The sequence below is a fragment of the Xanthomonas sp. DAR 35659 genome (genome assembly GCF_041242975.1).
Lineage (GTDB): Bacteria > Pseudomonadota > Gammaproteobacteria > Xanthomonadales > Xanthomonadaceae > Xanthomonas_A > Xanthomonas_A medicagonis.
Window position 1 is genome coordinate 1,862,281 of sequence record NZ_CP162488.1, and the last position, 56,609, is coordinate 1,918,889.

Sequence of the window (56,609 nt, forward strand, 5' to 3'; positions counted from 1 at the left end):
GGCCATGCCGCCACCCTGCGCGAACTTGGCGTCGCCGCGGTGATGCCGCACATGCGCGAATTGCCGCGCATCTACGCGGAGCTTGTGCGCGCCGCTGCGGCCTGAAAGGCCGGGATTGGGAATTAGGGATTGGGGATTGGGGATTTTTCGCGAGTGCGCGGCGCATTTTTCCTGTTGTAGGAGCGGCTTCAGCCGCGACAGGTTCTGACAGGATCCGTCGCGGCTGAAGCCGCTCCTACAACAGCGAAGCGGCGATGCCTGTTGCCAGGCATCGCCGCGCATCGTCATCGCTTCAAGAGTGGGGCGCGCGCGCGTCGTCGGCGAACCGGATCGTACCGGCATCGGCGACCCACCACGAATCCCCACTCCCGAATCACGAATCCCGGCCCCTCAACAACACCGGAACCCGCTCTTGCCGCCATACCGCGCCTCCTGGCGCTCGCGGAAAAAGGTCTTGTAGTCCATCGGCTGCCGGTCCGGATGTTTCTCCAGCACATGCCGCACGTAGTTGTCGTAGTCGGGGATGCCGCAGCACAGCCGCGCGGTCTGCACCAGGCGCCGCCACAGCCGGCGGTGCGCCTGGTACTGCCCGACCGGAACCAGGGCGCCGCTCATCACAGGTCCGCCATCTGGTGCGGCTGCAGCGCCACGTAGGGGGTTTCCCGGTCGCTGCGCTGCGGGTTGCGGCGCGCGGCGAGGATGGTCTTGACCGCGTAGATCAGCACCGAGATCACCACGAACAGGAACAGCGCGGTCAGCCCGGTGTTGACGTAGGCGTTGGTCACGATCTGCTGCATCTGCGCCACCGTCTTGGCCGGCGCGGTGATGGTGCCGCTGGCGATCGCGTCCTGGAACTTGTACGCCTGCGCCAGGAAGCCCTGCGCCGGGTTCGGGTCGAAGATCTTGATCAGCCCAGCGTAGGTGGTGCAGATCAGCAGCCACAGCGCCGGCACGATGGTGACCCAGGCGTAGCGGTCGCGCTTGAGCTTGAACAGCACCACCGTGCCCAGCATCAGCGCGATGCCGGCCAGCATCTGGTTGGAGATGCCGAACAGCGGCCACAGCGTGCGGATGCCGCCGTAGGGATCCTTGACGCCGGTGTAGAGCAGGTAACCCCACAGCGCCACGCAACCGGCGGTGCCGATGATGTTGGCGCCCCACGACTCGGTCTTCTTCAGCGCCGGCACGAAGTTGCCGAGCAGGTCCTGCAGCATGAAGCGCCCGGCGCGGGTGCCGGCGTCGACCGCGGTGAGGATGAACAGCGCCTCGAACAGGATCGCGAAGTGGTACCAGAACGCCATCATGTCCTCGCCCGGCAGCAGCTGGTGCAGGATCTGCGCGATGCCCACCGCCAGGGTCGGGGCGCCGCCGGCGCGGGCCAGGATGGTGGTCTCGCCGATGTCGCGGGCGGTGGCTTCGAGCACGTCGGGGGTGATCGCAAATCCCCATTCGCTGACCTTGGCCGCGACCGCCACGACGTCATTGCCGACCATCGAGGCCGGCGCGTTCATCGCGAAGTACACGCCCGGCTCGATGATCGAGGCGGCGACCAGCGCCATCACCGCGACGAACGATTCCATCAGCATGCCGCCGTAGCCGATGTAGCGCATGTGGCCTTCGTTGGCCAGCAGCTTCGGCGTGGTGCCCGAGGAGATCAGCGCATGGAAGCCGGACACCGCGCCGCAGGCGATGGTGATGAACAGGAACGGGAAGATGCCGCCGGTCCACACCGGGCCCATGCCGTTGTGCGCGTACTGGGTCAGCGCCGGCATCTTCAGGTCGGGCATGACCACCAGGATGCCGATGGCCAGGGCGATGATGGTGCCGATCTTGAGGAAGGTGGACAGGTAGTCGCGCGGCGCCAGCAGCAGCCACACCGGCAGCACCGAGGCGACGAAGCCGTAGCCGATCAGCATCCAGGTGATCTGCACGTCGGTGAAGGTGAAGGCCGGGCCCCAGGTGGGATCGGCGGCGACCTTGCCGCCGAACCAGATCGCCGCCAGCAGCAGGATCAGGCCGACGATGGAGATCTCGCCGATCTTGCCGGGGCGGATGTAGCGCATGTACACGCCCATCAGGATCGCGATCGGCATCGTCGCGATCACCGTGAACATGCCCCAGGGACTTTCCGCCAGCGCCTTGACCACCACCATCGCCAGCACCGCCAGGATGATGATCATGATCAGGAACGCGCCGAACAGGGCGATGGTGCCGGGAATCTGGCCCATTTCCTCGCGCACCAGGTCGCCGAGCGAGCGGCCGTTGCGGCGGCTGGACAGGAACAGCACCACGAAGTCCTGCACCGCGCCGGCGAACACCACGCCGACCACCAGCCACAGCAGGCCGGGCAGGTAGCCCATCTGCGCGGCCAGCACCGGCCCGACCAGCGGCCCGGCGCCGGCGATGGCGGCGAAGTGGTGGCCGAACAGCACGTGCTTGTTGGTGGGCACGTAGTCCAGGCCGTCGTTGTTGAGCACCGCCGGGGTGGCGCGGGTGGGATCGAGCTGCATCACCTTGGTGGCGATGAACAGGCTGTAGAAGCGGTAGGCGATCAGATAGATCGAGACCGCGGCGACCACGATCCACAGCGCGTTGATGTGCTCGCCGCGGCGCAGGGCGATGGTGCCCAGGCAGAACGCGGCCAGCACCGCGAGCGCGGCCCAGGCCAGTTTGGAAAACCCTTTCATGCAGATCGCTCCCCGACGAGATTCCGGCAAGGGTCGCCCCGATGGCCTGGGGGGTCAATCCCGCGACACGCCCCGGCCCTAGTACTTTGGTCGTAGGCAACGCCTGCGGCGAGCGCCGGGCGCGCCCGCCATGCCGGGCGTCAGCGGTCCAGCGCCAGGCTGGCCGGCGTCATGTCCAGGCCCTGCACCAGCGATTGCAGCGATTGCAGTTCCTGCGCGTCGCTGGCGTCGATCCAGACCTGCGCGTAGTGGCCCTTGCCTAGTTCGACCACGGTGACGCGGCGCGAGGCCAGGCCAGGCGCATTCACGCCGCCGAGGTCCGGGCGGTACCAATGCACGCTTTCGCCGGCGATGCTGCCTTTCTCCTCGCGCAGGTTGCGCGCCAGCGGGATGTCCGGGTCGCGCGAGGTGAGCATCATGCCCAGCACCTGGCGGCCGTCGGCGGCCGTGGCGCGGCAGACGATGAAGCCCTTGTCGCTGCGTTCGTTCCACTGCAGGTTGGCCTGCGGCGGCAGTTGCGGACAGTTCTGCGCTTGCTGCGCCATGGCCGTGGCCGCCGCCAGGACGGCAGGCAGGACCGACAGGCCGGTGAGCCAGTGTGCAACCCTCATTCGCGATGTCCCCATGCGCCGCCGCAACCGCGGCGGGATCGATCTTCAGCGCACGCCGGCGCAGGCCGGCACGGCACGTCCCCCTCGTTCATCACGGGATCGGCGTGCAGTGCATACCCCTACGCAATGCGTGTCCCGGTGCGCGGCTGCAGGTGCCTGGCCGCTGTCGGCACCATAGCCCAGCGGGCGGCACTTGACAATTGGAATGCGGATCGAAGGACGCCTGCCGCGGCGCCCCCGTGCGCAGCATTCGCTGAACGCGCTCAGCAGGCGCTGGCCGCTGCGCCGCCCGCGTCGCGGGATGCCGTTGTGCAGAGCTGTGTTCGCTCCGGCGAGCTAGCGGCGCCCTGCTGTGCTGCGGGCACTTTTTCCTGGTGGGAGAAGGACGCGCCACTAGCCCCTCTCCCGCCGGGAGAGGGGTTGGGGTGAGGGTTCGGCGCGAAAGCGACTCGCGGAGTTTGCTGGGCGGGGTCGCGGCCGGCGGCCGGCCCCGGTCGCGACGGGCGCTGCTGGCGTTGGGCGTCGCCGCTGGTACGCGGCGACGCGCACGCCTACCCGCGCCGCGGCCGGCCGCGATCGGCGGCCCGGTCCGGCCGATGCGATCGGTCTGCGCCGGCCGCGCCGGCCGGGCGCTACTTGCCCGGCTCGGGCAGCGGAATGAACTCCTGGTCGTCGCCGGGAATCAGGCCGAACCGGCCTTCGCGCCAGTCCTGCTTGGCCTGCTCGATGCGTTCGACGGAACTGGAGACGAAGTTCCACCACAGGTGGCGCGGCCCATCCAGCGGCTCGCCGCCCATCAGCATCGCCTTCAGCGGGGTCTTGGCGCGCAGCCGGCCGCGCGCGCCGGGTTCGGGCAGTACCAGGTAGCGCGCGGGGATGTCCACGCCGTCCAGTTGCGCCTCGCCTTCGAGCACGTACAGCGAGCGCTGCACGTGGCTGGTGTCCAGGTCGATCTCCGCGTCCGCGTCCAGATCCAGCGCCACGTTCAGCGTGTCGGCGAACACCTTGACCGGCGATTCCTCGCCGTAGGCGCGGCCGGCGATGACCCGCAGCCACACGCCGTCGCGGCGCTGCTGGGGCAGGGTGGCGGCGGCGTGGTGGTAGAACGCCGGCGCGGTTTCCTCGGCCGACTTCGGCAGCGCCACCCAGGTCTGCATGCCGTGCAGCGGATGCGCCTGCGCGCGCAGCGCGGTCGGCGTGCGTTCGGAATGGGAGATGCCGCGGCCGGCGGTCATCCAGTTGACGTCGCCGGCGCGGATCACCTGGTCCGAGCCGAGCGTGTCGCGGTGCCCGATCTCGCCGGACCACAGGAAGGTCACCGTGGCCAGGCCGATGTGCGGATGCGGACGCACGTCGACGCCGCGGCCGGGTTCGAAGATCGCCGGGCCCATGTGGTCGATGAACACGAACGGGCCGACACTGCGCGCCTGCAGGCTGGGCACCGCGCGGCGCACTTGGAAGTCGCCGATGTCGTGCACGCGGGGAGCGATCAGGGTGGTCATGGCGGGGCACTCGCGGCGAACGGAGGGCGCAAGCTTCGCATGCCGGCGCGAGCGCATGCCCGGATGCGGGCAAGACGCAATGTTCCGCGGCGCGCGCCAGGTGCCGCCGTCGGTGCGTCCGCGGCGCGCGCTATAGCAGGCCCGGCTGCGCCGGGAGCGCGATCTCGCCGCGGCGCGAGGCCAGCCGGTCGGCCAGGCGGGTGGGCTCCGGCAGCCGGTAGCCGCGCAGGTAGCGCAGCGTCCACGCCAGCGCGCTGTCCACCGCGACGCGATGGCCGGGCGAGACGATCAGCGGATTGCAGCGTGGCTTGCTGCGCAGCGCCCAGCCGACCGTGTCGTCGCGATGCACGATCGGGCTGCGGTCGCCGGCCTGCGGTCCTGGTGCGTCGTGGCGTCCGGCCAGCAGCGTCTTCGCCACGCCGATGCTGGGCAGGCCGGTGACCACGCCGAAGTGCGCGGCGATGCCGAGCCGGCGCGGATGCGCGATGCCCTGGCCATCGACGAACACCAGATCCGGACGCTGCCGCAGCAGCGCCAGCGCGGCCAGCAGCGCCGGCAGTTCGCGGAAACTCAGCAGGCCCGGCACATAGGGCATCGAGGTCGGCACGCGAGCGATCTCGGCCTGTTGCGGTTGCAGGGTGTCGGCGTCGATCAGCACGGCGGCGGCGCGGGTGATGCGGCCTTCGTCCTCGAAGCCGACGTCGAACCCGGCCAGCCAGCGCGGCGGGTCCGGCACTTCGTCCTGCAGCCGCACGTGTTTCGCCAAGGTCGCCTGCAGCGCGCGCGCCTGAACGACGCTGCCGTCCCAGTCGCCGAAGACGCTGTGCGAAGAAGTGTCCATGTGGCGATGATCGCGCCGCGCTCGTGGCTGTGGTGTGGAGGCGCTGGGAATGGGGAATGGGGAATCGTTGAAGCAGGTTGCGTTCCGGCGTAGCGCCAGCCCGTCACGCCTTTGTAGGAGTCAACTGTCATGCAGCAGCGATGACGGGAGGCGCGTAAGAAGCCTGATCGCGCGCGATGGCATTGAGCCAGCGTAGGTACTTGTGCATGCAGGCGACGATGGCGACCTTGGCCGGTTTGCCGGCCGCTTGCAGGCGCGCATAGGTTTGGGCCAAGGGGGATTTGGCGCGGATGCTGGCCCAGGTGGCCATGTACAGCGCGCGGCGCACGTCGCTGCGCCCGCCTTTGATGCGGCGCTGGCCTTGCCAGCGGCCGCTGTCGTGATTGAACGGCGCCAGCCCGACCAGGGCGGCCAGCTTGCGCGGCGGCAGCGTTCCCAGTTCCGGCAGGCGTGCGGCCAGGGTGGCGCGCAGGATCGGCCCCAGCCCCGGCACCTTGGGCAGGGTCGAACACGCGTCGGCCTGCTGCTGAAGGTCTCGCTTCAGCGCATCGCTCTGCCGCTTCAGTAGGTCGATCGCTTCCTGGCAGTGGCGCCGCACCTCCGGGCTGGTGATGTGCTCCAGACGCCGCCGCAGGGCGTCGTGCTGGCCGACCAGAGCATTGCGCAGATCCAGCAGTTCGCGCAGGTGCTGCAGGTGCTCGGGCAACACGTCCGTCGGGGGGGCCACAATGGCTTGGGCTGTCACGGCCAACAGACGCGCGTCCAGGGCGTCGGTCTTGGCCTTGATGCCCAGCGCCTTGGCCAACGCACGTGGGCGCTGCGCACACATCCGCACCGCCGGCAGGTTGGCCTGCCGCAGCGTCCGCAGCACCTCATGTTCGTAGCCGCCGCTGGCTTCCAGCACGATCCGTTCGCACTCCAGCCTCGCCAGACGCTGGACCAGCTCAACGCGCCCTTGCGGCGTGTTGGGCTGGGTCCAGGCCAGTCCGTCCGGCAGCACATGAATGACCAGTTCGGCCTTGGCAACATCGATCCCGACAAAGCGCCGCATAGACGTTCTCCGCAGTAGACTTAGGGTCGAGAGCGCTCCTGCCAATGCCCAGGCTTGTGATGTTCGAGCTCCCGGCTCAGGCAACTGTTCGGGCTTGTCAGGCAGGAGAACCGGGGTGCGGCGGCACTGACTCCTACTCGTGCTCGCTTGGCACTGCGGCTTAACGGCCTGCCGCACCCCGCTCTCACCTTCAACGATAGACCCTCTTTTGACACAAGCGGCTTCAGCCGCGACACATCGCCAGGCGGCAAGGTGCGCTGAAACCCCACGCCGTTCCCATTCCCCATTCCCGACTCCCCATTCCCAGCCACCAGCTACAATCCAGGGCCGCACGACCCACGCATCCCCCAACGGAGACCGTCGCAGTGACCCGCAAACTCGTACTGTTGCGCCATGGCCAGAGCCAGTGGAACCTGGATAACCGCTTCACCGGCTGGGTGGACGTGGACCTCACCGAACAGGGCCGCCAGGAAGCCGTCGCCGCCGGCCGGCTGATGCGCGAGGAGGGGCTGCAGTTCGACGTGGCGCACACCTCGGTGCTCAAGCGCGCCATCCATACCCTGCAGGGCGCGTTGAAGGAACTGGACCAGGACTGGCTGCCGACGCACAAGAGCTGGCGCCTCAACGAGCGCCACTACGGCGGCCTGCAGGGCCTGGACAAGGCCGAGACCGCGGCCAAGCACGGCGAGGAGCAGGTCAAGATCTGGCGCCGCTCCTACGACATCCCGCCGCCGCCGATGGAGGCCGACGATCCGGGCCACCCGCTGCACGATCGCCGCTACGCCACCCTCGACCGCAACGCGCTGCCGGCCACCGAGTCGCTGGCGACCACGCTCGAGCGCGTGCTGCCATACTGGCACGATGCGATCGCGCCGCAGCTCAAGGCCGGGCAGACCGTGCTGGTCACCGCGCACGGCAATTCGCTGCGCGCGCTGTACAAGTATTTGAACGGCGTGTCGCGCGAGGAAATCCTGGAGCTCAACATTCCCACCGGCATCCCGCTGCTGTTCGAGCTGGACGACGAATTGAAGGTGCAGTCCTACCGCTATCTGGGCGATCCGGAAGCGGCGAAGAAGGCGGCCGAGGCGGTGGCCAACCAGGGCAAGGCGAAGTAAGCGCCGTCACCTGCGCTGTCGAAAGGAGAACGCTATGGGTGGATTCAGCATCTGGCACTTCGTGATCCTGCTGGTCATGCTGGGAGTCCCGCTGCTGATCGTGGCGGTGGTGTGGTGGGCGATCCGCGCCAACCGGCGTCCGCCGGCGGCCGCGCGGGTGGCGCCGCCGCCACTGCCGCCGGCCTCGGTCGAGCACCGGTTGCGCGAGCTGGACGCGTTGAAGGCGCAGGGCCTGATCGATCCGGCGGAGTACGCGGATCGGCGCGAGCGGATCCTGGCCACGCTGTAAGCGGCAAGCGCGCGCGGTACGGGCCGCGCGCATTCCGTCGATCGGCGTTGTTCGACGCCACGACGCCTTGCACGGTCGAATGAGACCTCCCTTTTCCCAGCAGCAGGGAGGCGCTCAATGACGTGATGCGCACGCGTGCGCCGACCGCCGCGTCAATCGCGCGGCGATGTTCGCCTTGCCTGGCACGAACACAGCGGGCCCGGCCAACGCAGGCCAAGCGCCTCGCGCCGCGCGCGCGTCAGTCCGCGTCCACCCACACCCGCATCTCGCCTTCGCCGCGGTTGGCCCAGGCGAAGTAGGGCACGAAGGTCAGGGTCTGCGCCTGCCGCGACGGCGGCGGCGCGTCGTAGCGGTACAGCGGCATGGCGTCGGCCTGCGCCTCGTCGTGGCGGTCCACGCGTTCGCCGTCGGCCTGCAGCAGCACCTGCCCGGCCAGCGCGCCGCTACCCGGCAGCATGCGGATCGGCGCGGCGGCGGGCAGGCGCAGCTGGTGCAGGTGCGCGCCGTTGTCGGCCTGTTCCAGGCAGTACACCAGTGGCCCGCGTTGCAGGGCGACCTTGCCGGCCAGATGGCGCACGCGCGGATGTCCGCTGACCCGCATCGCCGGCATCGGCAGCTGCAAGTGCAGAGTGTCGCCGGGTTGCCACGTCCGGCGCAGCACGCAGTAGCCGTGTTGCAGATGCTCCGCGATCGCGACCGGCTCGCCATTGAGCATCAGCTGCGGCGCGCGGCACCAGTCCGGCAGGCGCAGCGCCAGCGCGGCGGTCGCCGGCGTGGCGCAGTCCACGCGCAGTTCGACTTGCTCCTGCCAGGGATAGTCGCCGCGCTGGCGCAGGGTCAGCGTCTGTCCGTCCACCTCGAAGGCGGCGTCGCTGCCGACATACAGGTTCACGTACAGCGTGTCGTCGCGGCGGGTGTAGATGTAGTGGCCGAGCGAGGTCAGCACGCGGGCGATGTTGGGTGGGCAGCAGGCGCAGCCGAACCAGCGCTGCCGCACCGGCTTGACGTGGTCGAAGGTGTGGTTGCCGTGCACCGTGGGCGGATGCACTTCCAGCGGATTGACGTAGAAGAAATGGCGGCCGTCCAGCGCCATGCCGGCCAGCACGGTGTTGTACAGCGCCCGCTCCATCACGTCGGCGTAGCGGCTGTCCGGCGCCAGCTGCAGCATGCGGTTGGCGAACATCATCAGCCCGATCGAGGCGCAGCTCTCGTTGTAGGCGGTGTCGTTGGGCAGGTCGTAGTCGACGCTGAAGGCCTCGCCGTAGCTCTGCGCGCCGATTGCGCCGGTGAGGTAGAGCTGGCGCTGCGTGGCGTTCTCCCATAGCCGCTCGCAGGTGGCGCGCAACCGCGCATCGCCGCTGTGCCGGGCCAGGTGCGCCACGCCCGCGTACAGGTAGACGAAACGCACCGCGTGTCCGACCGCGGTGTCCTGCAACGCCACCGGCAGGTGCGCCTGGCTGTAGGCCTTGTCCTGGATCATCCAGGCCGGGCCGTGCCCGCCCCAGAAGAAGCTGCGGCCGCGGCGTTCGTACTCTTCGTCGTAGTAGTGCGGCGTGGCGCCGCGCTGTTCGACGAAGTAGCGCGCCAGCGCCAGGTAGCGCGCCTCGCCGGTGGCTTCGTACAGGCGCATCAGCGCCAGCTCGATCTCCGGATGTCCGGGGTAGCCGTGCAACTGGTCCGGACCTGGGCCGAAGGTGGCGTCGATGTGGTCGGCGAGCCGGCACACGATGTCCAGCAGCGCGCGCTTGCCGGTGGCCTGGTGGTAGGCGACGCCGGCCTCGATCATGTGCCCGGCGCAGTACAGCTCGTGGCACTCGGCCAGGTTGCTCCAGCGCTGCTCCGGCGCCTTCACCGTGAAATAGGTGTTGAGGTAGCCGTCGGCCTGCTGCGCGGCGCCGATCAGGTCGATGGTGGCGTCGGCATCGCGTTCCAGCGCCGGATCCGGATGCTGCGCGAGCAGGTAGGCCACCGCCTCCAGCCACTTGGCCACGTCGCTGTCCTGGAACACCATGCCGTAGAACGTCCCGTCGCTGCGCCCGGCGGCGATGCGGAAGTTCTCGATCGCATGGCTGGGTTCGGCATCGGCGACGTTGTCGTTGAGCGCCTGCCATTGATAGGGCAGCACCACGTCCTGCACCAGGCGCTGGTAGCGCTGCCAGAACGGATCGGCGATGCGCAGGCGGTCGAGCGGAAGTTCGGGCGGCGGGGCGAGCGAATGCGGCATGGGCGCGGCGATCCTGGAAGCGGGGAAGGGAAGGGGTATCAGTGCACCGGGCGCGCAGCCAGGTCGGCGGCGACCTGGGCCAGCAGCGGCCGGCGCAGGCGGCAGCGGTGGATCACCGCGGCCAGCAGCAGGTGGATGGCCGCGGGGATCAGCGTTTCCAGCAGCGTGATCGCCTGCAGCGAGGCGGCGGTCTGGTGCTCGGCGCCGGCGCGGTAGCCCACGCGCACGAACAGGTAGCTGATCACCACCGCGCTCGAGGCCCAGGCCAGCTTGATGCAGAACAGGTTGAAGGCGAAGTTGATGCCGGAGGAGCGCACCCGGTTCTTCCATGCGCCGTAGTCGTCGGCGAAGGCCATGATCGAGAAATGCAGCGGCAGCGCGAAGCCGAGCACCAGGCAGTTGGCGAAGATCAGCCCCAGCCACAGCGTCTGCTGCGCCGGGCCGGTCGGCATCCACCACTGCAGCACGCCCAGCGCCGCCAGCGCCAGGTTGGTATGCAGGTACAACGCCAGCGGATCGAAGCGGCGGCACAGCGCGTTGACCACGATCGCGCCCAGCACCGTGGCCAACGCCACCATCGCGAAGAACAGCGAGGCGTAGCCGGGGCTGCCGCCGAGCACGTAAGTGATGAAGTACAGGTAGCCGCCGCCGCGGATGTTGAACACGTTGATCAGCAGGAACGACATCAGCAGCACCAGCCGCATCTGGTCGTTGCGCAGCAGCCCGCGCAGGTGCTCGCCGATGCCGGCCTCGCCGAGCAGGCTGACCGGCACGCGTTCGCGCACCGCGAAGAAGCAGCACAGGAACATCGCCACCGCCAGTGCGCTGAGCAAGCCCACGCCGAGTTGGTAGCCGCGCGCGGCATCGCCGTCGCCGAGCACCCGCACCAGCCATGGCAGCCCGACAGAGACCAGGAAGCCGGCGATGCCGCACAGCACGAAGCGCCACGACTGCGCCGACACCACGTCGCGGTGGTCGCCGGTCATGCTGTTGATCAGCGCGCAGTACGGCACGTTGATCGCGGTGTAGCACAGCGACAGCAGGAAATAGCTGGCGAAGGCATAGGCGATCTTGGCCGTCGCGCCCAACTGCGGGGTGCTGAAGGTGAGTACGCAGGCGATGCCGATCGGCAGCGCGATCCACAGTTGCCAGCCGCGAAAGCGGCCCCAGCGGCTGCGGGTGCGGTCGGCGAGCACGCCCATCACCGGGTCGGAGACCGCATCGGCGATGCGCAGCACGGTGAACAGGGTGCCGACCAGCGCCGGGGTCAGGCCGAACACATCGGTGTAGAAGAAGGTCAGGAAGTTGGCGATCAGGCAGGTGACGATGGTGCCGCCGGCGTCGCCCAGGCCGTAGCCGAACTTTTCCAGGCGCGAGAGCCGGGGTGGGGCGGCGGCCGGTTCGGCGCCTGCGGCGATGGGGCCAACGGTGGTGGCATTCAACGGGACGATTCCTGGCAGGCGCGCGCTGCGGCGTCCGCAACGTCGCATGCGGACCGTGCCGGAACAAGAGCCGGCGCGGTATAAAAACGGTACGATTCCGACCTGTGCGGGAGTCGCGCTCCAGGTCGCCGAATCCTGCACTATTTGCTGCATTGCAGCGTGCACTGGGCCATAGGGAGACGTTTCCGACATGCTCGAATTCGCGGTCGCGTATCCGATCCGGGTCCAGAACGGCGGCCTGTTCATTTCCCGTGGACTGGGCGCGCATCCGGCGCGGGTAATCCAGTCCTACGAGTTGATCTTCGTCGAGCGCGGCACCCTGTCGATCCGCGAACAGGACAGCGACTTCCATATCGGTCCCGGCGAGACCCTGCTGTTGTGGCCGGGACGCGAGCACGCCGGCATCGGCCGCTTTCCCGCCGACCTGCGCTTCTACTGGGTGCATTTCGAGCTGGCGACGCAGGCCGCCGCCGCCGCGGCCGGCACCGCCGAGGCGACGTTGCTGTCGATGCCGCAGCGCACCGCGATCCGCGACCCGGAGCGCTTCGTCGGCCTGTTCCGCTGGTTGCTCAGCGAGCAGGAGGAACGGCGCACGCTGCCGATGCTGGAGCCGATCGTGCTGTCGATGTTGCAGTGCGTGGCCGGCGCCTGGCCCGACCCGCAGGATTCCGACCGCGCCGGCGTGGCCCTGGCGTATCGCGCCAAGCAACTGATCGGTACCCAGTTCCACACCGCGCTCACCGCCTCGGCGCTGGCCGCGCAACTGCACTGCAACCCGGATTACCTGGGGCGCATCTACCGGCGCGCGTTCGGCACCACCCTGACCGAGGCGATCCACCGCCAGCGCATCGCCTTCGCCGAAAAGCTGCTGCTGGTGAACGCCTGCAGCGTGGACGAGGTCGCGCAGCGCGCCGGCTTCAGCGACGGCGGCTACTTCCGCCGCATCTTCCGCCAGCGCCTGGGCATGACCCCGAGCGCCTACCGGCGGCTGTACTGCAAGGAACACATCAACTCGGAGTGAAGCGCGGTCGGCGCGGTCTACACGCCGCAGTGCCTACACTGCGCCGACCTTCAGGGGAGCCGGCCGATGAACAAGAGGACGCTCAAGCGCAGCGGCATCGCCGTGGCCGGGGTGCTGCTGGGCGCCATGCTCGGCCTGTCCGCCTACGGCCGCTTCGCCGATCGCACGCGCGGGCCGGCCAGCCACGCATTGCCGGCGACGGTGGTGCAGACGCCGATCGACCGCGCCCTGGCGCCGTTGACCGCCGCCCACGCCGGACGCAGCGGCATGGTGATCGTGCCCGACAACGTCGAGGCCTTCGCGGTGCGCGCGGTGACCGCGCGCGCGGCCGGGCGCAGCCTGGACCTGCAGTACTACATCTGGCATCCGGACTTCACCGGCAACCTGCTCTACAACGAACTGCTGCGCGCCGCCGACCGCGGCGTGCGCGTGCGCCTGCTGCTGGACGACATGAACGTGCATGGCAGCAAATCGGTGCTGGCCGCGCTGGATCGCCATCCGCTGATCGAGGTGCGCCTGTTCAACCCGACCCGCGCCCGCGAGGGTACGCTGATGCGCGGCGTGGAACTGGTGCTGCGCTTCTTCAGCGTCAACCGGCGCATGCACAACAAGGCATGGATCGCCGACGGGCGTCTGGCGGTGGTCGGCGGGCGCAACATCGGCGACGAGTACTTCGATGCGGCGCGCGACACCAATTTCATGGACACCGACGCGGCGGTGGTCGGGCCGGCGGTGGCGCAGGCCGCGCAGATCTTCGACGCCTACTGGAACAGCCGCACCGCGGTGCCGCTCGCCGCGCTGGTGCAGGCCGAACCGGACGCCTTGCCGCGGCTGCGCGCCAGCATCGACGCCGGCCTGCGCTCGGCGCGGGCGCGGCCCTACGCGCAGCGGCTGCAACGGGCGCCGGAGGTGCGCGACCTGCTCGCCGGCGAGCGTCCGCTGCATTGGAGTGCGGACGCGCGGATCGTGTCCGACCCGCCGGAGAAGGCCGAGGGCGCGCCGCCGCGCGCGGACTGGATGACCCCGCTGCTGGTCGGCGAGATGGCACGCGCGCAGCGCGAACTGGCGCTGATCTCGCCGTACTTCGTGCCGGGTGCGGACGGCATGCGCTGGATCGGCCGGTTGCGTCAGCGCGGCGCCAAGGTCGGGGTGCTGACCAATTCGCTGGCGGCCAACGACGTGGTCGCGGTGCATGGCGGCTATGCCGGCTACCGGGTGCCGCTGTTGCGCGACGGCGTGGCCTTGTTCGAGCTCAAGCCCGACGGCGATCCGGGTGGCAGCCTGTTCGGGTCCAGCGGCGCCAGCCTGCATACCAAGGCCTTCGTGGTCGACCGCGAGCAGGGCTATATCGGCTCGTTCAATCTCGACCCGCGCTCGATGGACCTCAACACCGAGATGGGCCTGTTGTTCCGCGATCGCGCCGCGGCCGAGGAGCTGCATCGCCTGTACCAGGCCAAGGTATCGGCGCCGGTCAGCTACCGGCTGGCGCTGCAGGACGGCGCGCTGCGCTGGCACGACGACGCGGCGCGGCCGCCGCGCACCTGGGAGCGCGAGCCGGAGGCGAGCGCGTGGCGGCGCGCGGCGGCACGCGTGATCGGCTGGCTGCCGCTGGAGTCGCAGCTATAGCGCGGGCAAACCGCCGCATCCTGTAGGAGCGGCTTCAGCCGCGACAGGGCATCCCCGTACTGCCTGTCGCGGCTGAAGCCGCTCCTACAACGGCCGCAGCCCTAGGTCAGCTGCTGCACGATCTCGCGCGCCATCGCGCCCAGCGGCAGGATCTTCTCCGCGCCGCCGCGCTTGATCGCTTCCTTGGGCATGCCGAACACCACGCTGCTCTGTTCGTCCTGCGCCACCGTGCGCGCGCCGGCCTGGCGCATCTCCAGCAGGCCGACCGCGCCGTCGTCGCCCATGCCGGTCATGATGATGCCCAGCGCGTTGCCGCCGGCGGCGCGCGCGGCGGAGCGGAACAGCACGTCCACCGATGGCCGGTGCCGGTTCACCGGCGGCCCGTCCACCACCTCGACGAAGTACTGCGCGCCGCTGCGGCGCAACAGCATGTGCTTGCCGCCGGGCGCGATCAGCGCGCGGCCCGGGACCACGCGGTCGTTGTTGGCCGCTTCCTTCACCGCGATCTGGCACAGGCTGTCCAGCCGCGCGGCGAACGCGGCGGTGAACTTCTCCGGCATGTGCTGGACGATGACGATGCCGGGGCTGACCCGCGGCAGCGCGGTCAGCACTTCCTCCAGCGCCTGGGTGCCGCCGGTGGAGGTGCCGATCGCGATCACCCGTTCGGTGGTCTGCGCCAACGGGCGCCCGCCCTGCGCCGGCAGGATCACGTCGGCGGTGTGCTTGACCTCCGCTTCCACCGGCGGCGCGGCGCTGCGCGCGGCCAGGCGCTTGACGTTGGCGCGCGCGGCGCTGCGCACCGTGCCCACCAGTTCCTCGGCCGAATCGGTGAGGAATTGCTTGAGGCCCAGCTTGGGCTTGGTCACCACCGCCACCGCGCCGGCGGCGAGTGCGTCCATGGTCACCCGCGCGCCTTTCTCGGTGAGGGTGGAGCAGATCACCACCGGCGTGGGGCGCTCGCTCATGATCTTGCGCAGGAAGGTGATGCCGTCCATCTTCGGCATCTCCACGTCGAGCACGATCACGTCCGGCCACTGCTGGCGCATCTTGTCCATCGCCAGCAGCGGATCGGCGGCCGAGGCGATCACCTCGATGCCGGGTGCCTCGTTGAGCACCGCCACCAGCACCTGCCGTACCACCGCCGAATCGTCGACCACCATGGCCTTGATCGTCGTCGTCATCGCGGATTCCTTTGCTCGGCGCCGGCGGCGCTCATGGTTTGCGGTACACGGATGGGGCCACCTGGACCACGTCGTTGTTGACGTCGTTCAGACTTTCCGAGTGGCCGATGCAGAAGATGCCGCCGCGCTTGAGCGTGGACAGCACCCGCGCGACCACTTCGCGCTTGGTCTGGCCGTTGAAGTAGATCATCACGTTGCGCAGGAAGATCACGTCGAACTGGCCGAGGTTGGGCAGCGAGGCATTGAGGTTGGCGTGCAGGAAGCGCACGTTGTCGCGCAGCTTGCGATCGATCAGCAGGCTGCCCTCGTACTCGCCGCGGCCCTTGAGGCAGTAGCGCTTGAGCAGCGCCGGCGGCATGTGCTCGATCCGCTGCAGCGGATAGTGGCCGGCGCGGGCCTTGGCCAGCACGCGGGTGCTGATGTCGGTGCCGACCACCTCGTAGGGGCGGCTCTGCAGCGTGTCGTCCAGCACCATCGCCATGCTGTAGGCCTCCTCGCCGGTGGAGCTGGCCGCGCTCCAGATGCGGAACGGCGCGCTGCCCTTGTGCTCGCTGGCCAGCTTGCGCAGCAGGTCGAAGTGCTTGGGTTCGCGGAAGAAGTAGGTCTCGTTGGTGGTCAGCAGGTCGATCGCGGTCTGCACCTCGGCGCTGCCTTCGCGGCTCTCCAGCAGCTTCATGTACTGGGTGTAGGTCTGCAGCGAATGCGCCTTCAGGCGCTTGCCCAGGCGCCCGCACAGCATCGCCTTCTTGGCCGGGGAAATGGTGATGCCGGCGGCGTCGAAGATGAAGCGTTGGAACCTGCCGAATTCTTGTTCGGTGATGTCGGTGCTGGTCATGATGCCCTGCGTGTCAGTGATGCGGCGCTTGCGCCGAAGTGGGTCCGTGTTCGTGCAGCCGCGCCTGGTGTTCGAGCAGCCAGGTGGTCAGCGCGCCGCCCCCCAGCGGCCGCGCCAGCAGATAGCCCTGGCCCAGGTCGCAGCCCAGTTCCTGCAGCAGCTGCCAGTCCTCCACCGTCTCGATGCCTTCGGCGACGGTGGTCAGGCCCAGCCGCTGCGCCATGCCCAGCGCCGATTCCAGCACGGTGCGCAGGTTGCGGCTGCGGTGCGCGTCGTGCACGAAGATGCGGTCGATCTTCAGTTCGGTGAAGGGGATGCGGGTCAGTTGCTGCAGCGAGGAAAAGCCGGTGCCGTAGTCGTCCAGCGACAGCCCGAAGCCCTGCAGCCGCAGCCGCGCCAGCATGCCCAGCGCGCTGGCCTCGACCAGCGAGCTTTCGGTGATCTCCAGGATCACGTCTGCCGGCTCCAGCCCGTGGCGCCGCAGCTGGCCTTGCAGTTCGTCGAGCAGTCCCGGCTCCTGCAGCAGGCACGGCGACAGGTTGAGCGCCAGGGTCAGGCGGAAGCCGGACTGCTTCCAGGTCGCCAGCCGCGCCATCGCCTGGTCGGCGACGCTGGCGGTCAGCGCGTGGATCAGGCCCTCGCGTTCGGCCAGGGCGATGAAGCGGTCCGGCGCGATCTGCCCGTTCTGCGGATGCCGCCAGCGCGCCAGCGCTTCCACTCCGCTGACCTGGCCGCTGCGCATGTCCACCTTGGGCTGGTACGCCACTTCGATCTCGTTGCGGCGCAGCGCCTCGCGCAGCATTTCCGCGTCGGTGCCGCCGTCCAGGTCGGTGTCGGTGCGCGCGGTCGGCAGCGGCGGCGGATTGGCCTGCAGGGCGCGGCCGAGTTCGGGCGCGCGCAGCGGCTTTTCCAGCCCGGCCAGCACCTGCAGGCCATTGGCGCGGCCGACCTGCAGCACCGAGTCGATCAGCGCCGCGCCGCGTTGCGAGGCGACCACGATCGGCACCCGCACGGCGCAGCGGGCCAGCGCGTCGAGCAACTGCACGCCGTCCATGCCCGGCATTTCCAGGTCCACGATCAGCAGCCCCGGCGGCGGACCCTGCACCACCCGCGCCAGCGCCGCATGGCCGTCGTGCACGCCTTCCACCGCCACCGCGCCCAGCCGCAGGCACAGCGCCAGCGCGTGTTCGCACTGGACCTGGCTGTCGTCGACGACCAGGACCGTTCCGAATTGGCTGAGCGTGGCGGGTTCGTGTACGGGCGACATGCGGATTCCGTCCGGTGGGCAGGGGCTGGGCGCGGCGCATCGCGCCACGCCGCGCGGTGACTCAGGCGGCCACGCTGGTCTCGACGTCCGGCGCGATGCCGGCCATCGCCACGAACTCCTGAGTGGACAACGCGGCATCGGCGTTGAGCAGGATCACGAAGCGCTCGCCGACCTTGCCCATGCCATGGATGAATTCGCGGCGGATGCCGGCGCCGAAGGCGGGGGCGGGCGCGATGTCGGCGGCGGCGATCTCCAGCACTTCGCTGACCGCGTCCACCAGCAGGCCCAGCACCTGGCGTTCGTTGCCGTTGGCGACTTCGACGATGACGATGCAGGTGCGCTTGGTGACGTCGCTGGCGGCGCGGCCGAAGCGTTGCTGCAGGTCCACCACCGGCACCACCGCGCCGCGGAGGTTGATCACCCCGCGCAGGGCCGGCGGCATCATCGGCACGTCGGTCGGCGTGCGGTACTCGATGATTTCCTTGATGCCGAGGATGCCGACGCCGAACATTTCCTTGCCGAGCAGGAAGGTCAGGAACTGGTCGGGGGCGAGATCGGTGCCGGCGGACGGCGACGGGGATTCGTGAGTGGTCATGGCCTGTCCTCAGAAGGTTTCGAAATACGCTTCGTCGAGCGCGTCGCCGGCCAGCGCCAGCCGGCTTTCGGTCGCACGCGCCTGCGGCTTGCGCGCGGCGGCGCGCGGCGGCTGCGGCTTGCGTGCGCTGGCGGCGGCGCTGCGCCGCACCGGCGCGGCGCCGGCGAGCTTGAAGAAGCTCATCAGCTGCTGCAGTTGCTCGGCCTGGCCGCTCATCTCCTCGGCGGTGGCGGCCAGTTCCTCGGAATTGGACGCCGCCTGCTGCGTGGTCTGGTTGAGCTGTCCGACCGCGGCGTTGATCTGGCTCACGCCCGAGGCCTGTTCCTCGGAGGCGGCGGTGATCTCCTGCACCAGGTCGGAGGTGCGCTTGATCGACGGCACCATCTGCTCCAGCAGCTTGCCGGCGTTCTCGGCCAGTTCGACGCTGGAGCTGGCGACGTCGCCGATCTCCTGCGCGGCCACCTGGCTGCGCTCGGCCAGCTTGCGCACTTCCGCGGCGACCACGGCGAAGCCCTTGCCGTGCTCGCCCGCGCGCGCCGCCTCGATCGCCGCGTTCAGCGCCAGCAGGTTGGTCTGGTAGGCGATGTCGTCGATGATGCTGATCTTCTGCGCGATCTGCTTCATCGCGTGCACGGTGGCGCGCACCGACTCGCCGCCGTCCAGCGCCTGGGTGGAGGCCTTGCTGGCCATGCCGTCGGTGACCTTGGCGTTCTCGGTGTTCTGCGCGATCGAGGCGGTCATCTGCTCGATCGAGGCGCTGGTTTCCTCCACGCCCGCGGCCTGTTCGCTGGCCGCCTGGCTCAGCGACTGCGCGGTGGCGCTGACTTCCTCCGAGGCGCTGGCCAGGGCCTCGGCGTTGCCGTTGACCTCGCTGACCACCTGCGACAGCCGCGCGATGGTGTCGTTGACGTAGTTCTTCATCTCGGCATAGGCGCCGTCGTAGGGCTTGTCGATGCTCTGGGTCAGGTCGCCGTCGGCCATCGCGCCCATCACCCGGACCACGTCCTGGATGCTGTCGCCGGTGGTGCCGACCATCTCGTTCAGGCCCTGGCCCATCTCGCGCTGGAAGCCGGCCAGGCCGTCCAGGGCGACGCGCTCGGAGAAGTCGCCGCGGTTGGCGGCCTGCACCACGCGGCGCTGGCCGTCGATGACCAGCTTGAGCCGCTCGACCATGCTGCGCATCGCGAACAGCGCGCTGCCGCTGTCGTCGCCACGCACCCGCACGTCCAGCGCCAGATCGCCCTGCGCCACCTTGTTGGCGATCTCGGCCACGTAGGCCGGCTCGCCGCCCAGCAGCCGGCCGAGGATGCGCACGATGTATACCGAGACCGCCACGCCGAGCAGCAGCGCGATCGCGATCGCCACCACGATCAGCGTGCGCGAGGACGCGTACAGCGTGTCGGCCGCGGCGCTGGCCGCGTCGCCGCCCTTGACGTTGAGGTCGACCAGTTTGCCCAGGGTGTCGGCGGTGCCGCGATAGATCTCGCGCTGCTCGCCGTTGAGCAACGCCAGCGCCTCCTGGGTCTTGAGCGTGCGGGACAGGTCGAGCACGCGCGTGTGCAACGCCATGTAGCGGTCGAACTTCGCCGAGAATTCCTCGTACAGCGCACGCTCCTCGGGCGAGGAGATCAGCTTGGCGTAGGTCTGCCGGGTCTTGGCGAAGTCGTCGACCGTGCGCTGCATGCGCGCGTCGTAGTCCTGCATCTCGGCCGGCTTTTCGGTGATGACGTGCTGCAGTTCGTACAGGCGCAGCTGGGTGAAGCCGGCGTTCATCTCCTGGATGCTGCGCACGCTGGGCAGCCAGTTGCCGGCGATCTCGGTGGACGATGCGTTGATCCTGGACATCTGCAGCATGGCGAAGCCGCCCATGCCGAGCATGAGCAGCAGCACCAGGCCGAAGCCCAGGCCGATGCGGGTGGCGATTTTCATGTTGCCGAACATAGAGGTGGTCTCGGGTAGCGGGAGGCGATGCCGCGCAGGGCGCGGGCCGGTGCGGCGGTCGGTGGATCAGAAGCTGTCGAAGTGATGTTCGTCCGGTTGCACCAGCGCCAACCCGGCCTCGCCGTAGGCGCGCGCGCGGGCGGGGGCGGCGGTCTTCCTGCCGCCGGCGCCGCGCGGCACGCCGACCAGCCGGCGCGACGGCGGCAGGTGGTTGGTGCGGAAGAAGCCCATCAACTGCTGCAGCTGTTCGGCCTGGCCGCTCATTTCCTCGGCGGTGGCGGCCAGTTCCTCGGAATTGGCCGCGGCCTGCTGGGTGGTCTGGTTGAGCTGGCCGACCGCCGAATTGATCTGGCTCACGCCGGAGGTCTGTTCCTCGGAGGCGGCGGTGATCTCCTGCACCAGGTCGGAGGTGCGGCGGATCGACGGCACCATCTGTTCCAGCAGCTTGCCGGCGTTCTCGGCCAGTTCGACGCTGGAGCCGGCGACGTCGCCGATCTCCTGCGCGGCGACCTGGCTGCGCTCGGCCAGCTTGCGCACTTCCGCGGCGACCACGGCGAAGCCCTTGCCGTGTTCGCCGGCGCGCGCCGCCTCGATCGCCGCGTTCAGCGCCAGCAGGTTGGTCTGGTAGGCGATGTCGTCGATGATGCTGATCTTCTGCGCGATCTGCTTCATCGCCGACACCGTGGAACGCACCGCCTCGCCGCCTTCGTTGGCCTCGCGCGCGGCCTTGGCCGCCATGCTGTCGGTGACCTTGGCGTTCTCGGTGTTCTGCGCGATCGAAGCGCTCATCTGCTCCAGCGCCGCGCTGGTCTCCTCCACGCCGGCGGCCTGCTCGCTGGCGGCGTGGCTCAGCGACTGCGCGGTGGCGCTGACCTGCTCGGACGCGCTGGCCAGGGCCTCGGCATTGACGTTGACCTCGCCGACCACCTGCGCCAGGCGCGCGACGGTGGCGTTGATGCTGTCGCACAGTTCCTTCAGCTGGCCCTGGCAGGCGACGTTGGCGGTACGGGTCAGGTCGCCGTCCTCGATCGCCTTGAGCACCATGCGCGCTTCGTCCAGCGGCGCGATCACCGTGTCCAGGGTCTGGTTGACGCCGGCCACGATGCGGCGGAAATCGCCGTGATGCAGTTGGGCGTCGGCGCGCACGTCGAGGCGGCCGGCGGCCGCGGCCTCGACCAGCAGGTTGGTGTCGTGGATCAGCGCGCGCAGGTTGGCGCGCACCTGCTCGATGGTGTCGTTGATGAAGACCTTCTTGCCCGGGAAGCGCTCCAGCGGCGCGTCGAAGTTGCCGCGGCCGAACTCGGCGATGCAGGCCATGGCCTGCTTCTTGACCGCGATGTGGCCGGCGACCATGCGGTTGATGCCGTCGGCCATGCTGCGGAAGTCGCCGTCGAAGCGCACGCTGTCGATGCTCACGTCGATGTCGCCGGCGTCGTGCTCGGCGGACATGTGGTTCATCTGCGCGATCAGCCCCAGCAGGTTGCGGCGCACCTGCTCGATGGTGTCGTTGATGAAGGCCTTCTTGCCGGGGAATGCCTCCAGCGGCGCCTGGAAGTTGCCGCGACCGAACTCGGCCACGCAGGCCAGAGCCTTCTTCTTGGTCGCGATATGCGCACCGACCATGCGGTTGATGCCGTCGGCGATGGCGCGGAAGTCGCCGTCGAAGCGCTGGCTGTCGATGACCACGTCGATGTCGCCGGCGTCGTGCTCGGCGGTCATGCGCTGGATCTCGCTGCTGACCAGGCGCACGCTGCCCTGCACCTGGCGTAGGCCCAGCAGGATCTCGCAGGCCTGGTCGTTGCGCACCGTGGGCATCACCACGTCGAAATCGCCGCGCGCGAAGCGCGCCAGACTGGTGAGCGCGATGCCCAGCGAACGGCAGACCGCGTGCACCACGTAGGCCAGCACCGCGCCGCCCAGAACGGCGGCGCCGATGGCCAGCGCCAGCAGTTGGCCCGGGGCCAGCGCCAGCGTCAGACCGGTGGCGGTGGCCGCCAGCGGCAGCGCGATGGCGACGCAGGCGCCGGTCCATAGCTTTGCGGAGAGAGAAAGGGCGTTGGACATGGCGGTGTACCTATGTATGGGTCGAAGGGGGCGGCCATGCCTTGGCCGGTTCCGGGTGAACGGGAGGAAGGTCAGAACGTTTCGAACGCGGCTTCGTCCAGCCGCGTGGCCGTGACGGCGGCCGGGCCGGCGAAGCTGCGCAGGCGCGGCGCCCGCGCGGGCGGAGGCGGCGCGCGGCGCGGCAACGGCGTCGCGACAGGAGCAGCAACCGGACCGGTGCGGAAGAAGCTCATGAGCGCCTGCAACTGTTCGGCCTGGCTACTCACTTCTTCGGCCGTGGCGGCCAATTCTTCAGCGTTGGCCGCCGATTGCTGCGTGGTCTGGCTGAGCTGGACCACCGCGCAGTTGATCTGGCCGACGCCGGTGGTCTGCTCCTCGGACGCGGCGCTGATCTCCTGCACCAGGTCGGAGGTGCGGCGGATCGAGGGCACCATCTCCACCAGCAGGCGGCCGGCGCTTTCCGCCAGCTCGACGCTGGAGCCGGCGACCTCGCCGATCTCGTGCGCGGCGACCTGGCTGCGCTCGGCCAGCTTGCGCACCTCCGCGGCGACCACCGCAAAGCCCTTGCCGTGCTCGCCGGCGCGCGCCGCCTCGATCGCGGCGTTCAGCGCCAGCAGGTTGGTCTGGTAGGCGATGTCGTCGATGATGCCGATCTTGCGGGCGATCTCCTTCATCGCCGCGACGGTGGCGCGCACCGCGTCGCCGCTCTCGGCGGCCTCGCGCGCGGCCTTGGCGGCCATGCCGTCGGTGACCTTGGCGTTCTCCGAATTCTGCGAGATCGATCCGGTCATCTGTTCCAGCGACGCGCTGGTTTCCTCGACCCCGGCGGCCTGCTCGCTGGCCGCCTGGCTCAGCGATTGCGCGGTGGCCGACAGTTCCTCCGACGCGCTGGCCAGCGTGGTCGCGTTGCCGTTGACCTCGTTGACGATGCCGGTGAGCTTGTCGATGGTGGCGTTGACGTAGCGCTGCATGTCGGCGAACGCGCCCTCGTAGCGTCCCTGCACCTTGCGGCTGAGGTCGCCGTCGGCGATCGCGCCCATCACCTGGATCACGTCGCCCACGCTGCGCAGGTTGCCGCGCGCCTGCTCGATGGTGTCGTTGATGAAGGCCTTCTTGCCGGGCAGCTGCGCCAGCGGCGCGTCGAAATTGCCGCGGCCGAACTCGGCCACCACGCCCATCGCCAGTTTCTTGACCGCGATGTGCGCGGCCACCATGTGGTTGATGCCGTCGCCCATCGTGGCGAAGTCGCCGTCGAAGCGGGCGGTGTCGATGACCACGTCGATGTCGCCCCTGTCGTGCTCGGCGGACATGCGGTTGATCTCGGCGATCAACTGCTTGAAGTTGCCGCGCACCTGCTCCACGGTCTCGTTGATGAAGGCCTTCTTGCCCGGCAGTTGCGGCAGCGGCGCATCGAAGTTGCCGCGGCCGAACTCGGCGACCACGCCCAGCGCCAGCTTCTTGACCGCGATGTGCGCGGCGACCATGCGGTTGATGCCGTCGCCCATCGTGCGGAAGTCGCCGTCCAGCCGCGCGGTGTCGATGACCACGTCGATGTCGCCCTGGTCGTGCTCGGCGGACATTCGGTTGATCTCGGCGATCAGCTGCTTGAAGTTGCCGCGCACGTGCTCGATGGTGTCGTTGATGAAGGCCTTCTTGCCGGGCAGCGGCGCCAGCGGCGCGTCGAAATTGCCGCGGCCGAACTCGGCGACCACGCCCAGCGCCAGCTTCTTGACCGCGATGTGCCCGGCGACCATGCGGTTGATGCCCTCGGCCATGCCGCGGAAGTCGCCGTGGAACTGCGCGCTGTCGATGACCGCGTCGATCTCGCCGGCCTCGTGCTGCTCGGACATGCGCCGCATCTCCGCGATCAGCCCCAGCAGGTTGCGCCGCACCTGCTCCACCACCTCGTTGATGAACGCCTTCTGGCCCGGGAACGCCGCCAGTGGCGCGGCGAAGTTGCCGCGGCCGAACTCGGCCACGCAGTCGATCGCCTGCTTGTTGACGCCGATGTGCCCGGCGACCATGCGGTTGATGCTGTCGGCCAGGTCGCGGTGCGTGCCTGGCCAACGCGTCAGGTCCATCGCCACCTCGCAGTGGCCGGCCGCATGCGCGGCGGACATCTGGCCGACGTCGGCATGGAACTGGCGCAGGTCGGTCTGCGCGGTGCGCAACAGCCGGCTCACCTCGTCGTCGGCGGCGAGGTGCGCCGGCACGATGCCGTCCAGGTCGCCGCGCACCAGCGCGTCCAGTCCGGTGGTGGCCAGGGTCAGCGCGCGCGCCGCGGCGCGCACGGCCCAGCCCAGCGCGGCGGCGCTGGCCAGCGTCGCCACCGCGATCAGCGCCAGCGCGGCGCCGGGCGCCAGCGGCAGCAGCAGCGCGGTGGCCGTCGCGGCGGCGGGCAGGGCGACGGCGAGCGCCGTCGTGGTCGACAAGGTGGTCGCGATCCGTGAGCGGTGGGACATGGCTGCGGTTCCTGGCTAGCGTGCTTTGCGTGATGTGGTGCGCGGCGGCACCGGCGTGCGGGCGGGATCAGGCCGCCAGCGAATCGGGAGCGGGTTCGACCTGGGTCAGCAGCGAGGGCACGTCGAGAATCAGGGCGACGCCGCCGCTGCCGAGAATGCTGGAGCCGCTGATGCCCTTGACCCCGGCGAACACCTTGGACAGCGGCTTGATCACGGTCTGCCATTCGCCCAGCAGCGTGTCCACGACCAGGCCGAAGCGCTGCGTGCCCTGGCGGATGACCACGATGCTCTCGCGCGCCGGCGGCGCGCCGGGGATGCCGAACACCGAGCGCAGGCGCACGAACGGCAGCACGCCGCCGCGCAGGTCGATGTAGTCGCTCTGGTAGTTCGGCGCGAATTCCACGCATTCCTCGACCACGTCCAGCGGCACCACGAACACCGACTTGCCGACGCCGACCTGGAAGCCGTTGATGATCGCCAGGGTCAGCGGCAGGCGCACCGAGATGGTGGTGCCCACGTCCTGCTGGCTGGCGATGTCCACGCTGCCGCGCAGCGCGGTGATGTTGCGCTTGACCACGTCCATGCCGACGCCGCGGCCGGACAGGTTGGTGACCTTCTCGGCGGTGGAGAAGCCCGGTTCGAAGATCAGCGCGAACACGTCGCGGTCGGACAGGTTGCGGCCGGGTTCGATCAGGCCGCGTTCCAGCGCCTTGGCCAGGATCCGGTCGCGGTTGAGGCCGCCACCGTCGTCGCTGATCTGGATGACGATGCTGCCCGAATCGTGGAAGGCGTTGAGCCGGACCGTGCCGCGCACCGGCTTGCCGCGCGCCTGGCGCAGCTCGGCCGATTCGATGCCGTGGTCCATCGCGTTGCGCACCAGGTGGGTCAGCGGATCGGCGATCTTCTCCACCACCGACTTGTCCAGTTCGGTGTCCTCGCCGTTGACCACCAGGGCGATGTCCTTGCCCAGTTCGCGCGCCACGTCGTGGACCACGCGATGGAAACGGCTGAAGGTGCCGCCGATCTTGACCATGCGCAGTTGCAGCGCGCTTTCGCGCACTTCCTCGACCAGGCCGGCCAGGATCGAGGTGGATTCGAGCAGTTGCGCGTCGCCGGTGCGCTGGGCGTTGGCGCCGGTGCTGGCGACGGCGATGATCAGTTCGCCGACCAGGTCGATCATGCGGTCGAGCTTGTCGGCATCGACGCGGATGGAGCCGCCTTCCTGCGCGCGCGCGGCGCCGCCTTCGGCACGCGCGGCGGGCGCCTTGGCGGCCGCCGCGGCGGGCGCCGCCGGAGCGGCGAGGGCAGGGGCGTCCGCAGCCGGTTCGGCCGCGCCGAAGTTGGCGAAATCGTCGGCCTGCGCGTGGCCGCCGGCTTCGGCGACCAGCAACGGCAGGTCCAGGTTGGCGGCATCGCCGTGCGGATCCACCGCGACGACGTGCAACTCGCAGTCGTCGCGGACGAATTCGAAGATGTCCTCGATCGCGGCCTGCTGCGCGTCCGAGCGCAGCAGGATGTCGAAGCCCAGGTAGCAAGCCTCCGGGTCCAGTTCCGGCAGCGCCGGCACGCGTTCGTGGCGGGTGCGCACCGCTTCCAGCGTGCCCAGGCTGCGCAGGCAGCGGATCAGGTGCAGCGGCGAGTTGCCGAAGCGCAGCGCATCGCTGAACAGTTGCAGCGCAATGCGCCAGTAGCCGGTGTGCGCCGTGGCGGCCGTCGCCGCGGCGGCCACCGTGGCCACGGGGACCGCCGCCGGCTGCAGATAGGTCTGCAGTCGCGCCAGCAGCGGCGCGCCGTCGGCGGCCAGGGTGGCTTCGTCGGCATCGGCGCCGGCCGCCGCTTCCACCAGCGCACGGATATGGTCGCAGCAGGCCAGCATCAGCTGGATCAGCTCCGTGTCCAGCGCCAGCGTGTTGTCGCGGACCAGATCGAGCACGCTTTCCACGACGTGGGTGAAACCCACCAGTTGCGCCAGGTCGAACAAGCCGCCGGAGCCCTTGATGGTGTGCGCGGCGCGGAAGATGGCGTTGACCGCGTCGGGACCGGCTTCGCCGCGTTCGGCCTCCAGCAGGTTGCGTTCCATGTCCTCGAGCAGGTCGCGGCTCTCGGCGATGAAGGTCTGCAGCAATTGGGCGAGATTCATGGGCGGGTGCCGATCAGTGGAAGGTGGCGTTGGCGCACGCGAGCGTGTCGCGCAGGCCAAGCAGATCGAGTGCGTCGTTGACCGGCGCGCTGCAACCGTCGAGCTGGAACGGACGCCCCAGCGCGCGCAACGCGGCCTGCGTGGCCAGCAACAGCTGCACGCCGGTGGCGTCGATTTCGGTCACCGCTTGCAGCTGCAGGTGCAGGCCACCCGGATGCTCCAGCGCCGGCAGCAGCAACGGCTTCAGTTCGCCGGCGCGGCGAATGGTCATGTCGCCTTCCAGGCTCAGTTGCAGCGGAGGAGGCGGGGAGTCCGGCGAGGTCGAGTGCATGGCGTGTCTCCGAAGCGAGCGGTAGAACGGCGAAAGAGCGGCCGCGGCACGATGTGAAGACGGCGTGCAGATGGCGGTGTAAGCAGATATCGGCGCCTTTCGGGAATATTTAGGCCGAATGCCACATTTGTCTCGCTAAGCCTTGACATGGATGAGCGGTTCAGATGCAGAACCGGAAATGCATTCCAGATGGCCTTGGCGTCGCTGCCTGGCGAGGAACCCAATGCATGCGCCATGCCAATACGCCGCTGCTGCGGCGCAACGAAAAACGGCCGGAAAAACGGCCGTCGTTCTTCACATGGAGGAGGAGGCGCGCCAGGAAGTCGGCGCGCGGCGCGCCCATCGCGGGCGCGCCGGTGCTGTCGGCTCAGCGCGGCGACAGCGCCGCGAGCAGGCCGCGCGCGGCGTTGAAGCGATCCGCGGCCTCGGGCAGCGGCAGCTTCACCTTCAGCTTGTCCGGGCCGTCCATCGCGTACAGCTTGGGCTGCTTCTGGATCATCTGGATGATGGTCATCGGATCGACGTTGGGCTTGGCCTCGAACACGATGCGGCCGCCGAGCTCGCCCAGTTCCAGCTTGCGCACGCCCAGCGTGTTGGCCTGCAGCTTCAGTTCGGCGATCGCGAACAGGTGCTTCACCGGATCCGGCAGCAGGCCGAAGCGGTCGATCATCTCCACCTGCAGTTCGCGCAGGGCCTCGGTGTCGCGCGCGCTGGAGATGCGCTTGTACAGGGTCAGGCGGGTGTGCACGTCGGGCAGGTAGTCGTCCGGGATCAGCGCCGGCACGTGCAGTTCCACTTCGGCGCCGCGCGCTTCCTCGCCGGCGTCCAGGTCCGGCAGCTTGCCCTGGCGGATGCTGCGCACCGCGCGCTCCAGCAGTTCGGTGTACAGGCTGAAGCCGACCTCGGCCATCTGTCCGCTCTGGTCCTCGCCGAGCAGTTCGCCGGCGCCGCGGATCTCCAGGTCGTGCGTGGCCAGGGTGAAGCCGGCACCGAGTTCGTCCATCGAGGCGATCGCGTCCAGCCGTTTCTGCGCATCCGGGGTGATGCTGCGCCGGTCCGGCACCAGCAGGTAGGCGTAGGCGCGGTGGTGCGAGCGGCCGACGCGACCGCGCAACTGGTGCAACTGGGCCAGGCCGAAGCGGTCGGCGCGGTTGATGACGATGGTGTTGGCGTTGGGGATGTCGATGCCAGATTCGATGATCGTGGTCGACAGCAGCACGTTGAAACGCTGCTTCTGAAAATCCAGCATCACCCGTTCCAACTCGCGCTCGGGCATCTGCCCGTGGGCGATGCCGATGCGCGCCTCCGGCACCAGTTCGCTCAGCTCGCGCTGCATGCGGCCGATGCTTTCCACGTCGTTGTGCAGGAAGTAGAGCTGGCCGCCTCTGCTGAGTTCGCGCTGGAACGCCTCGCGCAGCAGCGCGTTGTCCCAGGCGGTTACGAAGGTCTGCACCGCCAGCCGGTTCGGCGGCGGGGTGGCGATGATCGACAGGTCGCGCAGCCCGGCCATGGCCATGTTGAGCGTGCGCGGGATCGGCGTGGCGGTGAGGGTGAGCAGGTGCACGTTGGCGCGCATCGCCTTCAGCGCCTCCTTCTGGCGCACGCCGAAGCGCTGCTCCTCGTCGACCACCACCAGGCCCAGATCCTTGAACTTCACGTCCGGCTGCAGCAGGCGGTGGGTGCCGATGATCACGTCGATGCCCCCCTCGGCCACCTTCTCCAGTTCGGCCTTGATCTCCTTGGCGCTCTTGAAGCGCGACAGCACCTCCACCCGCAGCGGCCAGTCGGCGAAGCGGTCGCGGAAATTGCGGTAGTGCTGTTCGGCCAGCAGCGTGGTCGGCACCAGCACCGCGACCTGCTTGCCGGCGCTGGCCGCGGCGAACGCGGCGCGCACCGCCACCTCGGTCTTGCCGAAGCCGACGTCGCCGCAGACCACGCGGTCCATCGGCTGGCTGCTGGCCAGGTCGCGCAGCGTCGCGTCGATCGCGGCCAACTGATCGCCGGTTTCCTCGAACGGGAAGCCGGCGGCGAACGGCTCGTACATCGCGCGATCCACCTGCAGCGCCAGGCCGGCGCGGGCGCGCCGGCGCGCCTGGATCTCCAGCAGTTCGGCGGCCACGTCGCGCACCTTCTCGGCGGCGCGGCGCTTGGCCTTGGTCCATTGCTCGCCGCCCAGCGAGTGCAGCGGCGCGGTCTCGGCCGAGGCGCCGGAGTAGCGGCTGATCAGGTGCAACTGCGCGACCGGCACGTACAGGCGGTCGCCCTTGGCGTACTCGATTTCCAGGAACTCGCCGGGCATGCCGCCGGCGTCGAGCACGATCAGTCCGCGGTAGCGGCCGACGCCGTGGTCCTCGTGCACGATCGGCGCGCCCTCGGTCAGCTCGCCGAGGTCGCGGATGATCGCTTCCGGCTCGCGCCCGGCACGGCGCGTGCGGCGCGGCTGGCCGGCGCGTTCGGGAAACAGCTGGCGCTCGGTGAGCACCGCGATGCGTGGTGCGTCGAGGGCGAAGCCGTCGTCCAGTGGCGCGACCGCGATGGCGAATGCAGGCGGCAAAGCCTCGACACTGCCGGAGTCGAGCCCCTCTCCCTTCGGGAGAGGGGTTGGGGTGAGGGTACGACCGCCAGGGAGTTCTGCCCGTCCGGCTGTCGAGGAAGCGGCCGCGGCAGAAGCCTTCTTCGATGAGGTCCGCGCGCGCGCCGTACCCTCATCCGGCGCTTCGCGCCACCTTCTCCCGGTGGGAGAAGGGAGGAATGCGGCGAAGTTCGGGATCACCTCGGGCTTCAGGTCCGCCGCCGCCAGCACTTCCAGCAACGCCTCGCGGCGCCCCGGCGAATCGGCGGCGATCAGCACGCGCCCCGGGTAGTGGGCGAGGAAGCCCTTCAGCGCTTCGGCCGGCGCGGCGTCGCGCGCGGCGATCGGCAGCGGCGGCAACGGTTGGTCGCCCAGCGCCTGCGCCTCGGCGATGCGCGCGTGGTCGGCGGCCCACACTTCGATGCGCGGCAGCCCGTTGAGGGTTTCGCGCAGCGCGTCCGGCGCCTGGTACAACTCCTCGGGCGCCAGCAGCGGGCGTTCCACGTCGTGGCGGCGTTGCTCGTAGCGGTTCTGGGTCTGCGCCCAGAACGCGTCGGCGGCGGCGCTCACGCCCGGTGCGAGCAGCGGCAGCACCGACTCGCCCAGGTAATCGAACAGGGTGGCGGTGGCCGCGCGGGCGGCGCCGGCGCCGCGCGCTTCCTGGAAGAACAACGGCAGGTAGTACTCGATGCCCGACGGCGCCAGCCGCGCCTTCAGGTCCTGGTACAGCGCGCTGCGCCGGGTGTCCACGTCGAAGCGCTCGCGCAGCGCGGTCAGCACGCGCTCCACGCTGGCATCGTCCATCGGCACCTCGCGCCCCGGCAGCAGCTGCACCTGTTGCACGTGGTCGAGCGAGCGCTGCGATTCCGGGTCGAAGGCGCGGATCGAGTCGATGTCCTCGTCCAGCATCTCGATCCGCAACGGGCTGTCGGCGCCCATCGGGTACACGTCGAGCAGGCCGCCGCGCACCGCGAAGTCGCCCGGGTCCATCACCTGCGGCACGTTGCGGTAGCCGGCGCTCTCCAGGCGGCGCTTTTCCGCCTCCAGATCCAGGCGCTGGCCCACCCGCAGGTCGAAGCTGCCGCCGACGATGTAGCGCAGCGGCGCCACGCGCTGCATCAGCGTCTGCACCGGCACCACCACGATGCCCTGGCTCAGCGTGGGCAGGCGGTGCAGCGCCGACAGGCGCTGGCTGACGATGTCCGGATGCGGGCTGAACTGGTCGTAGGGCAGCGTTTCCCAGTCCGGAAACGGCACCACCGGCAGCCGCGCGTCGCCGCCCAGCAGCGTGTGCAGGTCGGCTTCGATCTGGTGCGCGCTCTGGTTGTCGCGCGCGACCACCAGCAACGGCCCGCGATGCGCCGCGGCGGCGCAGGCGATGTGCCAGGCCAGTGCGGTGGAGGACGCGGGGGCGCGCCAGAAGGCGCGGAGCTGGCCGGACTTGGGCAGCGGCGGAACGGGAAAGGAGAGAGGCGCCATGGACCGGCTAGTTTAGCAAGCTGGGATCGGGGAGTCGGGATTGGGGATGGGTCGCGCGCGCGGAGGTGCGTGGCCGTTGCATGGTTGGACGCCCGTGCGGCGGTCGATGGGGTCGCTGCGTCCGCCGCGCCGCTGCGCGCCCGAACGAGGTGCGTGGCGGAAGGCAGGTGGGCAAGCGCCCGCGAGCAGTCCGCGCCGGGTCGCCTTCGCTCAGTTGCCCAGTTCCAGCACCACCCGGACCAGCCCCGGGGTGTCCGGGTGCGGCATCGGCCGGAAGCCCAGCGACTCGGCCAGTTGCAGCATCGGCACGTTGCTCTCGACCACGTCGCCGTACAGCCGGTCCAGGTACTTGCGCCGCGCCCACTTGACCAGCTTGCGCATCAGTTGCCGGCCCAGGCCCTGGCCGGCGACGAAGCTGCTGACCAGGATCGCGTATTCGGCCTCGCGCGTGCCGGGGATGATCGCCGCGCGCGCCACCGCGCCGACCACCGCCTCGCCCGGCGGCAGCGGCTCGGCCGCGACCAGGGTCAGTTCCGTCTTCGGGTTGGGGTGGGTCAGGCGCTGCGCCATGTCCTCGCTCAGCTCCTGCACCGAATGCAGGAAGCGCGCGCGGATCTCGGTCGGGCCGAGCAGGCTGAAAGCGCCTTGCAGCGGCGCGCCGTCTTCCGGCCGGATCGGCCGGATCAGCAGCTCGCGGCCGCTGGGCAGGGTGAAGTTTTCATGCCACGGAGGCATGCGGTTGCGGGTAGCCATGGCCGGATGATCCTCGACGAAGCCTGGATTCTCGCATTACCCGCGACGGCCGCCGTGAACGCAACGCTCACCGCGCTTGCCTACGCTATGCACCGGTTTTCGATTCGGGAGCGGCCATGTCCGGCAGCGGCGATTCGCGGCGCGCCATCTTCTTCGCGCTTGGCGCCAACCTGTCCATCGCCCTGGCCAAGGGCGCGGCGGCGCTGGCCACCGGCTCGGGCGCGATGCTGGCCGAGACCGTGCACTCGCTGGCCGACTGCGGCAACCAGTTGCTGTTGCTGCTGGGCATGCGCCAGGCCAAGCGCCCGGCCAGCGCCGAGTACCCGCTGGGCTACGGCCGCGCGATCTACTTCTGGTCGTTCCTGGTGGCGGTGATGCTGTTCTGCATCGGCGGCATGTTCTCGGTGTACGAGGGCGTGCACAAACTGCTGCGGCCCGAGCCGCTGAGCAGTTGGGGCTGGGCGGTGGGGGTGCTGTGCTTCGCGCTGGTGGCCGAGGGCGTGTCGCTGCGCACCTGCCTGCAGGAGATCGCCAAGCTGCGCGGCGAGCGTTCGTTGTGGCGCTGGTTCCGCGAGAGCCGCCAGGCCGAACTGATCGTGATCTTCGGCGAAGACCTGGCGGCCCTGCTCGGCCTGGCGCTGGCGCTGGCCGCGGTGCTGCTGACCGTGCTGACCGGCAATCCGCTGTGGGACGCGCTCGGCACCATCGCCATCGGCGCGCTGCTGATCGTGGTCGCGGTGCTGGTGGCGATCGAGATCAAGGCGATGCTGATCGGGCAGAGCGTGGATCCGGCGCTGCAGCGGCAACTGCACGCGTATTTCCAGGCACGGCCGGAGATCGAGCGGGTGATCCACCTGATCGCGATGCAGCTCGGCGAGGACGTGATGGTGTCGGTGCAGGCGACGCTGCGCGAGACGCGCGACGCCACGGCCTTGCTGGCCGACATCACCCGCATCGAGCGCGATCTGAAGCGGCAGTTCCCGACGGTGCGCTGGAGTTTCTTCGAGCCCGAGGCGTCGGCGCCCCTGGCCGACGCCTGAGCGCGCGTTGCTAGAGTAGCGCCTGGCCACCACGAGCACCGCAGATGAAGACCGCCCATGCCATCGTCCTGTCCAGCGTGATCGCGCTGGCGCTGTTCGCCGTGCTGCTGGGGCTGGTGCTGGGCGGCGGTTGGTGGCTCAAGCGGTCGATGCCGGCGGCGCAGCCGCTGCCGGCCGCCTCCTCCTCCCCCGCCGTATCCGCCGCGCCGGTGCAGGCCGATGCCGTCCTGGCGCCGTACCGCGGGCGCCTGGACCCCACCGCCAAGCCGGTGGCGCAGCTGAGCCTGCAGCCGATGGCGCAGGACGACCGGCTGGCCAGCAAGGTCGGCGGGCGGCCTTACTGGACCGGGGACGCGCCGTATCCGCGCGATGCGCGCGGCCAGCCGCTGGCGCTGCTGGCGCAGGTCGACCTGGGCGCGATGCCGCCGCTGCCTGGCTACCCTGACCACGGCCTGCTGCAGTTCTTCATCGGCGGCGACGATTTCTACGGCGCCAATTTCGGCGACCATCGCGCCGACCTGGCCGCGCTGAGCGTGCAGCGCAATTTCCGCGTGGTGTACTGGCCGCGGCCCGAGCCGGCGGCGCGCCAGGCCGCGGTGCCGTTGCCGGCCGCCGATACCCTGCCGTTCGATCCGGCAAAGCCGCGGGCGATGCGGTTCAACGTGAGTACGGAGACCATCGGCAGCAGCGACGTGCATTTCGAGCAGGCGCTGGGCCGCTCGCTGGACGACGTCGCCGCCGCCTACGCCGGCCGCCTCGGGCTGCCGCAGGACACGGTGGACGAGGCGCTGTACGACGCGTTGAACCGCAGCGGGCACAAGCTCGGCGGCTATCCGGAGTTCACCCAGGAGGATCCGCGCGCGCCGCAGGACCGGCAGGTGCTGTTGCTGCAGTTGGACAGCGACGACGAGATGATGTGGGGCGACAGCGGCATCGCCAATTTCTTCATCGATCCGGACGACCTGCGGCGCGGCGATTTCAGCCGCGTGGCCTATCACTGGGATTGCTACTGACCTCGCGCGGGCGCGCGCAAGGCCTGGCGCGTGGCGCCGCCCGGCGTCTCATTCCTCGCGCTTGAGCCACTCCACCCGCGTCGCCGCGCCGGCCTCGCCCAGGTGCGCCTTCAGCGCCGGCAGCGCGCTCGCCAGGACCTTCTCGAACTGCCAGGGCAGATTCAGCAGCAGCATGCCGCTGCCGTTGAGCCGCAGCGGCGAATCGTCGGGACGCACCTGCAGCTCGGCCAGCAGCACCGACTTGGCCGGCATCGCCGCGGCCTTGCGGAAGAACGGCTGCAGGCTGCGGCGCTGCTTGATCGGATACCACACCGCGCACATCGCCTGCGGCCAGCGGGTCAGGGTTTCGCGCAGGGCCGCGGCGATCAGCGGGTACTCGGCGTCCTGCGCCTCGTAGGGCGGGTCGATCAGCACCAGGCCGCGGCCGATCTTGCTGGCGCCGGCTTTCGGCGGCACGAACGCCTTGATCGCCGCGTAGCCGTCGCCGGCATGCACCTGCACGCGGCGATCGCCGGCGAACAGCGCCTTCAGTTCGGCCGCCTCCTCGGCCTGCAGCTCGCAGGCGACGAGCCGGTCCTGCTCGCGCAGCGCCTGCGCGACCAGTAGCGGCGAGCCCGGATACGCGACCAGCGCGCCGACCGGATTGCCGGCCTGCACCGCGCGCAGATAGCGTTCCAGCACCTCCGGCAGGGTCGGCTGGCCCATCAGCCTGAGCACCCCGGCCGCGGCTTCGCCGGTCTTGCGCGCCTCGCTGGCGGCGAACAGGTAGCGGCCGCGTCCGGCGTGGGTGTCGAGCACGAAGAACGCGCTGTCCTTGCGCTTGAGCGCATCGATCAGCGCGAGCAGCACGGTGTGCTTGAGCGCATCGGCATGGTTGCCGGCGTGGTAGGCGTGGCGATAGTTCATCGGCGCAGTGTACGGGGCGCCACGGCGCGGAGCCATGTCGGCGCCGCGCCGGCGATGCTAGCCTGTGGCCATGCCGATCCCGCTCCGTCCGCCGCCGCGCCGCCGTCGTGCCCGCCCTGCGCCGGCGGTGCGCGGTCATGCTGGTGGCGGCGACGCTGGGTGGCTGCGTGACCGCCAGCGATCGCTGGCAGTCGATGCGCGGCGACGTGCAGGTGCGCGTGGGCGACCGGCTGGTGGCGCGGCGCGGGTTCGCGCTGGTGGCATGCCGGACCGAGACCTCCACCCTCCAGTTCTGGGCCGGCGGTACCCGGAAGCGCTGCGTGGAAGCCGGCGCCGCGGCGCCGCCGCGGGACGCGACCTACGCCGCCGGGACCGTGGTGCGGGTGGTGGCGATCAAGGACCGTGGCATGGTGGATAACGCGGACAGCCTGATGCTGCTCAAGTCGGACGCCTGGCGCGGCACGGTGGTCGCCGATGCCGAGCTGGCGCAGGGGCTGTTCGGTCCCCAGCCGTGATCGGCGCGGCGCGGGCGGGCAGCGCCGCACGGCGCGGCGATCGCCGCCGGGGCCTGCGCGGGCCTTGGCGCCGCCACCACCGCGCACCCGGTAGGGTCGCCGCCATCAGCTTCCCTTAAGCCCGGTCGGCTACGTTGTCCCGATGCGCATCCTGCTGGTAGAAGACGATCCCTCGCTCGGCGACACGCTGCGCGCCTGGCTGAAGCTCGACGGCTACACCGTCGACTGGCTGACCCGTGGCGACGAGGCGCGCGCCGCGCTGCAGGCGCAGCCCTACCACTGCGTGCTGCTCGACCGCGGCCTGCCCGGGCTCGATGGCGACGCGCTGCTGCGCACGCTGCGCGCCGCGCGGGTGACCACGCCGGTGCTGCTGATCACCGCCCGCGATGCGCTCGAAGACCGGGTGCAGGGCCTGGATCTGGGTGCCGATGACTACCTGGTCAAGCCGTTCGACCTGGAGGAACTGTCGGCGCGGATCCGCTCGGCGCTGCGCCGCGGCAACGGCAATCCCAGCGTGGTGCTGACGCACGGCCCGGTGCAGCTGGACCCGGTGGCCAAGCGCGTCACCCGCGACGGCGAAACGGTGGCGCTGACCGCGCGCGAGTACGCGGTGCTGCATGCGCTGATGGCGCGCAAGGGCCATATCGTCGGCCGCGCCCAGTTGGAGGATGCGCTGTACGGCTGGGGCGAGGAAGTGGAGAGCAACGCGATCGAGGTGCACATCTCGCACCTGCGCAAGAAGCTGGGCAGCGACCTGATCGTCACGCTCCGCCGCCAGGGCTATCGCCTGGGGGCGCCCGAGTGAACTGGCCGTGGCGGCGGACGGCGGCCGCCGGCGCGCAGGAGGTTGGCCGCCATTCGCTGCGGCGGCGGCTGATCGCCACCACCCTGGGATCGAGCATCGTGTGCTGGCTGGTCAGCCTGGGCATCATCGTCGGCGTGGCCTGGACCGAGACCAGCGACGTGTTCGACGACGCGCTGGAGGAAAGCGCGCGCCTGCTCGCGACCTTCGGCCCCGGTCTGCTGCACGGGGGAGCGGCCGCGGATGACGGCGACGGCGACAAGGCCGCGGACGCCGACGGCCGCGTGCGCCTGTACTACCAGCTCGTCGATCGCCACGGCACGGTGCTGCGCCGTTCGCCGGACGTGCCGCGGCAGCCGTTCGTGGCGCCGCACCAGGTGCGCGACGACGATACGACCGTCACCGTGCGCCACGCGCAGCGCTACTGGCGCGTGCACGTGCTGCATGCCCCCGCACAGGACCTGTACGTGCAGGTGGCGCAGCCGCTGGAGGAACGCACCGAACTGCTCGAGGAAATGGCCGAGAACCTGGTGTGGCCGGCATTGGCGTTGCTTGCGCTGCTGGCCGCGCTGAACTGGTGGGTGATCCGGCGCCAGCTGCGGCCGCTGGAGCGCTTGGCCGCGGACATCGGCCGGCAGTCGCCGCAGGAACTGCACCCGGTGTCCGCCGCCGGCCAGCCCGACGAACTGCGCCCGATCGTGCAGGCGCTCAACAGCGTGCTGGCGCGGCTGGGCGAGGCGCTGCAGTCCGAGCGCCGCTTCACCGCCGATGCGGCGCACGAGCTGCGCACGCCGCTGGCTGCGCTGCGCATGAAGATCCAGCTGCTGCAGCGCCAGCACGCGGCGACGCTGGAGGCCGCTCAGCGCCAGGATCTGGCGACATTGCGCGGCGACGTGGACCGCGCCGCGGCGCTGCTGGACAATCTGCTGATGCTGGCGCGGCTGGACCCGCAGCGGCCGGGCAGCCTGGCCTGCGCCACGGTGGCGCTGCCGCCGCTGGTCGATGCGGCGCTGGCGGATGTCGCGGCCGCCGCCGCGGCCAAACGCATCGCGCTGCATACGCGCATCGACGTGGACACGGTCTGGGCGCACGCCGAGTTGCTGCGCAGCGTCCTGCGCAACCTGTTCGACAATGCGGTGCGCTATGGCAGGCCCGGCGGACAGGTCCGCATCGAGGCCAGCGCCGAACATGGCGCCGCCGGTACGCCGTCCACGGTGCACCTGGTGGTGCGCGACGACGGTCCCGGTGTGGCGCCGGCCGACCTGGCGCGGCTCCCGCAACGCTTCTTCCGCGTACTCGGCAACGCGGGGCAGGGCAGCGGACTCGGCCTGTCGCTGGTGCAACGCATCGTCGCCCTGCATGGCGGGCAGCTCCGCTTCGCGTCCGACGGCGAAGGCACCGGTTTGACCGTCCGCATCGCCCTGCCGCAGCGCGGGCCTTTGGTGCCCGACTAGAACGGCGCCGTGCGAGCCTGCGCGACGCCGATCGCCGCGGCATGCCGCCGTGCCTGCTGGGCAGGAGCGGGCACCTGCTGGCGATCGCTGCGCCTGGCGCACGACACGTTCGTGCGCGCTGACGTACCGCGATCGGCGACCAGCACGCATGACGACGTGGCGATGCAGCGTGCGCCAGGGACGCCTTTGCGAATCCCCAATCCCCAATTGCCAATCCCTAACCTCCGAATCGACATCAGATCCACTTCAGGTTCGTGCGCTGCAATGGCGTCCATGGCGATCGGCCATGACATCGCACCCCATAGGAGCCTCCCATGCGTACTTCCATTCTCTCCGCCCTCATCGCCACCGCCGCGGTCTTCGCCGCGGGCCAGGCCGCCGCGCAGTACACCGGACCCAGCAGCGTTCCGCTCACCACGGTCAAGCAGCTGCTGGACCAGGGCAAGGACGAGCAGCAGGTGGTGCTGCGCGGAAACATCGTTTCCCACGACGGCGGCGACCGTTACACGTTCCGCGACGCGACCGGCAGCGTGAAGGTGGAGATCGATGCGCATCGCCTGCCGGCCGGGCGCCCGTTCGACGACAAGGCGCAGGTCGAACTGGTCGGCGAATTCGACAAGGACTTCCGCTCCGCCGAAGTCGAGGTGGACGAGGTGCGCTTCCTGCGCTGAGCCAGGGACGCGGCGTGGCGAGGGGGCCGGGCGCGCTGCCCGTCCTGTCTCCGGCGCGGGCGAGGGTGGCCCGCGCCCGCGCTGCACGCCGTGCCCCGCTGCGGCTATGCTGCGCGCCATGTCCGCGTCCGCCGCCCCCTGTGTCCTCGTCGTCGAGGACGAATCCGCCATCGCCGATACCGTGCTGTACGCGCTGCGCAGCGAGGGGTACCAGGTGCGGCATTGCCTGCTCGGGCGCGAGGCGCTGGCCCAGGCCCGCGCCGGCGGCATCGACGTGGTGGTGCTCGACGTGGGTCTGCCGGACCTGGGCGGCTTCGAGGTGTGCCGCGAGCTACGCGGTTTCAGCCAGGTGCCGGTGATCTTCCTGACCGCGCGCAACGACGAGATCGACCGCGTGCTCGGCCTGGAACTGGGCGCCGACGACTACATGGCCAAGCCGTTCTCGCCGCGCGAACTGGTCGCGCGGGTACGCGCGCGGCTGCGCCGGCCGGCGGCCGCGGCGGCGGCCGAACCGGGCTGGCAGCGGCACGGCGACTTCGCCATCGACCGCGAAGGCCGCCGCATCCACTATCGCGATGCCCTGCTGGACCTGACCCGCTACGAATACGCCTTGCTGGCCGCGCTGCTGCAGCGGCCCGGCGCCATCCTCAGCCGCGCGCAGCTGATGGACCGCGGCTGGGACGCCAGCGCCGACAGCGCCGACCGCACCGTGGATACCCACATCAAGACCCTGCGCGCCAAGCTGCGCGCGGCCGGCGCCGCGTCCGATCCGATCCGCACCCATCGCGGCCTCGGCTACGCGCTGGAGCAATGAGGTGCGGCTAGGGCTGAAGCTGTTCCTGGGGTTCTTCCTGATCGTCGGCGTCGCCGCGTTCTTCGTGATGCGGGTGTTCGTCAACGAGGTCAAGCCGGGCGTGCGCCAGGCGATGGAATCGACCCTGGTGGACGCGGCCAACGTGCTGGCGCAGATGGCGGCCGGCGACCTGAAGGCCGGGCGCATCGACAGCGGCGCCTTCGCCCGCGACCTGAGCGCCGCGCAGCGGCGCAACCCGCGCGCGATGGTGTGGCGTTTCCCCAAGCGCAGCGTCGATTACCGCGTCACCATCACCGATGCGGCCGGGGTGGTGGTGTTCGATTCGCGCGGCCAGGACCTGGGCCGCGACAACTCGCGCTGGAACGACGTCTACCGCACCCTGCGCGGCGAGTACGGCGCCCGCTCCAGTCCCGAGGCCGACGGCGACCCCAACCACACCGTGATGCACGTGGCCGCGCCGATCTACGACCCGGCCGACAACCGCCGCCTGATCGGCGTGCTGACCCTGTCCCAGCCCAACCGCAGCATCGAACCGTTCATCCTCGCCAGCCAGCGCAGCATCCTGCTGCGCGGCGCGTGGTTGATCGGCATCTCCGCGCTGATCGGCCTGCTGATGACCTGGGGCCTGCTGCGCGGCATCGGCCGGCTCAACCGCTATGCGCAGGCGGTCAGCGCCGGCGAACCGGTGCCGCCGCCGCCGCCGCGCCGCGACGAGATCGGCGACCTGGGCCGCGCGCTGGAGACGATGCGGCGCAAGCTGGAGGGCAAGGCCTATGTCGAACAGTACGTGCAGTCGCTGACCCACGAGATGAAGAGCCCGCTGGCGGCGATCCGCGGCGCCGCCGAACTGCTGCAGGAGCCGCTGCCGGAGGCGGAGCGGCAACGCTTCGTGCGCAACATCGCCGAGCAGCAGCAGCGCCTCACCGAGACCATCGACAAGCTGCTGGCGCTGGCCGAGGTGGAACAGCACGGCTGGCTGCAACGGCGCGAGCGGATCGCGCTGGCGCCGCTGTTCGAGCAACTGCAGGAGGCCTTGGCGCCGCGGCTGCAGGCCAGCGGCGTGCGGCTGCGGGCGCCGCCGCCGGACCCGGCGCTGGCGCTGGTCGGCGATCCCTACCTGCTGCGCCAGGCGCTGCACAATCTGCTGGACAATGCGATCGCGTTTTCGTCGTCCGGCGATACCGTGGTGGTGCGCGCCGAGCGCGACGCGGAGGGGCGCATCGTGCTGCTGGTGGAAGACCAGGGCCCGGGCGTTCCGGATTACGCGCTGGAGCGGGTGTTCGAGCGCTTCTACTCGCTGGCGCGGCCGGCCAGCGGCCAACGCAGTTCGGGCCTGGGCCTGCCGTTCGTGCGCGAAGTGGCGCGGCTGCACGGCGGCGAGGCGAGCCTGCGCAATCGCGACGCGGGCGGCGCGGTGGCGCGGATGGCGTTGCCGGCGGGGTGAGTGGTACGGGTCCGGGCTGGGGTGTCAGCGGGTGTCGCTGGCAGCTCGACGTGAGCCGTGCCGGAGCGTGCTATGAGCGTTTCCCTTGAGCGTGAGTCCCGCCACTTCAGTCATGAACATCAATCAAATTCATCTACTGGCGAGCCAGCTTCCGACCATCATGGATCTGGATGACGAAATCAGGTTGATTGAAAATTTGACCATGATTGGGCCGAGGGAGATCGCCGGCCATCAAGACGAATTTCGATGCGTGGTTTTAAAACTGCAAGAATCCCATCAGGGCGGTGGGGTGTTTGAGGTGACGGAGGAAAATTATCCTGTTTTTGAAGGTTTCTGCGATTGGCTTCAATCGCTGCAGCCCCATCTCGAATTCGATGTCTCCTGCCTTTGCGACGGGTTGAACGTGTCGCCCGGCGCTATCAGGGCTTCGATGGGAACGGGGCGGAATCGAATGCCGTGAGTGGTATTCACTGAGTCGGCCAGCGCGTGTCATGAACTTCGCTTCGCGGGTGCGGCACAGACGTGGAGTGCGCTGATGCCTCGCGAGCGCCAACCGGCGGACGTCAGCGATGAAGGTTCGGCCGGTTGGCGGGGTTTCGTGGATTGCCCAGGAACCATGAGCGGCTACCCGCCGCGCTCGGCGGGCTGCATTTCCTGGTGCTTGCGGTGCGCGTGTCGTCAGCCGCCGCACGGGGGCTCGATGCGGCGAAGGTTCATCACACGCGCAAGGTTTCTCCGTCGTTCCGGTCGCGGCTGAAGCCGCTCCTACAGAGGTGACGCGTGGGCGGGGGCGCTGCGGCGAGGCGCTTGGGCGCCGCCGGCGCCGCGTCGGCGGCGACTTCACATTCGCTTCAAATTCGCCTCAAACCCCGCACACGCGGCCGCGGCACCCTGGCGTCCTCCCGATCCCGAGGACCATCCATGAAATCCCTGAAGCTCGTCCTGCGATTCGCCACCATCGGCGGATTGATCCTGTTGCTGCTGATCCCGCTGCTGATGATCCGCGGCGCCATCAGCGATCGCGAAGGCTACCGCCGCCAGGCGGTGGAGCGCGTGTCGCAGAGCAAGGCCGGCGAGCAGCGCCTGCTCGGCCCGGTACGCGTGCTGCCGTGGACCCAGGTGCGCGACGTGGCGGTGCTCGACGCCGACGGCAAGCGCAGCGTGCAGCGCGAGACCACGAGCGGCTACGACCTGCAGACCCCGCGGCACCTGGCCATCGACGGCGAGATGAAGCCCTCGCAACGCGTCATCGGCCTGTTCAAGGTGCAGGTCTACAGCCTGCACGCGCGGCTCAAGGCGCAGTTCGACGACATGGAGTACGCCGCGGTGGAGGGCCGCACCTACGGCCAGCCCTACCTGGTGCTCGGCATCGAGGACGTGCGCGGCCTGGTCGGCACGCCCAACCTGCGCACCGACGGCAAGGCGCAGACGCTGCAGCCGGGCTCGCTGGCGATGAACGCCGTCACCAAGGGCGTGCACGCGCCGCTGCCGGCGCTGGCCGACACCCGCCAGGGCAGGCTCAGCGACCTGCACAGCGTGGAGATGGAGTTCGTGCTCGACGGCACCCAGGCGCTGTCGGTCGTGCCGGTGGGCGACGACAATCAGATCGCGCTGACCTCGCCGTGGCCGCACCCGCTGTTCGGCGGCCGCTTCCTGCCCAACGAACGCCGCTTCGGCCCGCAGGGCTTCCAGGCCAGTTGGGCGCTGTCCTCGCTGGCGACCGGCGCGCAGGCGCAATTGGCGACCGGCACCGACGAGGTCGATGCCTTGCGCGTGGACCTGGTCGATCCGGTCGACGTCTATACGCAGACCGACCGCGCCAGCAAGTACGGCATCCTGTTCGTGGTGCTGACCTTCGTCGCCTTCGGCCTGTTCGAGCTGATCAAGCGTCTGCCGATCCATCCGCTGCAATACCTGCTGGTCGGCCTGGCGCTGGCGATCTTCTTCCTGCTGCTGCTCAGCCTGTCCGAGCACATCCCGTTCTGGCAGGCCTACCTGATCTCGGCGGTGAGTTGCATCGGCCTGCAGTTCTTCTACCTGGCCGGGGTCTTGCGCAGCCGCGCGCGCGCCGCGGGCTTCGCCAGCATGCTGACCCTGCTGTACGGCGCGCTGTACGGGTTGCTGGCGTCGGAAGACAACGCCTTGCTGATGGGCTCGCTGCTGCTGTTCGCGATCCTCGCCGCGATCATGTGGATCACCCGCAAGATCGACTGGTACGCGCTCGGCGCGTCCCTGCGCTGAGCCGGTGCGCGAGGAGACCCGGAGCATGTCGGCGCATCTGCATCTGCACCGTCGCGTCCAGGCGCTGTTGCCGGACGCACTGGACACCCGCGGTCTGCACCGCGGCAACGCCGGCGCCGCGCTCGCGCGCAGTGCGCAGGCGGCGCTGGTCACCGCCGCCGACCGCGGCGGGGCGTTGTGGCTGCGGCTGAGCGAACGCAGCCGCGACGCGCTGGCCGCGCACGGCCTGGCGTTCCTGGCCGCGGCGCTGCAGGCCCGCGCCGCCTTGCCGGGCGAGGCCGAACCGTGGCGCTACTGCGCCTGGCGCGCGCTGCGGCGCGACTCGGCCTGGGCGCAGCCCGGGCAGGACGCGGCATCGGCGCATGGCCCCGGCTTCGTGACCTGGGAAGCGCAAGGCCGGGCGCGGCTGGTGGTACTGCCGGCGCAGGCCGCGCTGCTGTGCCGCTGGTGGAGGTGAGCCAGGCCGCGGCCGGCGCCCGCGGCGTCGGCCACGGCACGCGACCGCGGCGCATGGAGCAGCCGCGCGGTCGCGGTACCCAATCGCGGCACGGACGCCGCCGCAGGACGCATCGACCAGGAGGTCGCCGCCAGGGAGGGCGCCAGGGAAGGGCGAGCGGATAGACCCGCTCGTGGCTTGCATCGCGGAAGGGACACCGCCGCAGGACGCATCGGCCAGGAGGCCGCCGCCAGGGAGGGCGCCATGGAAGGAGCGAGCGGCCAAGCCGCTCGCGCTGTGCACCGCGGTCAGGGACGCCGCCGCAGGATGCATCGGCCAGAAGGCCGCCGCCAGGGAGGGCGCCAGGGAAGGGCGAGCGGATAGGCCCGCTCGTGGCTTGCATCGCGGAAGTGGACGCCGCCGCAGGACGCATGGGCAGGAGGCCATCGCCAAGGATGGCGCCATGGAAGCAGCGAGTGGACAAACCCGCTCGTGGCTTGCATCGCGGCAACGGACGCCGCCGCAGGACGCGACATCGGCCAGGAGGCCGCCGCCAGGGACGGCGTCATGCAACACCCGAACGGGCACCGCGATCGCGGTGCCCATCGTGGCCAGGGAGGCCGCGGCACAGGAGCGGCAAGGACGCCACGCGCCAGGGACGGCGACTCAGGGATGAAAGGAGTAGGGCATCGCCAGGCCGGCAGCGCCATGGAAACACCTGCGGTAGAGTGCACGGATGCACTCTCCGCTCTCCATTCAGCGGCTGCGCGGCGCGCAGATCGCGCCCTACCTGGACGACGTCGCACGCCTGCGCATCGCGGTGTTCCGCGACTGGCCGTATCTGTACGCCGGCGACCTGGACTACGAGCGCGACTACCTGGCCGCCTACGCCGGCTCGCCCGACAGCGTGTTCGTGCTCGCCCAGGACGGCGAGCAGGTGGTCGGCGCCTCCACCGGCCTGCCGCTCGCCGACGATGCCGAGGCGTTCGGCGCGGCGTTCGCGGGCAGCGCCATCGCGGTGGCCGACGTGTTCTATTTCGGCGAATCGGTACTGCTGCCGGCCTACCGCGGCCGTGGCGTCGGCCACGCCTTCTTCGACCACCGCGAAGCGCATGCGCGCGCGCTCGGCCGCTTCGGCCTGACCGCGTTCTGCGCGGTGGACCGCGACCCCGCCGATCCGCGGCGCCCGCCGGACTACCGCGGCAACGACGCGTTCTGGCGCAAGCGCGGCTACGCGCCGCAACCGTCGCTGCGCGTGCGCTTGGCATGGAACGAACTGGAACGCGGCGAGATCCCGCATACCCTGAGCATGTGGACCCGTCCGCTGGAGCCTTGCGCATGAAGATCGCCGTCGCCAAGTACCCGATCGGCGCGCCGGTCGATTTCGCCGCCTTCGCCGACAAGCAGGCGGCCTTGATCGCGCAGGCGGCGCAGGCCGGCGCGCAGCTGGCGGTGCTGCCCGAGTACCTGTCGCTGGAACTGGCCGCGACCTTCGCCGCGTCCGTGGCCCAGGACCTGCCCGCGTCGCTGGCGGCGATCCAGGCGCTGCATCCGCAGTACCTGGCGTTGTTCGCACAGTTGGCGCAGCGCCATCGCCTGCACCTGATCGCCGGCAGCTTCCTGCTCGCCAGCGGCGAGGGGCGCTACCGCAACCGCGCCTACTGGTTCGCGCCCGATGGCCGCCACGGCTGGCAGGACAAGCTGCAGTTGACCGGCTTCGAGAAGGCCACCGGCCTGATCGACGGCGGCGAGACGTTGAAGGTATTCGCCGCCGATGGCGTGCGCGCCGGCGTGGCGGTCTGCTACGACAGCGAGTTCCCGCTGCCGGTGCGGGCCCAGTACGAGGCCGGCGCGCGCTTGCTGGTGGTGCCCAGTTGCACCGACACCGAGGCCGGCGCCACCCGTGTGCGTGTCGGGTGCCTGGCGCGGGCGCTGGAGAACCGCATCTTCGTCGCCCAGTCGGTGACCGCCGGGCTGGCCGAATGGAGCCCGGCGCTGGACGTGAATACCGGCGAGGCGGCGATCTACGCACCGATGGACGCCGGCTTCCCGGCCGACGGCATCGTCGCGCAGACCCGGGGCGAACAGGTCTGGGCGCTGGCCGAGCTGGACTTCGCCGCGTTCGAAGCCAGCCGCGCGCAGGCCCAGGTCGCCAACGACCGCGACTGGCGCGGCCAACTGGCGCCGGCGATCGTGCGCGCGGAGGTCGAAGACTTGCAGTAGCGTCGTCGGCCGCTGTCGGCCGTGCATCGCGGGATGGCAGGACGGCTGCGCATGCCGACACGGGCGCTTGGATCACGGGCAGAGGCCCGCCTGGCGCGCAGGTCGGCCAGTGGCCGAAGCCTCTGCTCGGACAACGTGACGTCGCGTTCGGCCTGCTCGCGCTGCTTGCGGATGTAGCCGACACGCCGTCTCGCCTTTGCGTCGCCGTCGCGCCCGCACAAGCTGCTGCGCACACCGCACACCGCACACGCACACGCACACGCACACGCACAGCGGCGCTGGCGCCAGCCGCGGAGCATTCCGGTGCGTGGCCGCCCGATGTCCTGCAGCACACGCCATCCGAACGCGTGATGCGCTTTGCTGTCGCCTTGTCCGCGACCCACTGTGTGCCCCATGCCCAAGATCCTGCAGCCGCACGCCGTGCGCCTGGAATTCGCGCCCGGCGCGCTGGTCCACGCCAATCTGTCCGGCGCCGCCTTCACCGACGAGTGGCTGTGGGTGGCCGGCGACGAGGCCTGCGCGGTCGATCGCCTGCGCGCGCTGGCGCCGCGCGGCGCGGAAACGCTGCGCTTCGGCGATGGCCGCAGTTTCGCCCTGGGCGCCTTGCTCGACCTGCCCGGCGATCACGACGACGAAGCCGACCTGGAGGGCATGGCGCTCTCGCCCGGCTACCTGTGGGTGGTCGGCTCGCATGGCATGAAGCGCAAGAACGCCAAGCCCGATCGCGACGACGCCGACAACGGCAAGCGCCTGGCCAAGCTCAAGCTCGACGCCAACCGGCGCCTGCTCGCATGCCTGCCGATCGAACGCGCCGCCGACGGCGCGCCGCAGCTGGTGCGCGAGGCCGCGGACGGCCGCCGCGCCTTGCGGCTGAAGGGCGACGCCAAGGGCAACCAGCTCACCGACCTGCTCACGGACGATCCGCACTTCGGCGCCTATCTCAAGATTCCGGGCAAGGACAACGGCTTCGACATCGAAGGCATGGCGGTGGACGGCCAGCGCCTGCTGCTGGGCCTGCGCGGGCCGGTGCTGCGCGGCTGGGCCGGGGTGCTGGAGATCGCGGTGGAGGCGCACGGCGACCACCTGCGCCTGGCGCCGCTGGACGAGGACGGCACGCTGCTGCGCAAGCACTTCCTGCAACTGGGTGGGCTTGGCGTGCGCGACCTGCATTTCCACGGCGACGACCTGTACCTGCTGGCCGGCCCGACCATGGTGCTCAACGGCGAGATCCGCCTGTTCCGCTGGCCCGGCGCGCGCACCCTGCTGGCCGACAACCGCGCGCCGGTGCGGTTCCAGCGCGAGCTGGTGAAATCGCTGGCGCTGCCGCATGGCGAGGACTGCGATCGTGCCGAAGCGCTGTGCAACCTGCCGCCGGCGCTGTCCGGCGGCGTGCCGAGCTGGCTGGTGCTGTACGACGCGCCGGGGCCGGCGCGCAGCGAGGGCGAGTGCATCGTGCACGGCGATCTGTTGCGCTAGCGCCGTTCCGCGCCTGGGCGACGAACGCCCATGTAGGAGCGGCTTCAGCCGCGACAGGCACCACCAGTCACCCCCATCGCGTCCGAAGCCGCGCTCAAAGAAATGCAAACCCGGGGACGGCACGCTGCCGCCTCCGGCAGCCAACGGCCCGGCGGGGTAAAATCGCCCGATTCCCGTTTGCCTTCGAGCGTTCCATGGCCTGCCGCACCCGTTTCGCCCCCAGTCCCACCGGTTACCTGCACATCGGCGGCGCGCGCACCGCGCTGTACTGCTGGCTGGAGGCGCGGCACCGCGGCGGCGAATTCGTGCTGCGCATCGAGGACACCGACCGCGAGCGCAGCACCCAGGCGGCGATCGACGCGATCCTGGAAGCGATGGAGTGGCTGGGTCTGGACTACGACGAAGGCCCGATCTACCAGACCCGGCGCCTGGACCGCTACCGCGCCGTGGCCGAGCAGTTGCTGGCGCAGGGCAAGGCCTACTACGCCTACGAGACCCGCGAGGAACTGGACGCGATGCGCGAAGCGGCCATGGCCCGGCAGGAAAAGCCGCGCTACAACGGCGCGGCGCGCGAGCAGAACCTGCCGTACCGCGACGATCCGAACCGGGTGATCCGCTTCAAGAACCCCAGCGAGGGCGTGGTGGCGTTCGACGACCTGATCAAGGGCCGCATCGAGATCGCCAACAGCGAACTGGACGACATGGTGATCTTCCGCCCCGACGGCTATCCCACCTACAACTTCGCGGTGGTGGTGGACGACTGGGACATGGGCATCACCGAGGTCATCCGCGGCGACGACCACATCAACAACACCCCGCGCCAGATCAACATCTACGAAGCGCTGGGCGCGCCGGTGCCGACGTTCGCGCACATGCCGATGATCCTGGACGAGCAGGGCGCCAAGCTGTCCAAGCGCACCGGCGCGGCCGACGTGATGCAGTACAAGGACGCCGGCTACCTGCCGCACGCGCTGATCAACTACCTGGCGCGGCTGGGCTGGTCGCACGGCGACCAGGAACTGTTCGGCCGGCAGGAGCTGATCGACCTGTTCGACGTCAAGGACGTCAATTCCAAGGCCGCGCGCCTGGACATGGCCAAGCTCGGCTGGGTCAACCAGCATTACCTCAAGAGCGACGATCCGGCGACGATCGCGCCGCAGCTGGAATACCACCTGGCCAAGCTCGGCCTCGACCCGGCCGCCGGCCCGGCCGCCGCTGACGTGGTGGTGGCGCTGCGCGAGCGCGTGCAGACGCTGAAGGAAATGGCCGAGAAGGCGGCGGTCTGGTACCAGCCGCTGGAGCGCTACGACGAGGCGGCGGTGGCCAAGCACCTCAAGCCGGGCGCCGAACTGGCGCTGGGCAAGGCGCGCGAGCTGCTGGCGGCGCTGGGCGACTGGAGCGTGGAGGGCGTGTCCGCCGCGCTGCACGACGCCGCCGCCGCGCTGGAACTGGGCATGGGCAAGGTGGCGCAGCCGCTGCGCGTGGCGATCACCGGCACCCAGGTCAGCCCGGACATCTCGTATACGGTGTACCTGGCCGGGCGCGAGCAGGCCTTGAAACGCATCGATGCCGCGCTCATCAAGATCCCAGCGGGACCCTGACTCCCCGGAGACGCCCATGTCCAGCAAGAAGACCGCCTGCACCGAGCCGCACCACCACGTCCACGACGCCGACGACTTCGTGCGGGTGGTGGAGCGGGTGAGCCGCGAGCGCGGGCTGCGGCTGACCCCGATCCGCGCCAACGTGCTGCGCCTGATCGCCGAGGCGGCGCGCCCGGTGAAGGCCTACGAGCTGCTGGAATGGGTGCGCGAGGGCAAGAGCGTGGGCGCCGACGCGCCGCCGACCGTGTATCGCGCGCTGGACTTCCTGATGGCCAACGGCTTCGTGCACAAGCTCGAGTCGGTCAACGCCTTCGTCGCCTGCCACCATCCCAGCAGCGCGCAGCATTCGGTGCCGTTCCTGATCTGCGACCGCTGCCATAGCGCGGTGGAACTGGAGGACCGCGACGTGGTCGCGCAACTGGAGCAGCGCGCCAAGGCGCTGGGCTTCCAGCCGCAGGCGCAGACCCTGGAAGTGCACGGCCTGTGCGCGCGCTGCGCCGGCTGAGCTGACGGCCGCCGCGCGCCATCGCCGACGTCGGAACCCGCATGTACCCGATCGTCCTTCCGCTGTTCGCCGAAGACCTGCGCCGTAGCGCCGCGTTCTATGCCGCCACCGGCTTGTGCGCCGGCGATCCGGCGTCGCTCCTCGTCGATGCCGATGTCCGGGGGACGATCCTGGTGGAACTGGAGAACGGCCCGAGCCTGCGCGTGCATCGCTGCGAGGATGCCGCGGTGCTGCGCTACCTGCGCGCGCAGCAGCCGCAACTGGAGATCGGCGAGGCGGACGTCGCCGCGATCGCCGCCCGCATCGCGCCGCAGCTGCGCCGTGGCGACATCTTCGGCGCCGGCGAAACCAACTGCTGCCAGGGGCCGCTCGACTATCCAGGCGGCCTGGCGCTGGCGTTCTGCGATCCGGACGGCAACCGCCTGGTGTTCACCGAGTGGTAGCGCCGCGCGTCGCGGCGGCGCGCTACATCGCGCGGAACAGCGGCAGGTAGCTGCGACTGACCGGCAAGGTTTCGCGACGGCCGCGCAGGTGGATCTGCGCGGTGTCGTTGTCGAGGCGGACCAGGTGCGCCACGGAATGCAGGTTGACCACGACCGAGCGGTGCACCTGGCGGAAGCTGGCCGGGTCCAGTTGCGCGGCCAGCTCCTTGAGCGGCGTCGCCACGATCGCCTGGCAGGGCTGGGCGGCGGCGTCGTGCCAGGCCACGCAGGTGTACTTGTGCTCGGACCGCAGATAGTCGATCGCCTCGACCGGGATCAGCCGCAGCGTGGTGCCGGCCTGCGCGTGCAGCCAGCGCAGCGGTGCCGGCCGCTGCGGCGGCAGCAACTGCGCGGCCAGCCGCTGCAACTGCTCGCTGAGGTCGGCGGCCGGCTGCGCCGCCTGCAGGCGCTGCTGCAGGCGGCCGACGGTATCGGCCAGGCGCGCGTCCTGCACCGGCTTGACCAGGTAGTCCAGCGCGCCCTCGGCGAACGCCTGCACCGCGTAGTCGTCGTAGGCGGTGACGAACACGATGTGCGCGCCGCGGCCGATCTGCTGTGCCGCCTGCACCCCGGACAGGCCGGGCATCTGGATATCCAGGAAGCAGATCTGCGGCTGCCGCTCCGCGAACAGGCGCACCGCGTCCCGGCCGTTGCGCGCTTCGGCGGTGACCCGCAGCGCCGGCCACAGCCGCGCCAGCTGCCGCTTGAGCGCGTCGCGCAGCAGCGGTTCGTCGTCGGCGATCAGCGCGCTGGGCGTGTCCATCAGGCCTGCGCCGCCAGCGGGAAGCGGATGTCGGCGCGCGTGCCGTGCGGCAGCTGCGCCGCCACCTGCAGGTGCGCGGCGGCGCCGAAACTGAGCGCGAGCCGGTCGCGCAAGGTGCCCAGTCCGGTGCCCAGGCCCTGCGCGCTCGCCCCCGCGCCGGTGCCGCTGTCCTCGACCCGCAGGTGGCAGTAACCGGCCTCGCGCCAGGCGCGGATGACGATGCGGCCGCCGTCCTCGGCCGGGTCGATGCCGTGCTTGACCGCGTTCTCTACCAGCGTCAGCAGCGTCAGGGTGGGGCAGCGCACCGCGGACAACGCCTGGTCGGCGTCGATCGCGTACTGCAGGCGGTCCGGCATGCGCATGTACATCAACTCCAGATAGGCGCGGACCAGCGCCAGTTCGTCGCCCAGCGTGGTGGTCGGTTCGTGCAGCCGCGGCACCGCCGCGCGCAGGTAGGCGATCAGGCTGCGCATCAGGTCCGCCGCTTTGGGCGAGCCCATGTCGATCAGCGCCTGCACGTTGGCCAGCGTGTTGAACAGGAAGTGCGGCGCGACCTGGCGCTGCATCAGATGCAGGCGCGCATCCAGCGTCTGCCGTTCCAGTTCGCTGCGCTCCAGCTCGAAGGCCAGCGCCTGGTGCCTGGCCAGGGCATCCTTCTGCCTGACCAGCGCCGCCAGCGCCGTCCACGGCGCGACCAGCACGCCGGTCACGATGAGCATGAAGAAGCCGGACAGCCGCTCCTGGTCCTCCCAGAACGGCGGTGCGTCGTGCGGGGTCAGGCCGACGTAGATCGCCAGCGTCGTCAGCGGAATGGCCAGCGCCACGCCCAGCACCTGCAGCGCCCAGCGCGCCAGCCACGCCGGCAGCCGCCGCGGCCAGCGCTCCAGCGCGACGAAGGCCAGCAGCGCGGCGGCGCCGAGCGCGAAGGCGCGGGCCAGCGCCGAGAGCGTGGAATCCCAGCTCAGGCTCAGCAGCAGCCCGAGTCCGCCGGACAGGACGCAGACCGTGCCGATGCGCGCCCAGGTCAGCGGCGCGGGGCGGCGTGGCGGTGCGGAGAGCGGAGCGGAACCTGGCATGGGCGCGAGCATAGCCGAGGGCACCGGTCGGCGTGCCGCGCCGCTAGGGCGTGTCGCCAGTCCCCGAGCGGCATCCTTGGAGAGTGGGGACACGCCCTAGGCCGGCCGCAGCATCGGCCACCACATGCCCAGCGTCGCGGCGGCGCTGCCGATCAGGGTCACCAGGCTCATCAGCGCCAACGTGCCGGTCGCCAGCCAGTGCAGCGCGCGGCGGCGGCCATCCAGCGCGCGCAGGTACAGTTCCAGCACCGCCAGCGGCAGCAGCGTCTGCGCGAACGCGAGGATGGTCAGCGCAGGGCCCACGAAGCGCTCTGGATCGAAGCCCGCGGGGCCCTGGTTGATCGCCAGCCAGAACATCAGGCCGATGCGGAAGAACCACACGCCGCTCACCGCCAGGAACAGGCGCAGCGCCCAGCGCCGGTGCGCGGCGATGCGCCCGGCGCGGGCCGCGCGCCAGGCCATGGCGGCGAACGCGAGGATCAGCAGCGCATTGAGGGTGGTGCCCAGGTGCTGGCCGACATCGCCGGCGGCGCCGCCGCGCACCCAGATCATCGCCAGTCCGCCCAGGCTCAGCACCAGCGCGCTGAGCAGGTACAGCCGCCCGTTCCAACGATGCACGGCCGGGGCCAGCCGGCGCAGGGCCGGCAGCAACTGCGCCGCGCCGGCCAGCACGATGCCTGCGGCGAGCAGCAGGTGCAGGGCGAGCACGGCGTTGAACAGGGTGTCGCCGGCGACGTAGCCGTGGGGCAGGACCCGGTTCCAGCGCTCCGGGGCCCCGGCCAGCGCCGCGCGTCCGTAGAAGACGGTCACGTAGATGGCGAACGCCAATTGGCCGGCGACGGCAAGGCCGCCCCACACGGTGGCGGCGCGGCGCAGGTGTCTGGTCGCGGCGGATGCGGATTGCGCTGCGGGCGCTATGGCGGACGCAGCGGGAATGACGGGGGCGATCGGTTGCACGGCGGTCATGCGCAGGCACAGTGATGGGGAGTGCGCGCATGCTGCGGCGGCGCCGGCGCGCGCGTGCGGCCTGTCCGACCGGCGACGGCAGGAGCGGATGGACGGCGCCGGACGCCGATGGAGCGCGGGGATGCAGGCGCGGCGCCGCGCCGATCGCGCCGCATGCTCAGGCACCGGCACCGGCACCGGCACCGGCACGCGTTCGCTGCTGCCTCGATCGCGGACGGCAGCGCCGCCGCTGCCGCGCACCTGGGCCGCGCTCTGTCGTGGCAGGGGGCGTGTCGGGCGGTCCGCCAGGGAACGTCGCTGTCGATGACGACGGTCGCCGCGTCCAGCCGGGGAGCGGGCCGATCAGATCGTCCGCGCCGGGACAGGCGTCTCGGCGGTTAATCCAACCGCGCGGTTGCAGACGCACGATCGGTATGCGCATGCCGGATCCGGCGGGGTGGCGTGGACCGCGAGAGCACCCGAGATCGCCGTGTCGCTGGACGCCGCGCGCGGCGGCGACCGAAACCCTGCCGTTGTGGCCGAGCTACGGCGGCTTGGGCGCGGGCGCGCGCCGCAGGAGCGGTTGCGACCGGCCGTCGCCGCCCGCAGCGGCGAGCGGATGCGCTTCAGCGCGCGGGCTGGGCCGCGTAGCCGCCGAAGAACACCTGCAGCGCGTCGCGGGTGGCCGCGCGCAGGTAGTCCGGCGAAGGGTTCTTCAGCGCGCCGAACAGGCAGGGCATCAAGGTCTCCGCCTCCAGCAGCCCGACCAGGTGCCTGGCGGCGGTGCTCGGGTTGGCGCGGCGCAGCACGCCCAGGTCCATCTGGCGTTCCAGGAACACGCCCAGGCGGTTCATGCCCTCGCCAGGGCCGGTCTCGAAGAACAGCAGGCCGATGTCCGAGCGCCCGGACACGCCGATGACGGTCTGCCACACCTGCACGGACTGTTGCGAGCACAGGAACGCCATGCCGTCTTCGCCCATGCGCTGCAACGCGGTCGGCAGATCGTCCCGGCTCTGCAGCAGCGTCTCCAGGACCGGTTCCATGAAGCGCCGGGCGACGCCGTGCGCCACCGCCACGAACAGTTCCTCCTTGGAGGAGAAGTAGCCATACAGGGTGCGCTTGGAGCCACCGGCGCGGGTGGCGATCTGGCTCATCGAGGCGCCTTCGAAGCCGGCTTCCAGGAACACCGCGGCGGCCGCCTCGATGATGGCCTCGCGCTTGGCTTCGGTCCTGACGCGCATCGGGTGTTCGTGGGGGGCGGGCGCTTAAGTATACCGGGAGTGCAGGAATGGTTGACGGCGCCGAATCGCGTGAATAGTATACCAAACCGTACCGTATATAAATTGGCCCGCTCGCCCCGCACCCTCCGGAGATCCGCCCGTGCGCTCTGTCCTGTCTTCCCGTCTCTCCCTGCTCCTGGCCGTGGCGGCCGCCCTGCTGTCGAGCGCCTGCGGCGCCCCTCCGGGCGGCCCGCCGCCGCCGGAGGGCACCCCGGAGATGGGTGTCATCACCGTCTCCACCCGGCCGATCGCGCTGACCACCGAATTGCCCGGGCGCACGCTGCCGTACCTGATCGCCGACGTGCGGCCGCAGGTCAACGGCATCATTCAGGTACGCAAGTTCCGCGAGGGCGGCGAGGTCAAGGCCGGCGAAACGCTGTACCAGATCGACCCGTCCACCTATCGCGCCGCCTACGACAGCAACGTGGCCGCGCTGGGCAAGGCCCAGGCCACGCTGCGCAGCGCGCGGCTGAAGGCCGAGCGCTACCGCGAACTGGTCAAGGTGTCGGCGATCAGCAAGCAGGACAACGACGATGCCGACGCCGCGCTGGGCCAGGCCGAGGCGGATGTCGCCGCGGCCAAGGCCAATGTGGAGAGCGCGCGCATCAATCTTGACCATGCGCGGGTGGACGCGCCGATTTCCGGGCGCATCGGCAAGTCCAGCGTGACCGCCGGCGCGCTGGTGACCGCCAGCCAGGCGACCGCGCTGGCCACGATCCAGCAACTGGACCCGATCTACGTCGACGTCACCCAGCCCAGCGCCGCGCTGCTGCGGCTCAAGCAGGCGCTGGCCAGCGGCGCGCTGGAAAAGGCCGACGCCACCGCGGCCAAGGTGTCGCTGTTGATGGAGGACGGCAGCCCGTACCCGCTGCAGGGACGGCTGGAGTTCTCCGATGTCACCGTCGACCAGAACACCGGCTCGATCACCGTGCGCGCGGTCTTCCCCAATCCGAACGCGGACCTGTTGCCCGGCATGTACGTGCGTGCGGTGTTGCAGGAAGGCACCAGCGACCAGGCGATCCTGGTACCGCAGCAGGCGGTGTCGCGCAACGGTGCCGGCAAGCCGACCGCGTACGTGGTCGGCGGCGACCACACGCTGCAACTGCGCGTGCTGGAGACCGACCGCGCGATCGGCGACCAATGGCTGGTGCGCAGCGGGCTCAAGCCCGGCGAGCAACTGGTGGTCGAAGGCCTGTCGCGGGCCAAGCCCGGGGAGACGGTCAAGACCGTGCCGTGGCGGCCGAAGGCCGCGAACGCGGCGCCCGCCGCCGCCGCGGCCGTCCCGCGCGCGGCCAACTGAGGCATCGACCGTCATGGCACGCTTCTTCATCGACCGCCCGATCTTCGCCTGGGTGCTGGCCATCATCGTGATGCTGGCCGGTCTGCTGTCCGTCCTCACCCTGCCCATCGCGCAATACCCGAGCATCGCGCCGCCCGCGGTGGCGATCACCGCCAACTATCCCGGCGCCTCGGCCAAGACCCTCGAGGACACCGTCACCCAGGTCATCGAGCAGAAGATGAAGGGCCTGGACCACCTGAGCTACATGGCCTCCACCAGCGAGTCCAGCGGCCAGGTCACCATCACCCTGACCTTCGACAACGGCACCGACCCGGACACCGCGCAGGTGCAGGTGCAGAACAAGCTGTCGCTGGCCACGCCGTTGCTGCCGCAGGAAGTGCAGCAGCAGGGCGTCACCGTGACCAAGTCGGCGACCAACTTCCTCAACGTGCTGGCCTTCACCTCCGAGGACGGCAGCATGAGCGCGTCGGACCTGTCCGACTACGTCGCCGCCAATGTGCAGGAAACGATCAGCCGCGTCGAAGGCGTCGGCGACACCACCTTGTTCGGCTCGCAGTACGCGATGCGCCTCTGGCTGGACCCCAACAAGCTCAGCAACTTCGGCCTGACCCCGCTGGACGTGAAGACCGCGGTGCAGGCGCAGAACGCGCAGGTCTCGGCCGGCCAGCTCGGCGCCTTGCCGGCGGCAGCCAACCAGCAGCTCAACGCCACCATCACCGCGCAGACGCGGCTGAAGACCGCCGCCGAGTTCGAGGACATCCTGCTGCGCACGCAGCCCGACGGTGCGCAGGTGCGGTTGCGCGACGTGGCCCGGATCGAACTGGGCAGCGAGAGCTACAACAGCGCCGGCCGCTACAACGGCAAGCCCGCCGCCGGCCTGGCGATCAAGCTGGCCACCGGCGCCAACGCGCTGGACACGGTCAAGGCGATCGATGCCAGCATGGCCGAGCAGGAGAAGTTCTTCCCGCCGGGCATGAAGGTGCAGAAGCCGTACGACACCACGCCGTTCGTGCGCATCTCGATCGAGGAGGTGGTGCGCACCCTGGTGGAGGCGGTGGTGCTGGTGTTCCTGGTGATGTACCTGTTCCTGCAGAACTTCCGCGCCACGCTGATTCCGACCATCGCCGTGCCGGTGGTGCTGCTGGGCACCTTCGGCGTGCTGGCGGTGTTCGGCTTCACCATCAACACGCTGACCATGTTCGCGATGGTGCTGGCGATCGGCCTGCTGGTGGACGATGCCATCGTGGTGGTGGAGAACGTCGAGCGGGTGATGAGCGAGGAGCAGTTGCCGCCGAAGGAAGCCACGCGCAAGTCGATGGGGCAGATCACCGGCGCGCTGGTCGGCGTGGCCCTGGTGCTGGCCGCAGTGTTCGTGCCGATGGCGTTCTTCGGCGGTTCCACCGGCGTCATCTATCGCCAGTTCTCGATCACCATCGTCGCAGCGATGACGCTGTCGGTGCTGGTGGCGATGGTGCTGACCCCGGCGCTGTGCGCGACCTTGCTCAAGCCGGCCAAGCAGCACGGCATGGCCACCACCGGCTTCTTCGGCTGGTTCAACCGCGTGTTCGACCGCGGCAACGGCCGCTACCAGGG

General features: G+C 70.3%; 49 protein-coding genes (2 of these 49 only partly in view). 24 read left to right on the forward strand and 25 right to left on the reverse strand.

The genetic code is table 11. From position 1 onward, the window contains the following. Positions 1-105: the 3' end of an HAD-IA family hydrolase gene (locus AB3X07_RS07905; protein WP_369943877.1), read on the forward strand. 582 nt of this gene lie to the left of the window's left edge; only the last 105 of its 687 coding nucleotides appear in the window; its start codon lies off the left edge, out of view; it ends in the stop codon at positions 103-105. A 285-nt stretch (positions 106-390) separates the two neighbouring features. On the opposite strand, the gene AB3X07_RS07910 is transcribed toward AB3X07_RS07905, so the two are convergent. From AB3X07_RS07910 to AB3X07_RS07935, 6 genes are all read right to left on the reverse strand, one after another. Continuing rightward, positions 391-615 carry a YbdD/YjiX family protein gene (locus AB3X07_RS07910; RefSeq protein ID WP_369943878.1) on the reverse strand — a complete coding sequence of 75 codons (225 nt, stop codon included), beginning with the start codon at positions 613-615 and terminating at the stop codon, positions 391-393. Beyond that, complete coding sequence (locus tag AB3X07_RS07915; RefSeq protein ID WP_369943879.1) at positions 615-2,687, reverse strand: carbon starvation CstA family protein; 2,073 nt, start codon at positions 2,685-2,687, stop codon at positions 615-617. The genes AB3X07_RS07910 and AB3X07_RS07915 overlap by 1 nt, the downstream gene beginning before the upstream one ends. A 140-nt stretch (positions 2,688-2,827) precedes the next feature. Continuing rightward, positions 2,828-3,298 (reverse strand): hypothetical protein, encoded by a 471-nt coding sequence (locus tag AB3X07_RS07920; protein WP_369943880.1) that lies wholly within the window; start codon positions 3,296-3,298, stop codon positions 2,828-2,830. A 632-nt stretch (positions 3,299-3,930) separates the two neighbouring features. Then, positions 3,931-4,800 (reverse strand): pirin family protein, encoded by an 870-nt coding sequence (locus tag AB3X07_RS07925; protein WP_369943881.1) that lies wholly within the window; start codon positions 4,798-4,800, stop codon positions 3,931-3,933. A gap of 130 nt (positions 4,801-4,930) precedes the next feature. Continuing rightward, on the reverse strand, positions 4,931-5,641 hold the full coding sequence (gene nfi, locus AB3X07_RS07930; RefSeq protein ID WP_369943882.1) for a deoxyribonuclease V: 711 nt from the start codon (positions 5,639-5,641) through the stop codon (positions 4,931-4,933). A gap of 127 nt (positions 5,642-5,768) precedes the next feature. Then, on the reverse strand, positions 5,769-6,692 hold the full coding sequence (locus AB3X07_RS07935; RefSeq protein ID WP_369938742.1) for an IS110 family transposase: 924 nt from the start codon (positions 6,690-6,692) through the stop codon (positions 5,769-5,771). A 365-nt stretch (positions 6,693-7,057) separates the two neighbouring features. Between AB3X07_RS07935 and gpmA the strand changes: the two genes are divergently transcribed. Next, positions 7,058-7,807 carry a 2,3-diphosphoglycerate-dependent phosphoglycerate mutase gene (gene gpmA, locus AB3X07_RS07940; protein WP_369943883.1) on the forward strand — a complete coding sequence of 250 codons (750 nt, stop codon included), beginning with the start codon at positions 7,058-7,060 and terminating at the stop codon, positions 7,805-7,807. A 34-nt stretch (positions 7,808-7,841) separates the two neighbouring features. Then, positions 7,842-8,096, forward strand: a complete 255-nt coding sequence (locus tag AB3X07_RS07945) for an SHOCT domain-containing protein (RefSeq protein ID WP_369943884.1) — start codon at positions 7,842-7,844, stop codon at positions 8,094-8,096. Positions 8,097-8,334: 238 nt separating this feature from the next. Here AB3X07_RS07945 and AB3X07_RS07950 read toward each other — a convergent pair whose 3' ends face one another. Both AB3X07_RS07950 and AB3X07_RS07955 read right to left on the reverse strand, forming a co-directional pair. After that, entirely contained in the window at positions 8,335-10,320 is a 1,986-nt protein-coding gene (locus tag AB3X07_RS07950) for a glycoside hydrolase family 127 protein (RefSeq protein ID WP_369943885.1), read from the reverse strand. 38 nt (positions 10,321-10,358) lie between these two features. Then, positions 10,359-11,762 carry an MFS transporter gene (locus tag AB3X07_RS07955; protein WP_369943886.1) on the reverse strand — a complete coding sequence of 468 codons (1,404 nt, stop codon included), beginning with the start codon at positions 11,760-11,762 and terminating at the stop codon, positions 10,359-10,361. Positions 11,763-11,952: 190 nt separating this feature from the next. Here AB3X07_RS07955 and AB3X07_RS07960 point away from each other — a divergent pair, with 190 nt between their 5' ends. Together AB3X07_RS07960 and AB3X07_RS07965 are read left to right on the forward strand one after the other, a co-directional pair. Continuing rightward, entirely contained in the window at positions 11,953-12,783 is an 831-nt protein-coding gene (locus AB3X07_RS07960) for a helix-turn-helix transcriptional regulator (protein ID WP_369943887.1), read from the forward strand. A 66-nt stretch (positions 12,784-12,849) separates the two neighbouring features. Continuing rightward, positions 12,850-14,409 (forward strand): phospholipase D family protein, encoded by a 1,560-nt coding sequence (locus AB3X07_RS07965; protein ID WP_369943888.1) that lies wholly within the window; start codon positions 12,850-12,852, stop codon positions 14,407-14,409. Positions 14,410-14,510: 101 nt separating this feature from the next. Here the strand turns inward: AB3X07_RS07965 and AB3X07_RS07970 are convergent, their stop codons facing one another. The 11 genes from AB3X07_RS07970 to AB3X07_RS08020 form a co-directional block, all read right to left on the reverse strand. Further along, positions 14,511-15,590, reverse strand: coding sequence for a protein-glutamate methylesterase/protein-glutamine glutaminase (locus AB3X07_RS07970; RefSeq protein WP_369943889.1), 1,080 nt, complete (start codon positions 15,588-15,590; stop codon positions 14,511-14,513). 31 nt (positions 15,591-15,621) lie between these two features. Then, a complete protein-coding gene (locus tag AB3X07_RS07975; RefSeq protein WP_369944692.1) occupies positions 15,622-16,428 on the reverse strand; it encodes a CheR family methyltransferase in 807 nt (268 codons plus the stop codon). A 10-nt stretch (positions 16,429-16,438) separates the two neighbouring features. Next, entirely contained in the window at positions 16,439-17,692 is a 1,254-nt protein-coding gene (locus tag AB3X07_RS07980) for an EAL domain-containing response regulator (protein ID WP_369943890.1), read from the reverse strand. Positions 17,693-17,753: 61 nt separating this feature from the next. Continuing rightward, positions 17,754-18,287 (reverse strand): chemotaxis protein CheW, encoded by a 534-nt coding sequence (locus tag AB3X07_RS07985; protein ID WP_369943891.1) that lies wholly within the window; start codon positions 18,285-18,287, stop codon positions 17,754-17,756. Between the two features lie 9 nt (positions 18,288-18,296). After that, the gene (locus AB3X07_RS07990) at positions 18,297-20,216 is read right to left on the reverse strand and encodes a HAMP domain-containing methyl-accepting chemotaxis protein (protein ID WP_369943892.1); all 1,920 of its coding nucleotides are present in this window, start codon (positions 20,214-20,216) and stop codon (positions 18,297-18,299) included. 78 nt (positions 20,217-20,294) lie between these two features. Next, on the reverse strand, positions 20,295-22,292 hold the full coding sequence (locus AB3X07_RS07995; protein WP_369943893.1) for a methyl-accepting chemotaxis protein: 1,998 nt from the start codon (positions 22,290-22,292) through the stop codon (positions 20,295-20,297). A 71-nt stretch (positions 22,293-22,363) separates the two neighbouring features. After that, positions 22,364-24,316: a methyl-accepting chemotaxis protein gene (locus tag AB3X07_RS08000; protein ID WP_369944693.1), complete on the reverse strand. Its 1,953-nt coding sequence runs from the start codon at positions 24,314-24,316 to the stop codon at positions 22,364-22,366. A gap of 505 nt (positions 24,317-24,821) precedes the next feature. After that, positions 24,822-26,894 carry a chemotaxis protein CheA gene (locus AB3X07_RS08005; protein ID WP_369943894.1) on the reverse strand — a complete coding sequence of 691 codons (2,073 nt, stop codon included), beginning with the start codon at positions 26,892-26,894 and terminating at the stop codon, positions 24,822-24,824. Between the two features lie 13 nt (positions 26,895-26,907). Further along, a complete protein-coding gene (locus AB3X07_RS08010) occupies positions 26,908-27,225 on the reverse strand; it encodes an STAS domain-containing protein (protein ID WP_369943895.1) in 318 nt (105 codons plus the stop codon). 367 nt (positions 27,226-27,592) lie between these two features. Then, entirely contained in the window at positions 27,593-31,276 is a 3,684-nt protein-coding gene (gene mfd / locus AB3X07_RS08015) for a transcription-repair coupling factor (protein WP_369943896.1), read from the reverse strand. A gap of 210 nt (positions 31,277-31,486) precedes the next feature. Further along, complete coding sequence (locus tag AB3X07_RS08020; RefSeq protein ID WP_369943897.1) at positions 31,487-32,029, reverse strand: GNAT family N-acetyltransferase; 543 nt, start codon at positions 32,027-32,029, stop codon at positions 31,487-31,489. A gap of 116 nt (positions 32,030-32,145) precedes the next feature. On the opposite strand from AB3X07_RS08020, the gene AB3X07_RS08025 reads away from it, so the two are divergent. Beyond that, positions 32,146-33,069, forward strand: coding sequence for a cation diffusion facilitator family transporter (locus AB3X07_RS08025; protein WP_369943898.1), 924 nt, complete (start codon positions 32,146-32,148; stop codon positions 33,067-33,069). Positions 33,070-33,113: 44 nt separating this feature from the next. Continuing rightward, the gene (locus AB3X07_RS08030; protein ID WP_369943899.1) at positions 33,114-34,082 is read left to right on the forward strand and encodes a YwqG family protein; all 969 of its coding nucleotides are present in this window, start codon (positions 33,114-33,116) and stop codon (positions 34,080-34,082) included. Positions 34,083-34,130: 48 nt separating this feature from the next. Here the strand turns inward: AB3X07_RS08030 and AB3X07_RS08035 are convergent, their stop codons facing one another. Then, positions 34,131-34,988, reverse strand: a complete 858-nt coding sequence (locus tag AB3X07_RS08035; RefSeq protein WP_369944695.1) for a 23S rRNA (adenine(2030)-N(6))-methyltransferase RlmJ — start codon at positions 34,986-34,988, stop codon at positions 34,131-34,133. Between the two features lie 137 nt (positions 34,989-35,125). Here AB3X07_RS08035 and AB3X07_RS08040 point away from each other — a divergent pair, with 137 nt between their 5' ends. The 3 genes from AB3X07_RS08040 to AB3X07_RS08050 all read left to right on the forward strand — a co-directional run bounded on the left by AB3X07_RS08040 (position 35,126) and on the right by AB3X07_RS08050 (position 37,759). Continuing rightward, entirely contained in the window at positions 35,126-35,503 is a 378-nt protein-coding gene (locus tag AB3X07_RS08040; RefSeq protein WP_369943900.1) for a hypothetical protein, read from the forward strand. A gap of 142 nt (positions 35,504-35,645) precedes the next feature. Then, positions 35,646-36,308, forward strand: coding sequence for a response regulator transcription factor (locus AB3X07_RS08045; protein WP_369943901.1), 663 nt, complete (start codon positions 35,646-35,648; stop codon positions 36,306-36,308). After that, a complete protein-coding gene (locus AB3X07_RS08050) occupies positions 36,305-37,759 on the forward strand; it encodes an ATP-binding protein (RefSeq protein WP_369943902.1) in 1,455 nt (484 codons plus the stop codon). The genes AB3X07_RS08045 and AB3X07_RS08050 overlap by 4 nt, the downstream gene beginning before the upstream one ends. On the opposite strand, the gene AB3X07_RS08055 is transcribed toward AB3X07_RS08050, so the two are convergent. Further along, a complete protein-coding gene (locus AB3X07_RS08055) occupies positions 37,756-38,034 on the reverse strand; it encodes a hypothetical protein (RefSeq protein ID WP_369943903.1) in 279 nt (92 codons plus the stop codon). The two genes, AB3X07_RS08050 and AB3X07_RS08055, sit on opposite strands and share 4 nt — an antisense overlap. A gap of 39 nt (positions 38,035-38,073) precedes the next feature. On the opposite strand from AB3X07_RS08055, the gene AB3X07_RS08060 reads away from it, so the two are divergent. The 12 genes from AB3X07_RS08060 (at position 38,074) to AB3X07_RS08115 (ending at position 49,613) form a co-directional block, all read left to right on the forward strand. After that, a complete protein-coding gene (locus tag AB3X07_RS08060) occupies positions 38,074-38,430 on the forward strand; it encodes a YgiW/YdeI family stress tolerance OB fold protein (RefSeq protein WP_369943904.1) in 357 nt (118 codons plus the stop codon). Between the two features lie 106 nt (positions 38,431-38,536). After that, positions 38,537-39,244, forward strand: a complete 708-nt coding sequence (creB, locus tag AB3X07_RS08065; RefSeq protein ID WP_369943905.1) for a two-component system response regulator CreB — start codon at positions 38,537-38,539, stop codon at positions 39,242-39,244. A 1-nt stretch (position 39,245) separates the two neighbouring features. Continuing rightward, positions 39,246-40,688, forward strand: a complete 1,443-nt coding sequence (creC, locus tag AB3X07_RS08070; protein ID WP_369943906.1) for a two-component system sensor histidine kinase CreC — start codon at positions 39,246-39,248, stop codon at positions 40,686-40,688. Between the two features lie 112 nt (positions 40,689-40,800). After that, positions 40,801-41,148 carry a hypothetical protein gene (locus AB3X07_RS08075; RefSeq protein WP_369943907.1) on the forward strand — a complete coding sequence of 116 codons (348 nt, stop codon included), beginning with the start codon at positions 40,801-40,803 and terminating at the stop codon, positions 41,146-41,148. Positions 41,149-41,609: 461 nt separating this feature from the next. After that, on the forward strand, positions 41,610-42,929 hold the full coding sequence (gene creD / locus AB3X07_RS08080; RefSeq protein ID WP_369943908.1) for a cell envelope integrity protein CreD: 1,320 nt from the start codon (positions 41,610-41,612) through the stop codon (positions 42,927-42,929). A gap of 25 nt (positions 42,930-42,954) precedes the next feature. Further along, positions 42,955-43,386, forward strand: coding sequence for a hypothetical protein (locus tag AB3X07_RS08085; protein ID WP_369943909.1), 432 nt, complete (start codon positions 42,955-42,957; stop codon positions 43,384-43,386). A gap of 715 nt (positions 43,387-44,101) precedes the next feature. Further along, complete coding sequence (locus AB3X07_RS08090; RefSeq protein ID WP_369943910.1) at positions 44,102-44,707, forward strand: GNAT family N-acetyltransferase; 606 nt, start codon at positions 44,102-44,104, stop codon at positions 44,705-44,707. Continuing rightward, positions 44,704-45,588, forward strand: a complete 885-nt coding sequence (locus tag AB3X07_RS08095; protein ID WP_369943911.1) for a carbon-nitrogen hydrolase family protein — start codon at positions 44,704-44,706, stop codon at positions 45,586-45,588. The genes AB3X07_RS08090 and AB3X07_RS08095 overlap by 4 nt, the downstream gene beginning before the upstream one ends. Before the next feature lie 393 nt (positions 45,589-45,981). Then, on the forward strand, positions 45,982-47,064 hold the full coding sequence (locus tag AB3X07_RS08100) for a DUF3616 domain-containing protein (protein ID WP_369943912.1): 1,083 nt from the start codon (positions 45,982-45,984) through the stop codon (positions 47,062-47,064). Positions 47,065-47,258: 194 nt separating this feature from the next. Then, the gene (gene gltX, locus AB3X07_RS08105) at positions 47,259-48,665 is read left to right on the forward strand and encodes a glutamate--tRNA ligase (protein WP_369943913.1); all 1,407 of its coding nucleotides are present in this window, start codon (positions 47,259-47,261) and stop codon (positions 48,663-48,665) included. Positions 48,666-48,681: 16 nt separating this feature from the next. Continuing rightward, on the forward strand, positions 48,682-49,170 hold the full coding sequence (locus AB3X07_RS08110) for a transcriptional repressor (protein ID WP_369943914.1): 489 nt from the start codon (positions 48,682-48,684) through the stop codon (positions 49,168-49,170). 41 nt (positions 49,171-49,211) lie between these two features. Beyond that, positions 49,212-49,613, forward strand: coding sequence for a VOC family protein (locus AB3X07_RS08115; RefSeq protein WP_369943915.1), 402 nt, complete (start codon positions 49,212-49,214; stop codon positions 49,611-49,613). A gap of 22 nt (positions 49,614-49,635) precedes the next feature. Here AB3X07_RS08115 and AB3X07_RS08120 read toward each other — a convergent pair whose 3' ends face one another. The 4 genes from AB3X07_RS08120 to AB3X07_RS08135 all read right to left on the reverse strand — a co-directional run bounded on the left by AB3X07_RS08120 (position 49,636) and on the right by AB3X07_RS08135 (position 53,677). Continuing rightward, positions 49,636-50,415, reverse strand: coding sequence for a LytR/AlgR family response regulator transcription factor (locus AB3X07_RS08120; RefSeq protein WP_369943916.1), 780 nt, complete (start codon positions 50,413-50,415; stop codon positions 49,636-49,638). Beyond that, positions 50,415-51,491 (reverse strand): sensor histidine kinase, encoded by a 1,077-nt coding sequence (locus tag AB3X07_RS08125; RefSeq protein ID WP_369943917.1) that lies wholly within the window; start codon positions 51,489-51,491, stop codon positions 50,415-50,417. The genes AB3X07_RS08120 and AB3X07_RS08125 overlap by 1 nt, the downstream gene beginning before the upstream one ends. Before the next feature lie 96 nt (positions 51,492-51,587). Beyond that, positions 51,588-52,457 carry a DUF2306 domain-containing protein gene (locus tag AB3X07_RS08130; RefSeq protein WP_369943918.1) on the reverse strand — a complete coding sequence of 290 codons (870 nt, stop codon included), beginning with the start codon at positions 52,455-52,457 and terminating at the stop codon, positions 51,588-51,590. Positions 52,458-53,062: 605 nt separating this feature from the next. Next, positions 53,063-53,677 (reverse strand): TetR/AcrR family transcriptional regulator, encoded by a 615-nt coding sequence (locus AB3X07_RS08135; protein WP_369943919.1) that lies wholly within the window; start codon positions 53,675-53,677, stop codon positions 53,063-53,065. A 139-nt stretch (positions 53,678-53,816) separates the two neighbouring features. Here AB3X07_RS08135 and AB3X07_RS08140 point away from each other — a divergent pair, with 139 nt between their 5' ends. Together AB3X07_RS08140 and AB3X07_RS08145 are read left to right on the forward strand one after the other, a co-directional pair. Then, positions 53,817-55,016, forward strand: a complete 1,200-nt coding sequence (locus AB3X07_RS08140; RefSeq protein ID WP_369943920.1) for an efflux RND transporter periplasmic adaptor subunit — start codon at positions 53,817-53,819, stop codon at positions 55,014-55,016. Between the two features lie 13 nt (positions 55,017-55,029). Next, on the forward strand, positions 55,030-56,609 hold the 5' portion of the coding sequence (locus tag AB3X07_RS08145; protein WP_369943921.1) for an efflux RND transporter permease subunit. 1,570 nt of this gene lie beyond the right edge of the window; the window shows 1,580 of its 3,150 coding nt (coding positions 1-1,580); its start codon is at positions 55,030-55,032; its stop codon lies off the right edge, out of view.

Excerpts from the sequence above, each read along its gene's own strand:
- gltX (WP_369943913.1), top strand. The coding sequence starts at position 47,259 with ATGGCCTGCCGCACCCGTTTCGCCCCCAGTCCCACCGGTTACCTGCAC.
- creD (WP_369943908.1), top strand. The coding sequence starts at position 41,610 with ATGAAATCCCTGAAGCTCGTCCTGCGATTCGCCACCATCGGCGGATTG.
- AB3X07_RS07925 (WP_369943881.1), bottom strand. The coding sequence starts at position 4,800 with ATGACCACCCTGATCGCTCCCCGCGTGCACGACATCGGCGACTTCCAA.
- AB3X07_RS07950 (WP_369943885.1), bottom strand. The coding sequence starts at position 10,320 with ATGCCGCATTCGCTCGCCCCGCCGCCCGAACTTCCGCTCGACCGCCTG.
- AB3X07_RS08110 (WP_369943914.1), top strand. The coding sequence starts at position 48,682 with ATGTCCAGCAAGAAGACCGCCTGCACCGAGCCGCACCACCACGTCCAC.
- AB3X07_RS07920 (WP_369943880.1), bottom strand. The coding sequence starts at position 3,298 with ATGAGGGTTGCACACTGGCTCACCGGCCTGTCGGTCCTGCCTGCCGTC.
- AB3X07_RS07915 (WP_369943879.1), bottom strand. The coding sequence starts at position 2,687 with ATGAAAGGGTTTTCCAAACTGGCCTGGGCCGCGCTCGCGGTGCTGGCC.
- AB3X07_RS08100 (WP_369943912.1), top strand. The coding sequence starts at position 45,982 with ATGCCCAAGATCCTGCAGCCGCACGCCGTGCGCCTGGAATTCGCGCCC.
- AB3X07_RS08085 (WP_369943909.1), top strand. The coding sequence starts at position 42,955 with ATGTCGGCGCATCTGCATCTGCACCGTCGCGTCCAGGCGCTGTTGCCG.
- AB3X07_RS08090 (WP_369943910.1), top strand. The coding sequence starts at position 44,102 with ATGCACTCTCCGCTCTCCATTCAGCGGCTGCGCGGCGCGCAGATCGCG.
- nfi (WP_369943882.1), bottom strand. The coding sequence starts at position 5,641 with ATGGACACTTCTTCGCACAGCGTCTTCGGCGACTGGGACGGCAGCGTC.
- AB3X07_RS08060 (WP_369943904.1), top strand. The coding sequence starts at position 38,074 with ATGCGTACTTCCATTCTCTCCGCCCTCATCGCCACCGCCGCGGTCTTC.
- AB3X07_RS08040 (WP_369943900.1), top strand. The coding sequence starts at position 35,126 with ATGCTGGTGGCGGCGACGCTGGGTGGCTGCGTGACCGCCAGCGATCGC.
- AB3X07_RS08025 (WP_369943898.1), top strand. The coding sequence starts at position 32,146 with ATGTCCGGCAGCGGCGATTCGCGGCGCGCCATCTTCTTCGCGCTTGGC.
- AB3X07_RS08130 (WP_369943918.1), bottom strand. The coding sequence starts at position 52,457 with ATGACCGCCGTGCAACCGATCGCCCCCGTCATTCCCGCTGCGTCCGCC.
- AB3X07_RS08125 (WP_369943917.1), bottom strand. The coding sequence starts at position 51,491 with ATGCCAGGTTCCGCTCCGCTCTCCGCACCGCCACGCCGCCCCGCGCCG.
- AB3X07_RS07935 (WP_369938742.1), bottom strand. The coding sequence starts at position 6,692 with ATGCGGCGCTTTGTCGGGATCGATGTTGCCAAGGCCGAACTGGTCATT.
- AB3X07_RS07970 (WP_369943889.1), bottom strand. The coding sequence starts at position 15,590 with ATGACGACGACGATCAAGGCCATGGTGGTCGACGATTCGGCGGTGGTA.
- AB3X07_RS07995 (WP_369943893.1), bottom strand. The coding sequence starts at position 22,292 with ATGTCCAACGCCCTTTCTCTCTCCGCAAAGCTATGGACCGGCGCCTGC.
- AB3X07_RS07945 (WP_369943884.1), top strand. The coding sequence starts at position 7,842 with ATGGGTGGATTCAGCATCTGGCACTTCGTGATCCTGCTGGTCATGCTG.
- AB3X07_RS08010 (WP_369943895.1), bottom strand. The coding sequence starts at position 27,225 with ATGCACTCGACCTCGCCGGACTCCCCGCCTCCTCCGCTGCAACTGAGC.
- AB3X07_RS08055 (WP_369943903.1), bottom strand. The coding sequence starts at position 38,034 with ATGGACGCCATTGCAGCGCACGAACCTGAAGTGGATCTGATGTCGATT.
- AB3X07_RS08020 (WP_369943897.1), bottom strand. The coding sequence starts at position 32,029 with ATGGCTACCCGCAACCGCATGCCTCCGTGGCATGAAAACTTCACCCTG.
- AB3X07_RS07965 (WP_369943888.1), top strand. The coding sequence starts at position 12,850 with ATGAACAAGAGGACGCTCAAGCGCAGCGGCATCGCCGTGGCCGGGGTG.
- AB3X07_RS08075 (WP_369943907.1), top strand. The coding sequence starts at position 40,801 with ATGAACATCAATCAAATTCATCTACTGGCGAGCCAGCTTCCGACCATC.
- AB3X07_RS07990 (WP_369943892.1), bottom strand. The coding sequence starts at position 20,216 with ATGAAAATCGCCACCCGCATCGGCCTGGGCTTCGGCCTGGTGCTGCTG.
- AB3X07_RS07980 (WP_369943890.1), bottom strand. The coding sequence starts at position 17,692 with ATGTCGCCCGTACACGAACCCGCCACGCTCAGCCAATTCGGAACGGTC.
- mfd (WP_369943896.1), bottom strand. The coding sequence starts at position 31,276 with ATGGCGCCTCTCTCCTTTCCCGTTCCGCCGCTGCCCAAGTCCGGCCAG.
- AB3X07_RS07985 (WP_369943891.1), bottom strand. The coding sequence starts at position 18,287 with ATGACCACTCACGAATCCCCGTCGCCGTCCGCCGGCACCGATCTCGCC.
- AB3X07_RS08095 (WP_369943911.1), top strand. The coding sequence starts at position 44,704 with ATGAAGATCGCCGTCGCCAAGTACCCGATCGGCGCGCCGGTCGATTTC.
- AB3X07_RS08135 (WP_369943919.1), bottom strand. The coding sequence starts at position 53,677 with ATGCGCGTCAGGACCGAAGCCAAGCGCGAGGCCATCATCGAGGCGGCC.
- AB3X07_RS08035 (WP_369944695.1), bottom strand. The coding sequence starts at position 34,988 with ATGAACTATCGCCACGCCTACCACGCCGGCAACCATGCCGATGCGCTC.
- AB3X07_RS08030 (WP_369943899.1), top strand. The coding sequence starts at position 33,114 with ATGAAGACCGCCCATGCCATCGTCCTGTCCAGCGTGATCGCGCTGGCG.
- AB3X07_RS08115 (WP_369943915.1), top strand. The coding sequence starts at position 49,212 with ATGTACCCGATCGTCCTTCCGCTGTTCGCCGAAGACCTGCGCCGTAGC.
- AB3X07_RS07960 (WP_369943887.1), top strand. The coding sequence starts at position 11,953 with ATGCTCGAATTCGCGGTCGCGTATCCGATCCGGGTCCAGAACGGCGGC.
- AB3X07_RS08000 (WP_369944693.1), bottom strand. The coding sequence starts at position 24,316 with ATGGTCGCCGGGCACATCGGCGTCAACAAGCAGGCGATCGACTGCGTG.
- AB3X07_RS07910 (WP_369943878.1), bottom strand. The coding sequence starts at position 615 with ATGAGCGGCGCCCTGGTTCCGGTCGGGCAGTACCAGGCGCACCGCCGG.
- AB3X07_RS08045 (WP_369943901.1), top strand. The coding sequence starts at position 35,646 with ATGCGCATCCTGCTGGTAGAAGACGATCCCTCGCTCGGCGACACGCTG.
- creB (WP_369943905.1), top strand. The coding sequence starts at position 38,537 with ATGCTGCGCGCCATGTCCGCGTCCGCCGCCCCCTGTGTCCTCGTCGTC.
- AB3X07_RS08120 (WP_369943916.1), bottom strand. The coding sequence starts at position 50,415 with ATGGACACGCCCAGCGCGCTGATCGCCGACGACGAACCGCTGCTGCGC.
- AB3X07_RS08005 (WP_369943894.1), bottom strand. The coding sequence starts at position 26,894 with ATGAATCTCGCCCAATTGCTGCAGACCTTCATCGCCGAGAGCCGCGAC.